The sequence below is a fragment of the Streptomyces sp. ISL-66 genome (assembly GCF_018614135.1).
Taxonomy (GTDB): Bacteria; Actinomycetota; Actinomycetes; order Streptomycetales; family Streptomycetaceae; genus Streptomyces.
The window spans coordinates 1-42,166 of sequence record NZ_JAGGOW010000181.1 but is presented as its reverse complement, the minus strand read 5'-3'; the positions used below and the strand labels follow the sequence as shown (position 1 = coordinate 42,166).

Genomic DNA, 42,166 nt, shown 5'->3' with positions numbered 1-42,166 from the left:
CCGTGGTGGCGGCCGTTCGTGGCGGCCGCGCCGGCGCCCGTGGCGCTGGCTCCGGCCGTCCCGCCCGTGGCCGAGCGGCCTGCCGTGTCCCGGGAGGAGCCGGAGGCGGTGGGCTCGTAGCGGCCGGGCGGCCCCAGCTGTATTGCCCCGGTGGCCGGGCGGCCCAGCCGTATTGCCCCGGGCGGCCGGCCGGGCCGGGTGGGGCGCGTGGGGCGGTCCGGACGGGTGGCGCGCGCCCCCGGGTGTACGGGCGTACGCGCCACCGGCGCATTCGGGCTGTCGTGCGAGCGCTCCATCGGGAGCGGGAAGCACCCGGGGCAAGTTCCCCAACTGGCCGCCGGGGGCGGGAGCGTGCGGTCTAGCGTGGGTATCCGGTGATCAACACCGGATCCCGGGACGCCCGGGGCCGGGCCCCACTGACCGAGGACGAAGATGTCCGGACTCCGCGCCGCCCGCCACTCCCCGTCGAGACACGCCGTCCCCGGTCCCGGCCGGCAGATACGCCCCCAGCTGATCCGCTCCGCCGTGCTGCCCACGCTCGCCGCCGGGCTCAGCGGAGCCGCAGCCGTCATCTTCACGCTCCAGCTCGGCGGCGGCGCGGGTGCCCGCGACGCCAGGCTCTGGCCGGTGCTCACCGGCTGTGCCCTGCTCGTCGTCGGCGCGCTCGCGGCCGCCCTGCTCGGGGCCCAGCGGGCCGCCAACACCGTCCGCGACCGCTGCGAGGCGCTGCGCCGCTCCAGCGTCCGCGGGCGCCAGGAGCTGCGTACGGTCGCCGAGCGGCTGGAGTGCGGGGAGCTCCCGGCCCGTCCGGTGCGCGGCGGCCCCGGCGGCCCCGGTGGGTCGGCGTCCGGCGGCGACACGGCGGGAGTGGACGAGTTCTGGCTGCTCTCCCAAGAACTGCGCGGAGCCCGCGAACAGGCGCACGCGACCCTGATCCGGCTGGGCGGCCCGGTCACCCCGTCCGACAGCGACCGCAAGGTCGAGGTCTTCGTCAACCTCGCCCGCCGCCTCCAGTCCCTCGTCCACCGCGAGATCTCGCTGCTGGACGACCTGGAGGACACGGTCGAGGACCCGGATCTGCTCAGGGAGCTCTTCCACGTCGACCACCTCGCCACCCGGATCCGCCGCCATGCCGAGAACCTCGCCGTGCTCGGAGGCGCCGCCTCGCGCCGGCAGTGGACCCGGCCCATCGACCTCAGCGAGGTCCTGCGCTCCGCGGTCGCGGAGGTGGAGCAGTACACCCGGGTCAAGGTCGTGCCGCCGGCGGGCGGCACGGTCCGCGGGCACGCCGTCGCCGACGTCGTGCACCTGCTCGCCGAACTCGTCGAGAACGCCACGGTGTTCTCCGCTCCGGACACCGATGTCGTGCTGCGCGCGGAGCGGGTCACCGCGGGGATCGCGGTCGAAGTGGAGGACCGGGGCCTCGGGATGCCGCCCGAGGAAGCGCACAGGATGAACGCCCTGCTGGGCGACCCCGACCAGATCAGCGTCCGGCACCTGCTGGCGGACGGGCGGATCGGTCTGTTCGTCGTCTCCGCGCTGGCCCGGCGGCACGGGATCGCCGTCGAGCTCAAGTCCAACATCTACGGCGGCGTCCTCGCCGTCCTCGTCCTGCCCCAGGAGCTGCTGGGGGCGCAGGCCCCGAGCGCGGCCGATGCCCTGGGCGGCTCCCGGGCCACCTCGTGGGGGACCGGGGAGGAGACGGGGGCCCCGTCGCTGGAGCCGGTACGCGTGAGCCTGCCCCGGACGGAGCCTTCCGGCGCGCCTTCGGCCGCACCGGCGTGGGCCGTCGACGTGCCGGGGGCGGGGACCCGTACGGGGTGGGGGGCCGGGGAACCGGCCGAAGGCGTGGCGCCGGTGGAGCGGTCGGTGGAGCGATCGGTGGAGGAGCCGGTGGAGCGGCCACGGCAGCGGCAGCAGCCTCCGATGTCGGTGGTGCCCGCGCCCGTCCCGGGGCCGGCCACGGTGCCCGGCCAAGTGCCGGCCCAAGCGCCGGCTCAGGTGTCGGCCCAGGTGCCGGTCCAACTACCGGTTCAGGCGCCCGCGGTGGCTTCCGTGCCGCCGCTGGCGGTGCCCCGGCCGGCCCCCGCGCCGGCTCCCGCACCGCCGCCCCCCGTGCCGCTGCCCGTGCGGCTGCCCGTGCCGGCTGCCCGGGCCGGTGGGGAGCGGCCGCCGCTGCCCCGGCGGAGGGCCCAGCACCATCTCGCACCCGAGCTGCGCGAGGCCCCCGTACCCCGGGTGGCCCACGACACCGGCGCGGAGCAGCCCGTGCACGATCCCGGCCTGATGGCGGCCTTCCAACGGGGCTTCGGCCTCGCCCAGTCGGAGCACCAGACGTGACCCCGGCCTCTCACCCGACAGCGAAGGAGCGCACCCCCATGGGCGGCGAAGTGGCGACCACGACCAGTCGGCTCTCGGATCTCGACTGGCTGCTCAGCGGCCTGGTCCAGCGGGTGCCGTACACGCGCAGCGCGGTGCTGCTGACCGCCGACGGGCTCGTCACGTGCGTGCACGGGCTCGACGCCGACAGCGCCGACCACTTGGCGGCGCTGGCCTCCGGGCTGTACTCGCTGGGCCGCAGCGCCGGATCGCGGTTCGCGGACGGCGCCGAGGTCCGGCAGGTGGTGGTCGAGCTCGACTCCGCCCTGGTCTTCGTGTCGGCCGCGGGGTCCGGCACCTGTCTGGCCGTACTGGCGGAACGGGAGGCCGACGCGGGCGTGCTCGGCTACGAGATGGCGATGCTGGTGAAGAGCGTGCGTCCGTACCTGGCGGCTCCGCCGAGGCGGCCCGCCGCCGGCACGGAGTGATGGCGACCGGGGCGACGGGGGTCGGGGCGACGGGGGTCGGGACGAGGAACGCCGGGGCGAGGAGTGCCCGAGCGAGGGGTGCGACGGCGACCTTCGGGGTTTTGGGGCCCCCGGGCGCGCCGCGCGATACCCCGTGGGTGGACGACTCCGCGGGCCGGGTCATGCGCCCCTACACGGCGAGCGGCGGGCGGACCCGGCCGGCCGTCGCCCTGGATCTGCTGTCACTGGTCACGGCGACCGGCGTACGCCCGCGCGCACCGCTCGGCCCCGAACACACGCTCGCGCTCCGGCTGTGCGCGGGCGCGGCGGCCGTCACGGTCGCCGAGGTGGCGGGACACCTGCGGCTGCCCGCGGTGGTGGTGAAGGTGCTCCTGTCGGACCTGATGGAACACGGGGCCGTGACCGTGAGGGCGCCGCGCTTCCCGGGCGGCTCCATCGCCGCCGACGACCAGTCCCTGCTCCGGGCGGTGCTCGATGGCCTGCGCAAAAGGTTGTGAGCCACCCGTCCAGGGCCTTCCCGTGACCTTGAAGATCCTGGTCGCGGGCGGGTTCGGGGCGGGCAAGACCACCTTCGTGGGCGCGGTGAGCGAGATCGAGCCGCTGAGCACCGAGGAGGTGCTGAGCGGACTGAGCGAGACCGCCGACCCGCTGGACGGGGTCGAGGCGAAGACGACCACGACCGTGGCGCTGGACTTCGGGCGGATCACCCTGGACGAGCGGCACGTGCTCTACCTCTTCGGCACGCCCGGCCAGCAGCGCTTCTGGTTCCTGTGGGAGGAGCTGTGCGCGGGCGCGCTGGGGGCGGTGGTGCTCGCCGACACGCGCCGCCTCGCCGACTGCTTTCCCGCCGTGGACTTCTTCGAACGGCGCGGGATCGGATTCATCGTCGCCGTCAACGAGTTCGACGGCGGGCACCGCTACGCCGCCGACGAGGTGCGGGAGGCGGTCGGGCTCGGGCCGGAGGTGCCCGTCGTACGGTGCGACGCGCGGCTGCCGGGCTCCGGCACGGGGACACTGGCCGCCCTCGTCCACCACCTGCTGTCGGCGGCCGGACCTTCGCGGGCCCCGTACGCGCAACAGGCGCAGCGATCGAACCGCGCGAACCATGCGAACGACACGGACGATGCGAGCCACACGCACGACACGAACCACACGCACGACACGAACCATGCGAAGTATTCGGAGTGATACGGGATTCGGGGGAGACACCATGACCTACTACGAGTCGACCGGGCACCTGCTGCTCACGCCGGTGGACCGGGAGGCACCCGCGCGCGTCGCCCGGCTGCGTGAACTGGGCCTGGGGGAGCGGGCGGACGGTGAGCTGGACGCCTTCGCGCGCAAGGTCGCGGACGCGCTGGCCGCGCCGTACGCCGGAATCAACTTCATCAACGAGGAACGGCAGTTCTTCGCCGGGCTGCACCACGCCGCCGACGCCCCGGCGAGCGGGTACCCGGCACGGGTGCTCGCCAGGGACCACGGCTACTGCCCGCACGTCGTGGTGCGGCGGCGCGCCCTGGTGCTGGAGGACGTACGGGACTTCGCGCGCTTCGCGGGCAACGCCGTCGTGGACGAGAGCGGGGTGCGCTCCTACGCGGGCGCGCCGCTGACCGACCGGCGCGGGATCGTCCTGGGGACGGTGTGCGCGGTGGACGTGGTGCCGAGGCGGTGGGGTCTGGCGGGGCTGGCGACGGTGAAGGCGCTGGCGGCCGAGCTGGTGGAGCTGGTGCACGAACGCGAGGACCGGCGGGAGGCGCGGCGCGGGGACGAACTGCGGGCGGCGGACCGGACGGCGGACCGGTGCGGGTGAGGGTGTGGGTGAGGGGTGAGGGGTGAGGGGTTGGCGAAGCCGCGGGACCTCGCTGCTCGGGAGCGGGCGCGCTTGTCAGTGCCCGGGGCTACGGTCGGAGACGAGGGACCACCGGGGGCCGGCGGGCGCCGGGGGAGAGGGCTGGAGAGGAGCCGCGGGGATGGCCACGACGGCGGAGGACGTCCGGACGATCGCGCTGTCGCTTCCGGACAGCAGCGAGAAGCTCGCCTGGGGCATGCCGACCTTCCGGGTGGGCGGCAAGAGCGGGAAGAGCGGGAAGATCTTCGCCGCGCTGGCCGATGACGACACCTCGATCGGGGTGAAGTGCCCCAAGGAGGACCGGGCCGGGCTGATCGAGGCGGAACCGGAGAAGTTCTTCATACGGCCGGGCCACGACGACAACTACGCCTGGCTCCGGGTCCGGCTCGCGGCCGTCGAGGACGCGCGGGAGCTGCGCTCGATCCTGACCGACTCCTGGCTCCAGGCGGCCCCCAAACGCCTCGCCGCGGCCCACCCGGAGCTGGGCGGGGGCGCGGCGGGAGGCGGGCAGGAGCTCAGGCCGGGGTGAACGCGGCGAGGCGAGCGCGCAGTGAAGCCGGATCCAGTCCGTGCGCGGCCGTGTGCTCGTCGAGCGTGCCGTAGCGGCGCAGCTCGGCGCGGCCGACGCCCAGGCCGAGCACCCGGTGCGGGAGCTGCGCCAGGGCGTCGTTGGCGGCCGCCGTGGAGGTGCCCGCGAGGTACGGCTCCACCAGGACCACGTCCGCCGTGGCGCGCCCGGCGGCCGCCAGGAGCGCCGCGTCGTCGAAGGGCCGCACGGTCGGCGCGTACAGGACGCTCACGTCCATGCCCTCGGTCGCGGCGAGGACGTTGTCGAGCAGCGGGCCGACGGCGACCACGACGCCCGCGCGTCCCTCCCGTACGGTCTGGAAGCCCAGGCCGGTGACGGGACGGGCCTCGGCGTTCGACTGCGCGGAGAGCCGGACGTACACCTTGTCGTCCCCGGCGGCGTAGGCGTGGCGCAGCAGCGCCTCGGCCTCGTCGGGATGGCCCGGGACGTGCACGGTCCAGCCGTCCAGGGTGTCCAGCAGGGCCACGTCACCCGGGGCCATGTGGGTGAAGCCGCCGGCCGGCCAGTCGTAACTGCCGTTCGCGCTGACCAGGACCCCGCCCGTGCCGTGGTGCCCGAAGTCGAGCTTGATCTGCTCGAAGGGGCGCTCCACCAGGAAACTGGCGAAGGTGTGCACGACGGGCCGCAGCCCCGTGAGCGCCAGCCCGCCGCCGACGCCGACGAGCAACTGCTCGCGGATGCCGACGTTGATCACCCGGTCCGGGTGGCGGCCCTGGGCGGGGCGGAAGCCGTCCACGGTGATCTCGGCGAGCACGAGGGCCAGCCGGGGATCTTCGTCGAGTGCGTCGGATGTGACTGAGATGAACCGTTCGCGCATGGTGTCCATGTCTCCCCCTGCTTCCTGGTGCGGATTTCGCTACTGCTTCTTCTCGACGCGGGCGACGACGGCGTGCGGCCGGCCCGGGTGCGGTGCGGTGTAGGCGGCGTGCAGTGCGGCATGGTCCCGGCCGTCCACGGTGAGCGCCGACCATCCGGCCGCCTCGAAACGGGCGGCGATGCCGCCGGGCCAGCCGTGGGTCGAGGAGTCGTTGTCGATCACGATCGTGTGCAGTCGCTCCAGCCCGGCCGGCCCGGCGTACGCGATCGCCTCGTGGTTGCTGCCCTCGTCCAACTCGGCGTCACCGATCAGCACCCACACCGCCGGGTCGGTCAGCCCCTGCGCCCGCAGCCCGAGCGCGCTCCCGACGGCGAGCGGCAGACCGTGCCCGAGGGAGCCGCTGCCGATCTCCACGCCGGGGATGAGGGTGCGGTCGGGATGGTGCCCGAGGGGGGAGTCGTACGAGCCGAAACCGCTCAGCCAGTCGACGGGGATGAACCCTTTGGCGGCGAGGACGGCGTAGTAGGCCATCGGCCCGTGCCCCTTGGACAGGAGGAACCGGTCGCGCCCGGCGTCCTCGGCGGTGCCGGGCCCCACGCGCAGCACCCGGTCGTAGAGCACCCACAGCGCGTCCAGCGTGGAGGAGGCGGCCGGACCGTGCTTCTCGGCTCCGGTCATGAGCGTGATGAGCGGCGAGAGGTCCTCGTAACGGAACCCGGTGTCCGCGGTTGCCTGTGTCATGGCCCGATCCTTCAACCCCAAGCGCACTTGAGGTCAAGCCCCGCCCCACCGACGACCCCGGCGCGCGGGGTGCGCGCGACCACCTCGCGAAGTGCGGTATTGTTCTCCTGCACGTTCAACCAGGGGAAACCCCAGGTCAGCGGGCATCGGGACGTGGCGCAGCTTGGTAGCGCACTTGACTGGGGGTCAAGGGGTCGCAGGTTCAAATCCTGTCGTCCCGACTCGTAAGAGTCGAGGTCAGGGGCCGTTTTGGAGCAATCCAAAACGGCCCCTTGATCGTTTTCGGGGACCAGTTGGGGACCAGTTGGGGACCAGGACGGTCAGTGCGGGTCAGATCGCGGTGATGGCCGTGACTGGCAGGGAACGAGGTGCACGGGGCACCATGAGGTGCGCAGACAGCGCGGCACCGGCTGCGGTGATCTGGCCGGCGTCGGGGTGCAGGTAGCGCTGAGTGGTGGTCAGCGAGCCGTGTCCGGCGATCTTGCGCAGGACGTGGAGCGGCACGCCGGCGTCGGCGAACCGGGTCAGTCCGGTGTGGCGCAGGTCGTGTCGTCGTAGGTGTTCGAAGCCGAGTTCCGTGACGACGTCGTCCCAGTGAGTGGCGTCGCGCAGGACGGCGGTGGAGATGCGACCGCCACGCGGTCCGAAGAAGATCCGGGCATCGGGGTCATTGCCGACGGCCGGCAGCCGCTGGGCGACCATCGGCCGTACTTCTTCGATGAGGGGTACCTTGCGGGCGCGCTTTCCCTTGGTGGCCTTGTCGACGAGCCCGCCTTGGGCGGGGGTGGTCTGCCGTCGTACGGTCCAGATCCAGTTGTCGGTGTCGGTGTCGGTGTCGATGTCCTTGACGCGGACTCCGGATACCTCGCCGATGCTGGCTGCTGTGGATGCGGCGAAGGTGACGAAGGTCCTGGGTGAGAGCACCCCGCAGTACGTTCTGCTCGACGGGACGCTCGCCGAGTGCGACCGCGTCGGCGACAGCCGCGCCGACTACTCCCACAAGCACCGCCGCCACGGCGTGAACGTGCAGGTCGTGACCGATCCAGCCGGCCAGGTGCTGTGGATCTCCCCAGCCTCGCCGGGCTGGTGCCACGACCTGACCGCGGCCCGCACACACCGCATCATCCGGATCTGCGAACGCCAGGGCGTCCCCGTCCTGGCCGACCGTGCCTACACGGGCGCCGGTCCCTGGGTCACCACCGGACGCAGACGACCCCCCGGCGGACAACTCTCTCCCACACACCGGACGCTCAACCGGGCACTCGCCACGGCCCGAGCACCCGTTGAACGCGGCATGGCCCTGCTGAAATCCCGGCGAATCTTCCGAAGATCCCGCATCGGCCCCAACCGCATGACGTCAATCGCCAAGGCAGTCCTCACCCTGGAGAGGCAACGCTGAAAGCGCTCAGTAGCGACTGCTTCGACGCGTGAAACCACGTCGGGCGGCATGGACCCACCGAGCGATGGTGCTGAACCTCCCCGCAGCGGGCCTGCTCCAGGGTGGCGGCAACCGGGGCGGTACCCTCACGGCGGAGTTTCTGGAGCCTGCCCTTTGAGTTGCTGTGTTAGCTCACGAATGGTGACGAGATCCCGTCCGATCGAAAGATCGAACGGAACCTTCGTCCTTTCAGGGGCTGTTGATGCTTGTTCGGGGGAGTCCGGCCGTAACAGGCGTACGGCTCAGGCGCCCGCTGCCACGGCTGTCAGCCAGGCGTTCCAGTCGCTCTCATAGTCCAGCGAGGTGAGGAAGGAACGGGCGGCGGTCCAGTCTCCTGCGCGGTAGTAGCCGAGGACGGTGCTGACGTCGGCCGGGTGCTTCTCGACCATGTAGCGGGCGGCAAGGTAGCCCCAGTTGTAGGTGCGGCTGACGTCGCTGTTGGCGTAGGTGGTGTCGAACAGCGTCTGCAGGGAGTACGTGTGCTTGCCGGCCTCGGCGACCGCGCTGGCGTAGGTGACGCCGCGGTAGGAGTAGGAGATGTACTCCGCGATGCCCTCGCCCCACCACACGGTGGGGGTGGTCTGGCTGGCGTTGAAGTCGCCGTACAGGTTGAAGCGGCCGTCGAGGTAGTGGGTGTACTCGTGGTTGAGGTTCCATATCTGCCAGCCGGGGCTCGCATCGGTGCGCTCGTAGCATATGAACCGCGGCTGGTTGCCCGTCTTGGAGGGGTCTCCCTCCAGGTACATGCCGCCGTTGTTGGTGTCGATGCCGTAGATCTTCCTCGCGTAGGCCTTGTAGTCGGCGCTGGAGTTGAAGACGTCGACCTCCAGGGTTGTGTTGTAGTCGTTCGCGACCGGCCCGGAGTCCTTGACCACGCCGTGGAAGTAGGCGTCCTGGTTGGCCAGGCTCGTGCAGGTCGCCGTCAGCTGGGCGGCGGTCATCTCCTGGGCGCGGATCCGCAGCGTCGGGCTGCAGATGTGGACGATCGGCAGGATGCGCGACTCCAGTCTGCCGGCGGTGGTCCCGGTCTCGCCGGGAGCGGCATTGGCATTGCCGTGGGCCGGGCGCTGGCCCGGGTCAGCGAAGACGTGGTCCGGCTTGGGATCGGCCTGGGAGGTCTGGGAGGCCTGGGCGGGGGAGGCTGCGATGGTGGCTATGAGCAGGGCGGTGGCGACGGCCATGGCGCGCAAAGTTCACTCCTGGGGATGGGAGTTGAGGTCCCGTCGACGACGGGCTGCGCTGTAAAATGGCACATGTCATATGGCTTTTCAATGATTTTGGCAGGGGCGCATCAAGTTCGTCTGCTGCTCCGGGCAGCGCACGTCGCCTGACGGCTGGCCCGCTATCCCGGCCAGGGGGAACGGCAGTGGCAAGCAGCGGAGCGGCGGGTCGCCGCTGTCGTAGCCCTCACGGGACGGCCAGGCGGTTGGAGAAAATCCGGGCATCGGGGTCATTGCCGACGGCCAGCAGCCGCTGGGCAACCATCGGCCGAGACCGCCGGATTCGCACACGGAGAACAACTCCCTGGGCGGCGGCTGGCTGAGGGTCCATCCGAGACATCGGTTTGCTCGTCAGCGGCCTACCGGTGGGCGCTGGGTCGCGCGGACCGCTCACCAGTCACCGGAGCAGGAGACTCGGAAGGTGTCCCCGGCCTTCCGGCACTCACCGCCGAGGTGGATGCGGCCGTGGTCCAGATGGAGGACCCCACCGGACAGCCCGGCCAGCGGGACTACAATCTTGGCGTGCACGACGCCCTGGCCTGGGTATGCGGACACAGCGACGAGGCACCCTGAACAACCCCGGCAACAGCGACGACGCCCTCCTGGGCACGGCTAGCCCCCAGGTACTGGTGCACCTCACGCGGCTGCGTGCGGACTCTCCCGCTGAAGGCCGTGACCCTGCCCGCAGAGGCACGAGCCGACGATGTGGCCCCACCTGATCGTAGAAGCGAGTGAGGCCCCGCGTTGGGGGGATGACGCGGGGCCTCACGCCAGACCACAGCGCCCGAATCGCCGCGTGACGGGCACACCGGCCCGCGCCGCCCACCGGGCGCGGCGGAACGTAAGACCGTCTGCCGAACGTAGTGACTCGGGCAGGCGAAGTAGGTCATGCTGGGACAAGGTCACCGTGCGCTCCTTGGATTGAACTGCCCGTTCACCAAGGACATTTGCAAGGTGGCCTGCCTCGTTTCAGGGAGCATTCACCCTCAGTCGATGTACGCGACGGCGCGGAGCGAACTTCTGATCCAAGATCCGTTACACCCCTCCACGGGACGGGACACCGTCCAAGCTCGTCTTGGTAGCGGCTGCGCGTGGAAGTGGAGGTGGCCGTAGAGGATGTTCTGCGGTTCGGCCTGGGCTGGGGGTCGTCGCTGCCGGCTGAGTACGGTCCATGGCGACGGGGCCCGCCGGATTCGCAAACCGGCCTTGGGGCGCGCAAGCGTCGATGCTGGCCGGCAGGGCCACCACCGGTGCCCGACTCGGCCTGCACCGGGGCTCTCCATCGACCGCATCGGCTGCGGCGAAGCCACCGGCAGCCCACCGCTCCCCCCTGCCGGATCTGCGGTCGAGCCCTGCCCGGCGCCGCGACGTCCGGTCCGGGGACGTGTCCCTACCGGCTCTTGATCGTTTCTATGGATGGTTGTCGTATACGTGGCCTGCCGACCGAGCTGAAGCCCTTGTGCCTAGCGGAGACATGGCTTTGCCCGGGCGGTGCCGCAGGCGATCTCAGGACTTGCTGTCGTTGCCGTGTTGGGAGCTTGTGGTGCGTTGTGACGGGTCGATGTGGACGTGGAGGAGAGTGCGTCGGCGACTGCTGCGGACGTTGGTGAAGCGGTATGCGGCTGTGTTGCTTCGTCAGCGGCTGTGGGATGGGCGGGGGGTGGTCTCGCCTTCTGGCCGTTACGGTGCCGGTGCCGGTGGCGGAAAGGTTTTGCCGCTGGTGCTGCTGGGGGACTCGTCGGCAGTGACGGTAGGTGTGGTTGAGCGGCGTGACACCGTTGGCGCCTATCTGGCCGGGACGCTGGCCTCGCGGCTGGAGTGCCCAGTGGAGCTGGAAGTGCTGGCCCGGGCGGGTGCGACGACAGCTGGGCTGGGGCGTCAGGTTCGGTCGGTCATCGGTAGGTCCACAGCGGGCGTGGCCTTCATTCTCATCGGTGGGAACGACGTGATGCTCCCAGCCCCTGTGCGTCCGTCCGCAGTCCGCTTGGGCCGCTACGTGCGTGAGCTCCGTGGTGCGGGGTGGGAGGTAGTGGTGGGTTCGTGCGCGGACATCGGTGCGGCTCCGGCCCTGCGCTCCGCCGCGGCGGCGGTGGCCTCCGTCCGCTCGCGCCGACTGGCGCGGCTGCAGTCGGCTGCCGTGCTGGCGGCAGGCGGCCGGGTTTTCTCACTGCGGACTGACGCGTTCCGGCGGAGCCCTGAGCGGCTCTACTGCCCCGACGGTTTCCATCCTTCGGCGGAGGGTTACCGAGTCTATTTCCGGCTGAGTGACTCCGCCGTGGCCCGGGCCGGTGAAGCGTGGTTGCGGCGGAGGGCCGTCGCGGGGCCTGGCGGGATGCCCGTTGAGGGGGCCGGGAAGGGCAGTCCACAAGCGGTGGGCGTGCCGGCTGAGGCGTCTCGGCCGGCGCTGGTCCGCCCCCGAACCAGGGCCCTCGCCGGCGGACTGCGGTCCGGCAGCGCCCCCGACCGGGCGGGAGACAGGCGAGGGCCGGTATGACCGCCAGGCGGTACACCGCCTGGCCGGCATGCGTGGTGACGGGACTGGCCGTCTTTCTCTGCGGGCTGGACCATCTGGTGCTGCTCACCGCGCTGCCCGCGATCCGCTCGGACCTGGGCCGGGGTGTCGACGCGGCGGCTGCGGGCTGGTTCGTCAACGCCTACCTCGTGCCAGTCGCTGTCCTGCCGCCACTGGTCACCAGGCTCGCCGCGAGGTTCGGACAAAGGCGCGTGTTCACAGCCGCCCTGGTCGTTTTCACCGCTGGGTCGGCGACGGCCGCGTGCTCGGCCACCGCGGCCTTGCTGACGATGGCTCGCATGGTCCAGGGAACGGGTGCCGCGGCGATTGCACCGCTGAGTCTGACGCTCGTAGCCGCCGCCGTGCCCGTACACCGGCGGCCGGTACTCCTGGGGGTTTGGGGAGCCCTCGGCGGACTGGCCGTTGCGGTCGGCCCCGTGGTGGGCGGAGCTGTCGTCCAATGGGGCGGCTGGCAGTACGTCTTCTGGATCAACGTGCCTCTCGGCATCCTCCTGGTCGCCGCAGCGCGGTCCTTCCTGCGGGAGCCATCGACGGCGACCGCTGCCGCGGCCACCGCGCCGACGAAAATCGGGCCGTCCGCCGGGTGGCAGATCAAGACACGCCGGTTCCGGCAGCGTTCACGCCTCTGCCGTGGTCTCCACGCGGTGCACTTCTGCGGGTTCCTCATGCATGCCGGCGTTTTCGGGACGGTGTTCTGGCTGGCCCAGTTCCCCCAGACCGTCCAAGGCCACAGCCCGTGGGAAGCGGGTCTGCGGATCCTTCCATGGACAGCGATGCCGCTCTTGGTCGCTCCCCTGGCTGGGCTTGTGATGGGCCGCACCGGGGCGCGTCCTGTTCTTGTAGCCGCCTTCGTGTTGACCACGGTGAGCTCGGGGTGGTTCGCGCTCTTCCTCACTCCTCAGTCGGGTTACGTGGCGCAGCTTCCAGGCCTGTTGGCCGGCGGCATGGGGATGGCCCTCTTCTTCACCGCGGCGCCCGAAGCCCTCTTGGCGAACGCGTCCGACCTCCGTGTGTCCGATGCGTCGGGGTTCAACAGCTCCGTCCGGGAGATCGGCGCGCTCGCCGGGGTCGGCGCCTCCACCGTGCTGTTCACGCACAACGGTTCCACGGCAGGCCCGGCCGCGTTCACGCACGGCCTGACAGCGGTCCTGTGGGGCGGTGTGGCGGTCGCCGGGCTTGGGCTCCTCGCAGCGGCTGCGACCGGACCCGCCCGCATCCGTGTGGCCGAGAGAACGCCGCCCAGCGCCGTGGACGCGGCCGTGACACCACAGCCGGCAGTGCTGTGAGGTGTCCGGCTTCCGCCGGTGCCGGTGACGCTCACGCCGGCTCACTGTCTGACCACGGCCCCGTCCACGGCTGCACCGAACCATCGGCCGGCTGCTGAAAGTCCGCCGCAGCGTCCGCGACGCAGGCGGCAGCGCAGCGGCCGATCCCTGCGGGCGGAGCCGTCCCACCGCCCGGGCGGAGCCTCAGCCCAAGGCCCACCGGGGCGGGACGCTCAGCCCGTCACCACCGGGGTGTCCGCCAGGACCTTCTCGACCACATCCGCCGCGGCGGCAGCGCCCCCGGCCTCGCTGATCTCCCGCTGCAGCCCCCCCACGCCGCGAGCGATCCGCTCATCGCCCGCGACCGCTAGCACCGCCTCGCGCAAAACCTGCGCCGTGACCCGCTCCCGCGGCAGGTACCATCCCACACCCAGCTGCTCGACCTGAGTGGCGTTGACCCGCTGTTCCGCCATCTGCGGCACCACCAGGACGGGCACGCCCAGCGAGAATGCCTCCATGAGGCTGCCCATGCCGCCGTGCGTGACGAACACCGACGCACAGGCCAGGACGTCGAGCTGGGGCACGCTCGCATGCACCTCGAACCCGTCCCCCACCAGGCCGAGCCCGGCCGCCGCTACCTCGGCACCCACACTCATCACGACGTGCCACCCCAGGCCGTCGAACGCCTCCAGGCAGGACCGGTAGAAGTCCGGGCGCCTGTTGAACTGCGAGCCCAACGACACGTACAGCACCGGCTTGCCGTTGCCCGGCTTCTGCCAGCGCCCCTGAAAGGACCGGTCGGAGATGGCCGGGCCCACCCAGTGGGCCTCCCCAGCCCGTACCGTCTCCGGCCGCCGCTGGAAGGACCGGGGGAAGAACGCGATCGTCCGCGGCGGCGCCAGAGTCAGGGCATGGACCCCGCCCGGTACACCGAACTGCGCCAGCGCTCCGGCCAGCTCGGGAAAGCCGGGAATCTGCGCGATGTCGTCGAACCCGAAGAACTCCTGGACCAGTCCCTCGTACGGGATGTGGGTCGGAGCCAACTGGATGGCCGGTACGCCCCAGCGAGCAGCCAGCAGCGGCCCCGCCCACGCGTACACATCGGACAGCACCACGTCCGGCACCTCGGGGCCGAACGCCTGCTCCAGCTGCGGCAGTGCCGCCACGTTCACGCCGACCGCGAGGGTCACGCCCTCCGCCATGTCCTCTGGTGCCTCACCCGCCGCAGGCACGTCATAGAGCACAGGAACCGCGCCCGCCGCGCGGACATCGCCAGCGAATTCCGCGGTCACCGCGTAACTCACCCTGTGACCGCGACTCACCAGCTCCCGTACGACCGCGAGGGTAGGGATCACATGGCCGTGCATCGGCACGTTGAAAACGGCTACGTGGCGCGCACGCCCTTGACCGTCGGTCAGAACATCCTGCATGACCATCACCTCAGACTCCACCGTGCGGCACTTGCGCCGCTCAAAAGGAACTTGCCGCTACCTCAACGCCGGTCCGGGCCCGCGGACACGCCGCACGCGTGCTTCCACCTCCGCGTGAGGCCGACGACACCGGCGACCGACCTCGTCATCCGGTGAGGACGGGAACGCTCACGTACGTGTCGGCCGCGGAGAACGCCAGTGAGGACCCGATGGGGTTGACGCTGGTGTAGCGGTGGTCGCCGTTGTCGACGACGAGGGCAAGACGGTGCCCGCGGGCCATGTCCCACGCAGAAGCGGGCATCTGTACGTCGACCTCGACCGGCGTCCCCGGCGCCACGTCCGTGAAGGTGTACGGGGCATGGCTGACCAGCCGGGCAATGCCCAGCGCGTCCACGTCGTACAGGTAGGCCACGAAGGTGCCCCGCTCGGCGGTGGAGGTCACACGGGTGTGCATGCGGGGGGATCCGCGCAGGGACCATCGGGAGGCCAGCGGAGCGCTGCGCCATACGGCCGCCAGAGGCGGGGCGAGCAGGGGAAGAGCGGTGGTGGGCGGCAGCCCGAGAGAGTCAGCCAAGCCCGCGACCGGGAACAGGCCGGAATCGGCGGGTGAGTCCAGGCCCGCGAGCAGGCGCTGGGCACGCTCACCCGACTTCGCCCGCAACCGCACGGCCAGGGGCGACCGTTCCATCGCGGCCCAGCCCGGATAGGTCTCCAGTCCCTGGGCGTTACGCGGTCGCACCCTGAGCGGCGGAAGACGGTCCGCACCGTTGGGGCGGCCGAGGAGAAACCGGTCGAGCCACTGTGTCGCGTGGCTGCGGATGGCAGCCTGCGGCTTCAGTACGGAGGCTTCGCGGGAGCTCGAATCCCCGTGACCGCCCGGGCTCATCCACAGCTGCTTCGGGCCCGTGAGCTGGTCCAGCAGCCGTCCGGTCTGCCCGGCCGGCACCAGCGGGTCGTTCCACTCCCCGGCCATGAACACCGGCGTTCGGCGTGCGTTGAGCGCGGCCGTGAAGGCACGCGGCGAGCGTTCGAGGGCCCAGGCCTGCAGACCGGTCGTGTCCCTGCCGCTGCGCATACTTGCGAAAGCCTGGCGCGTTTCAGCGCTCATACGCCCGTTGAGCGCACCGATGATCTCCTGGAAGGTCGCGATAGTTCCGGCATAGGTGCCGTTATGCACGAACGAGTCGAACAGGTCGGTCCACGGGCACAAGGCGACCACCGCCGTGACGCGGGCATCGTGCGCGGCAGCGTTCAGGCCCACCGCCGCGCCGTAGGAGGAGGAGTACAACCCGATCCTGCGCTCGTCAGCCGGAGTGTGCTCCAGCGCCCACGTGATGACGTCGGAGACGTCCGCCACGTCCAAGGGACCCGCCATGTCGACCATTCCACCGGAGCGGCGCAGTCCCCGCGGGTCGTAGGAGACGACCACGTAACCGGCTTCCGCCAGCTGCCTCTTGTCGTCGAGCAAAGCGTCCTGCGGCATCGCCCACCATGCGCCAGGCATCACGACGAGCGGATGCGGGCCGGGGGCCGCCGGAACGTACACGTCGGCTGCGATCCGCGTGCCGTCCCTCATCACGACCGAGGTGGTGGAGACCGAGGCTGGTTCGTCGTCCCGAGTGGCGCTGCCCGCTGCGGGGATGGCCTGGTCCGACGCGTGGCCGACCGGGCCGTGGGCCGCCAGTACCGAAACCAGCAGTGCGACCGATGCGGTGAACCGCCATCCACGTGACTCGCGCAGTCCGCTCACCGTACGGCCGCAGGGCCGGCTGCGAAGTCCGGCCTGGACGTCCTATCGATCATGATGTGCCCAACGAAGCCGGCCCCGGTCCGTTACGCCTGCAATGACCGCCACCTTCCGCAGCCTCTCCTCGGCCGGGTCGCGGATGCTGGGGCGCGAAGGACCCGTGAGGAAAGCTGCGTGTCTCGGTAAGGAGTTTGAGGAGCTAGGCGCAGTGCCGCATCCCACCCGGCGGCGACCGGGATGAACAGCGACTGAAACGCTTCTCAGCCGCGGGCAGCGTCGTCCGTTGACTCTCGGGGCGGGGCGGGCTGCAGAGGGCGACTGCCATTGAGTGCGGGACGCCGGGCCGCACCACCGGGGGGTGGGTGCGTCAGGGGGTTTCGTTGGCGGGTTCGGGCCGGTAGAGGGTGCGGTGGGGTGTGAGGACGGTGGTGGCGGTGGTGTGACCGGCCCAGGTGTGGCCGCGGCCGTTGTAGCGGGGGGTGATGTAGGACCATTCAAGGTTGCCCGCGATCATCCAGCGCAGGGCTTCCACGTACCGCCTCAGTGCGGGGTCCTGGCCGGCCGGCGCGGCCAGCAGGCGGGAGCTGAGGGCACAGAAGTCGTCTTCAGTCTGCCGGACGGTGGTGGCGACGCGGTCGACGGCGGCCTGAAGGTCGCCGCCGTTGTCGGCGAGGGCGAGGGTGATCTCGTTGATGGTGTCGCCGCTGTAGAGCTCTTTGCGGTAGGAGAAGATGTCGTTGACGCCGATCCAGTGGCGGGCCACCAGGTGGTTGAGTCGGCCGATTTCGGGGGTGCGGGCGATGTGGTCGGTGAGGTCGATGTGCAGGCCGTACTCCAGGAGCGGGAAGCAGCATTCGCCCACGCTCTTGATCCGGGACTTTTCGTAGGCGGCCAGCTCCACAGCGGTGCCGGCCCGCTGCCAGTGGCGTTCGGTGCGGCAGGCGGCGAAGAAACCTTTCATGTCGCGGGCGAACCGCTGCCACAAGGACGGTGACATGCCGGCGCGCAGGTGTTCGTTCAACGACGCCAGCATGCGGGGGTAAGGGCCGAGGCCGGGGTGAAGGCTGTTGCCGAGGGCGCTGTCGAGCTCGTGCAGGCCCAGGCGTTCAAGGTGGGGGTCGGGGGCGTGGACGAAGAGGTCGTCGATGCTGAACAGCACGTCGATCCAGTGGCAGATCGTCTTCGTGCGTTCGGTGTCGGTGGTGGCATAGGCCAGCAGGTTCCACAAGGTGGTGCGGTGGTCGAGGAATTCCTCGAAGGCTTGCTCGTCGTCGCGGGCGGGGCGCAGGTTGTCCTCCAGCCAGGCGCGGCAGGAGGTTTCGAGGCCTTCGACGCCGGAGCGGCGTAGGGCGGGCTGGAAGCGGGGGAAGGACGGCAGCCGGAAGCTGGGGTAGTGGTCCAGGGCGGTGGAGTCGTCGGGTCCGGTGCCGGGGGCAGGAAGGGTGCTCACGCGTGGTTTCCCTGCGGCGTGCGCCGGTGCAACCGCAGCGGCTGTTCGGCGGGGACGAGTAGGAACCGAGGCAGCGGCTTGAGGGGTTCCGGCGCAGTGGGGCGTAGCTGCCAGTTCCGCGCGATGGTGGCCAGGGCCAGGGTGGTTTCGGTCATGCCGAAGAACTCGCCCATGCAGCGGCGGCGTCCGGCGCCGAAGGCGAGGAAGGACTGCCGCTGGCCGGGGGTGAGGCGCTCGGGCAGCCACCGGTCCGGCTCCAGGCGGCCGGGGTCGGGGAAGACTTCGGGGTTTCGCTGCAGGGCGTAGGGGCTGATAAGGATGTCGGCCCCCTTCGGGAGGCGGTATCCGCAGACCTCGGTGGCCGTGACGACAGTGCGGCTGAGCAGCCATGTCGGCGGATACAGGCGCAAGACCTCGGTCAGCAGCCGCTTGGTGTAGGCGAGTGCGGACAGGTCGTCGAAGGTGACCGGGCCCTGATCGAGCGCACCGTCGAGTTCTTCCCACAGCCTGGCCTCGGCCCCGGGGTGGCGGGCCAGAAGCTGGAAGGTCCAGGCCAGCAGCGAGGCGGTGGTCTCCACCCCCGCGGCCAGCACCGACATGACCTGGTCGCGCACTTCGGCGTCATCGGGGCGGCGCCCCGAGTCCTCATCGCCCGCCATGATCTGCGACAGCAGGTCCTGCCGGTCCGTCTCCTGGTGATGCCGGTAGTGGGCGATGACCTCGCCGATGGCGTCGTCCAGGCGGGCACGGGCCTGATCGAAGCGCCGGTTCGCCGGGACAGGAACGCGATGCACCCATCCGGCCGGGACCAGCATCCGGCGCAGCAAGCCGGACAGAAGCTGCGGCAGCGCCTCAGCCATCGCCTGCGCGGCCTGCCGTCCGGCCGGCGCGGACACCAGGGTCCGGGAGACCACCAGCGCGGCCATCCGGTACATCACCGCCCCCACATCGATGACTTGGCCCGCCCGCCACGAAGACGTCGCCTCCACCACGCACTCGCGCATCACCTCCGCGTACTCGGCGACCCTGCTGCGGTGGAACGCCGGCTTCATCACCGGCCGCTGGACCGCATGCTCCTCGGCGGCGCAGGTGATGACACCGTTGCCGACCAGCTGACGGGCGGCTTCCATGAACGGGCCACCCTTGTCGAAACGATCCTGCTGGGCGACCAGCACCTCCACCGCCGCCTGGGCGCTGTTCATCAGGAAACATTCCCGCCCCGCCAAGCGCAGCGCGACGACCGGGTCGAAGGCTCGCTGCTTCTCCAAAAATCCCAGCGGATCCACCGCCAGCCGCCCCGCGTGCCCGATCAGCGGTAACGCGCCCGGAGACCTGCTGGCTGTCTGCTGCATGACATTCCCCCATAGTGATCGCTGATGATCTTCGCACGGAGAATACAACCAGCCGCATCCATCACGCCACCCTCCGTAACCGTCCGCAGACCTGCATGCCATCCCCGTAGGCGAAGTCCCGGGGCCGGGTCAGCCAGTTACGTCCCTTCCGCCGGTCGTCCGGCGGGGCACGGCGGTGGCGCGGGCGTCGCCGACGGCCACCTCGATGGTGCCGGGGCGGGTGGACAGGCGGAGTGTGCCGGCCACCGGGGCCGCGCCGTTGGCGGTGCTGGGGGAGGTGCGGGCGTCGGAGCGGTTCCGGTCAGGGTCGGGCGGGTTGCGGGTGGAGCCGTGGCCAGCCCGGGTGCGTGGCGGGGCAGACGGAACCAGGGGTTTCGTCCGGCATGCCGTGTCGTACGCCGACCTGAGCCAGGAGTGCCGGTGTGCACGGCAGAACTGCGGCGGCATCGTTCCGATGTACTGATGTTCGTGCCATCTGCCGCCCGATTCCTATGGGGGCTACCGGTTTTACGCCCGTAGCAACACCGGGTAGGCGGGCAGTGCGTTTCTCACGCCGCACCGGCAGCAGGGTGGAGCGCCGTTCTCGTCGATACCCAGCGAGTCGATCCGCCCGCCATGCAAGGGCCCGGTGCTGTACTCACTGGGCCAGGAAATGGACTCTCAGCATCGTTTCCATGTGCGCCTCGACGAGGCCCTGCACATCCGCCTCGACCTCTGCCAGACGCGGCACGACACCTCCCCCTCCATGCAACCTTTACCCAACACGCAGCCGTCCGCACATAACGCACACTGCCCTAACCTGCAGGTCAGACACCCTTCGCGGCGGGCTCAAGGATCGCGACGCACTCGACATGATGGGTCATCAACAACAGGTTGGCGACCAAGACTCAGGCTCCGGCGGCCGCGGCGAACTCTCGGGCCAGCGCCAGCCCGACGCCGGAGCCGACCCCGCGCCCGCGCCCGCGCCCGGAGATTACCCCGGCGTCGAGGACGATGGTTCTCTCGTCGGCGACGTCCAGCGCGAGCGCGGTGCCCAGGTCGCGTCGCCGCTTCTTCGCCGCGAGGCGTTCGGGGCGCCGGTCCGTACGCGCTGGAAGGGGTGGGGGGCCTGCTTGTCGGTGACGATGAGGCAAAGAGGTCGCGGCCCATCCGGGCAGGCTGCCCTGGGGGCGCTACCTAGACGAGTTCGTTTCGGGACGGCAGCCCCCGGGTTGAGTCAACACCTGTCCCACCCAGTGTGACAGTCCGATCACTTCGAGTGGGATGATTCCTGGGGTAAGAGAAGAGGTGCGCACCACCGGGCGGCCGACGGCGCGCTCCCGGTACAGGGGTCATATCTCCTCAGGGGCCCATGCCAAGGCCCTGCCTCCGCTCTGATAGACGTCGTTTCTTATGGCTGCGGTGCGGAGTGGACGGCTTCAGGGAAGCCCAGCTCGTCCAGCAGCGCGTCGAACAGCTCCTCCACGAAGGTCTCCTGTGCGCGCAGTAGTTCTTCGATCCCAGGTTGCTGCGCTGCGGCTTGAACACCAGCCGCTGACGCCCACATGAGAGCGCCTTCGGCGTCGGCCGGCACCTCCGCATCGAGCTCTGCACGCTTGTGTCCGATGGCCTCTTCGAACTCCGGGGTGGCCATCCACAGGCTCACGTCGTCCACGTCCTCGGGTTCCTCGACGAGGAGAGCGGCGGCGTTGTCCAGGTTGAGCCATGCCTGCCAACGGTGCCCGTCGGTGCCCAGGCCGGTCACGAGGGCGATGCTGCTGTCGGAGACGTCGGCGACGCAGGCCGGCGCTCCGGTCCATTCGACCAAGATGGACAGGTGCTCGTGCTCCCAGATGCCTTGTTCCACTTGCAGGGTCTGCCAGCCGCCCGGTCGCGGCTGCCACTCGTGCACGTCGTCCCTCAGTCCTGGACCAGTGCTGTTGAACAGAGGTGCTTCCAGTAGCGGACGCTCGCTGCGCGCAAAGACCAGATGACCGGAAAAGCCCATGGAACCTCCTCGTCGAATACCAGCGCACCCTATGGGCTGTCACTGACATCACCGGTCCTGGCCGCCTGTTGCTCCCGGTCGACCGGCTCACCGGATCAGTCGGCGGTAGCCGATGAGGGTTGCGGCTATGCCGACGAAGGCGAGGAAGTGTTCGGCTTTGCGTTCGTAGCGGCGGTGGAGCCTGCGGCAGCCAGCCAGGACACGGTTGTCTCGACCGCCCAGCGATGACGGCCCAGCCGCTGTGAGGACTCGATGCCCTTGCGGGCGATGCGGTGGCGGATGCCGCGCTTGCCGAGCCATCGGCGCAGGTGGTCGTAGTCGTGGCCCTTGTCCGCGTGCAGTTTCGCCGGCTTCCGGCGCCGGGGCCCGCGGCGGGACCGGATGGGCGGGATGCCCCGGACGAGCGGTTCCAGGCCCTGGCTGTCGTGCATGTTCGCCCCGGAGATACCCAGGGACAGCGGCAGTCCGTTCCGGTCGCAGATCAGGTGGATCTTCGATCCCAACTTGCCGCGGTCGGTCGGATTCGGTCCCGTCAAAGGCCCCCTTTTGCCGCCCGCAGACTGACCGAGTCGATCGCACACCGTGACCAGTCCAGCTCACCCCGCGCTCCAAGTTCATCGAGGACCACGCGATAGAGCCGGGCCCAGACCCGGCTCCTCTGTCGCCTTCCCCTGCGACCGCTGCCACACCACGCAACTGACACCGCCCGCCCCGCCCGGGTGACGACCCGCGACCTCTCGCCGTCTGCTGCGTTGTAGGGGGCGTGATGAACAAGATCCTTACGAGCCTCGCCCTGAGCTGTATTGCGGTGCTCGCCGCTGCTTCCGCCGCGGGGGCCCAGCAACCGGCCGCACTCCAGGACCCCGCGCCCTTCTCCTGCGAGGGCCGGGCCGACGGCAACTATCCCCACCCCAGCAACCCGACCAAATTCATGTCGTGCGTGGCTCAGGAGTACGCCTACGAACAGAACTGCTTCCCGACCTACCAGGGCGAGACGACGTACTACGTCGCATCCGTGGACGCATGCCTGACCGCGGCCGAAGCTCAGGGGCAGTCCCTGGCCGTCCAGTTCTGAAGCCGTTTCCTCCCCAACGGCGAGGAAACCATCGGTCGCCTCGGGCGAGAGCGCGGGGCGGATGCGCTTTCCGCCGGACCTGAACGGCTCGGTGGGTTCCCGCGCTCCGCTGGCGCGACCGACGGCCGGGAACGTTCGCGAGGCGACCGACAGCACGCACCACGGTGCATGTAAGCCCCACGCGACGGGATCCGGACCGGCTGCGCTTACAGCCTCTGGATGTTCGCAGCCTGGGGGCCATTGGGGCCATCGGTGATGTCGAACTCGATGGCCTCGCCTTCCACCAGCTCCCTGTAGCCCCCGCCTTGGATTGCGGTGAAGTGGGCGTATACGTCCGGCCCTCCACCGTCCGGCGCGATGTACCCGAAGCCCTTCTCACTGTTGAACGACGTCACCGTGCCTGTAGCCATCCGAACGCATCCTTTGCTGTCTTCGACGGGGCGAACGCGCCCCCGCCGCAACCGATGCCGGCTCCGGCGTCTGCACACTGCCCTGATCCGCTGCCGCCGAACCCTCCCCCGGCGGAGTTCGAGGCACCGCAAAGCCCAGCAGGGCGGGCGGGAGGAAGCAGCGGTCAATGCCGTGAGGACGGCCACTGGCGTGGGGCTGCCGGGGTGGTGCGGTGGGGGTGGTTCCGCAACCCCGGGCGGGAGGGTTTAGGGGTAGAGGGCTTGGACGGTGTTGTTGCGGGTGATGAGGGCGGGCGTGCCGTAGCCGCTGGTGGGGAAGGCGGCCTTTCGTGCGCTCGGGAGGTGCTGGCGTCCGGCCGCGGGTATCCGGGGCGGACGGCAGGCGTCGGGGCGGGAGCTGATGGGGTCACCTTGTTAGACCCGCTCCAGCAGTGCGATACCGAGGTCGCTGGCCTTGTAGTGGACCTCGCGCCGATAGCGGTGGCTGGTGACCAGGCCCGCATCGCGCAGTACGGCGAGGTGCTGCGAGACCGCGCCCAGGCTCAGGCCGGTCCGCCCGGCCAGGCGCGTCGTCGTGGACGGTGAGCTCGTATGGGCGAGGACCTGCGCCCGGCTGCGGCCCAGCAGGCGCGCCAGTCCGTCCCCGGCGGCGTCCCGTCTTTCCCACAGGGTGCCCACCGCTCGCGACGGGTAGATCGTGCACGGCGGCGCCCCGCCCTGTCCGGTCAGCAGGTGGCAGCGGACCGCGAACGCGCTGGGCGCCAGGGTGATTCCGCCTCCGTCCAGGCCGAGTTCCCCGGCCGGCAGGTCGGCGGACACCAGGCGGTTGTCCGCCCAGTGCAGCGCCGGATGGAGGTGGGCGAGCACCTCCCGGATGCCGTCCTCGCCGAGCTGGCGGGTCCGGTACGCGACGTCGGCCTCCAGTACGGCGCGGATCCGGGGCCAGTACGGCCGTACGCCCGCCTGCCACCAGGCGAGCACCGCATCGGCCAGTTCGGGCAGTACCCGTACGGGATCATCGGCCAGCCGCCGCTCGAAGTCGGTCAACGGCGTTCGCCGGCCGACTGCTTCGAGCCCGGCGCGCACCCCCTCGGCCGGCAGGGCCGCGAGCGTGGCGAGCTCCTCCTCCATCTCGGCCAGCGGGCAGCGCGGAGGCGGCGTCAGGAAGCTCCGCACCGTACCGTCCCGGGCCACCAGGGCATGCAGCGGTTCCGTCTTCCCGGCGAGGCTCCGGTCCTGCCGGAGAGCCAGCGCCTCTTTGATCCACGGCAGATGGACGGCATGCCGTCCGGGATCGGCCACCGCCCGCAGACTGGCGGCGGTCTCCCACAACGGCGACATCGCGAACCGGAGGTTGGCCATGTCGTCCACCCCGAAGAGCACCTCGCCCATGCCCGCTCCCGCCCGCCTCGCGCGATGATGTTTTCACCCAGACTAAAACAATGGCTGCGCCGTCCAGGGGGTGGTGGTGTCACGGTCATGACGACTTCTCTCACCAACGAGGCCGGCGATACCGGCGAAAGAAGCACGGAGAGCGGCACGGGTGCTTCCGGTGGCGGTCGCCCCGCCCTCTTGCGCATCGCGGACTTCCGCCGCTTCTGGATCGGCGACACCGTCAGCCAGGCCGGCTCGGCCATCACCCTCCTCGCCCTCCCCCTCCTGGCGATAGGCACCCTCGGCGCCGGCCCCTTCGAGGCGGGCCTGCTCGTCATGTGCGAGTACCTGGGCGTCTTGCTCATCGGTCTGCCGGCCGGGGCTTGGGTGGACCGGATGCGCCGCCGCCGCGTCATGATCGCGGGCGACCTCGGCCGCGCCGCGCTCCTCGCCTCCCTGCCGGTCGCGGCCTGGCTCGACGTCTTGGCCCTCCCGCAGCTCTACGTCGTGGCCTTCGGCATGTCCCTCTGCACGGCCTTCTTCGACATCGCCTACCAGAGCCATCTCCCGCAACTCGTCGACGCAGACCGCCTGGTCGAGGCCAATGTCTCCCTCGAAGCGACGCGCACCATCACCGCGGCCGGCGGTCCCGGTGCGGGCGGCGCGCTGGTCGGTGCGCTGACGGCGCCCGTGGCGATCGTCGTCGACGCGGTCAGCTTCCTCGTCTCCGCCCTGTTCCTGTCCCGCATCCGCCGGGCCGACGCGGCGCCCGAGCCCCGCCCGAAAGTGCCCCTGCGGTCCGAGATCGCCGAAGGCCTGCGCTTCGTCTTCGGCAACCCGCTCCTGCGGGCGCTCACCCTCGCCTCCGCGATCTCCAACCTGTTCGGCACGATCGGCGCTGCCATGCTGCTCGTGCTGCTCGCGGGAGAGCTCGGCCTCTCACCCCTCCTCTGCGGTCTGGTCTTCACCGCGGAGGCCGTCGGCGGCTTCCTCGGCAGCCTGCTCACGATGCGGATCGCCGCGCGCTTCGGCCAGGGCCGGGCGATGTGCGCATCCGTGATCACCAGCGGTGTGTTGTGGCTGGCGGCGGTGCCCCTCTTCCACGCCGACTGGCGCTTCGCTGTCGCCGCCGTCCTGCAGGGCCTGGGCTGGACCGCCTTCATGACCTTCAAGATCGCCTCGGTGGCCTTCCGGCAACAGCTCTGCCCCGAGCCGCTCCTGGGCCGGATGACGGCGACGTTCCGCTTCGTGGTGTGGGGATCCATGCCCCTCGGCGCGCTGATCGGAGGCATCCTGGGAGAACACTTCGGCGCCCGGACGGCCCTGTGGACCGGGGCCCTGGGTGAACTCCTCGCCGTACTGCCCCTCCTGCTGTCGCCGCTGCGGACCGCACGTGAACTCCCCCGGTAGCGTCGGCCCCATGCGCTACCACCACGTCGACGTCTTCACCGGCCAGCCCTACAGCGGCAACGGCCTCGCGGTGTTCCCCGACGCCGATGCGCTGACGGGCGCGCAGATGCAGACCATCACCCGGGAACTGCGGCACTTCGAGTCCGTCTTCCTGATCCGCGACGGCGCACCGGAGCGCACCCGGCGGGCGCGCGTCTTCGACCTCACCGAGGAACTGGACTTCGCCGGCCATCCCCTCATCGGCGCCGCCGCCGTCCTGCACGCCCTCCACGGCACCGCGGACCACGAGGCATGGACCCTGCACCTGCCGGCCCGGACGGTGGAGGTCGCCACCCAACGGCGCGGCCCGGGCCGGTACGCGAGCCTGCTCGACCAGGGCGCCGCCGAGTTCCTCGGCCGCCCCGATCCGCACGGTCTCGCCGCCCTGTTCGCCCTCGAACCGGTCGACCTGGACCCCGCCCTGCCCCCGGAGATCGTCTCCACCGGCCTGCGCTACCTGGTGCTCCCCGTACGCGGCGACGCCCTGGCCCGCGCCCGCATCGACGCGCCGCTCGACGCGCCGCTGGCCCGCCTCGGCGCCCAGTTCGCCTATCTCCTCGACGCCGCCGCCCTGGAGGGGCGGCACTGGAACAACGACGGAATGCTCGAAGACGTCGCCACCGGCAGCGGCGCGGGCTGCGCCGCCGCCTATCTGCGCCGCCACGGCCGCATCGGCACCGGCGAGCGGGCCCTCCTGCGCCAGGGACGCTTTACCGGGCGCCCCAGCGAAATGACCGTCAGCGCGGACGGCCACGGCCAGGACATCCGCTCCGTGCGCGTCGGAGGCAGCGTCGCCTTCGTCGCGGACGGACGCCTCCACGAGCTTCCGCCGGTGTAGAAGCGCCCGCCTGCCGAAGCCTCCCGATCGTTTCCGGGTCGGGACGAGTGGTGCGTCAGGACGAGTGGTGCGTCACGACGAGTGGTGTGTCACGACGAGTGGTGTGTCACGACGATTGGTCCGTCACGACGAGTGGTCCGTCAGGACCGCCGGGTCCGAGAGGCCGGACGCGCCCGTCTCGACCTTGCCCGCGAAGCGGCGGAGGAAGTCCGGCGCTCCGGATGCGGTGACCGTCACGTCGTACCAGCGCTTCGTGTTCTTCAGCGGGACGCTGTACGTGACGGTCGCGCCCTTGGCGACGGTGAGGCGCTTCGGGCCCCCGGCGTAGGCGTTGGTGACCGTCAGCGTCGCGGTCGCTGCTCCGGCGTTGGTCAGGGTGAGGTCCAGATCGCCGGTGGTGGCGTTGTGGCGCGCGGTGACCTCGGGGCCGGGGGTGGTGCCCGGGTTGCGGAAGCCGCGCAGGAAGCCGTTGGGGCCGTGCACGGTCAGGTCGGTGACCCCGGCCGAGTAGCGGGTGTTCCAGGTGTCCGCGACCGACTTGCCGGCCTCGGTGGTGTACGTCCAGGGGGCGTCTGTGCGGTTGCCGGAGGTCACGTAGAACTGCGCGCCCAGGGCGGGGCCGCCGCTGAACGTCAGCCGGAAGGTGCCCTCGTCGACGAGCGCGCGGCCGTCCACGTACGGGGCGTACTTCAGCGCGCGGGTCTGGCGCAGGCCTTTCTCCTGGCGCGGCATGGCGCCCTCGGCCGGCGGCGTGAGCCGGAAGTCGGGGTGGCGATCGCGGTCCTGCGGGAACCAGGCGCCGGTGTCGGGCAGCGGCGCCGTGGTCGTGTCCGTGCGGGCGAAGTCGAAGGCGGAGGTGAGGTCGCCGCAGACGGCGCGGCGCCAGGGGGAGATGTTGGGCTCGGTCACCCCGAAGCGCTGTTCCATGAAACGGATGACGGAGGTGTGGTCGAAGGTCTCGGAGCAGGAGTAGCCGCCGGTGCTCCACGGCGAGACCACGAGCATCGGCACGCGCGGACCCAGGCCGTACGGTCCGGCGACGTAGCCGGGCTTGCCGGGGAAGACGTCCAGCGCGGTGGGTACGGTCGACAGGCCCTGCGCGGCACTGGCAGGGGCGTACGGCGGTACGACGTGGTCGAAGAAGCCGTCGTTCTCGTCGTAGGTGATGAAGAGCGCGGTACGGGCCCACACGTCGGGGTTCGAGGTGAGGGCGTCCAGCACCTGCGCGATGTACCAGGCGCCGTAGTTGGAGGGCCAGTTCGCGTGCTCGCTGAATGCCTCGGGGGCGGCTATCCAGGAGATCTCGGGCAGGGTCCCGGCGGCGACGTCGGCGCGCAGCCGGTCGAAGTAGCCTTCGCCGGCCTTGGCGTTCGTACCGGTCCGGGCCTTCTCGTACAGCGCGTCGCCGGGCTTGGCGTCGCGGTAGTTGTTGAAGTAGAGCAAGGAGTTGTCGCCGTAGTTGCCTCGGTAGGCGTCGTTGATCCAGCCCCAGGAGCCGGCGGCGTCCAGGCCGTCGCCGACGTCCTGGTAGACCTTCCAGGAGATCCCGGCCGCCTCCAGGCGCTCGGGGTAGGTGGTCCAGCCGTAGCCGGCCTCGGCGTTGTTGAGGACCGGACCGCCGCCCCGGCCGTCGTTGCCGGTGTGGCCCGACCAGAGGTAGTAGCGGTTGGGGTCGGTGGAGCCGATGAACGAGCAGTGGTACGCGTCGCAGATGGTGAACGCGTCGGCGAGAGCGTAGTGGAACGGGATGTCGTCGCGCGTCAGGTACGCCATGGTCGCGGGCGTCTTCGCGGGCACCCAGTTGTCGTACTTGCCCTTGTTGAAGGCGCTCTGGCCGCCGTCCCAGTCGTGGTTGAGGCCCTGGAGGAACTCCATGCCGAGGTCGTCGGACGGCGGCCGGAAGGGCAGCGTCTCCTTCGTGCCGTCGGACTGGTGGAACACGGACTTGCCGCTGGGCAACGTCACCGGGCGGGGGTCGCCGAAGCCGCGGACGCCGCGCAGCGCGCCGAAGTAGTGGTCGAAGGATCGGTTCTCCTGCATCAGGACCACGATGTGCTCCACATCGGCGATGGTGCCGGTGGTCCCCTGCGCGGGGATGGCGGCGGCGCGCGCGATGCTCTCGTTGAGCATCGTCAGGGCGGCGGCGCCACCGGCGAGCTGCATGAAGCGGCGGCGGTTCAGTTCAGCCATGGTGGAACGACCTCTGCGGTTGAGGGTGCTTGAGCGCCCCCAGCAGAGCGTGCCCGGGGTGCCGGCGGGGGAGCCTGGCATGACGGTGACGCGTACACCGGGCGAACGGCAGTCTGCTTTCGGCCGTGTTCGCAGCGACACCTGCGAAGGGTGACCGGAACAGCCGGAACAGCCGGAACAGCCGGAGCAGCCGGAACATCCGGAACGGAAGGGCGCCGGGTCAGCCGGCGGGGACCGGACGGCCGGCGTGGAGCTCCACCGGGCCGGTGGAAGTGGCTCGGGCTTGGAGAGCGGCTTCGATCTGGCGCCGGAGGGCGGGTTCAACGAGCGTGGAGAGGCCGGCCGGGGGCACTGCGCGCCACTGGAGGAGCTCCGTCTCGGGCAGCCGGATCCGGGACAGGGCGGCGGGGTCGAGGGTGCCGCCGTCGTAGAGGAACCGGACGCGGGCCGGATAGCCGGGCCGGTGGGACCAGTTGACGGCGAGGAGCCGGCCCGGGGCGATGTCGAGACCGAGTTCCTCCTGGACCTCGCGGCGGGCGGCGGCGCGCGGGATCTCGCCGAGGTCGCTGTCGATGCCCCCGCCCGGCAGGTGCCACTGGGCCGGGTTGCCGTACGCGGGCTGTACGAGGAGGACTCCGCCGGCGGTGTCGGTGAACAGCACGCTCGCGGCCGTGAGGGCCTTCGGCCGGGCGGCCCGGTGGTCGGCGCTGCTGAAGACCCCCGCGTGCTCCAGGGCCGCCCGGTGCTCCGGGTCGAGGCCGGCCGGGGAACCGGGCTGCGGAACGCCGCCGACCAGGTGCGCGAGGGAGCCGGAGTACAGGGCGGCCAGAGCGGCGCGCAGCCGGGGAGCGATCCGGGCGGGCAGGGCCTCGTACGCCTCGTCCGGGGTGAGCCAGCGGGCTTCGGTGACCTCGCCGTCCGGGAAGGAGATCGCGGAGGCCTCCGCGGGCGTCAGCGGTCCGACGAGGTGGACGTGGACGACGAGGGAGCGCCCGAGCGGCCCCGGCGGCCGGGAGTCCACGGCGAGCAGCCGTCCGACCGGCACGCTCAGGTCCAACTCCTCCTTCAGCTCGCGGGCCAGCCCTTCCTCGGGGGTCTCGGTGTCCTCCACGCCGCCGCCGGGGAGCTCCAGTTCCGTCTTGTACGAGGTGGTCAGTACGAGGACCCGCCCGCGCTGGTCCAGCACGATCCCGGTGGCGGCCACGAGGGGGGAGGGCTGGGCGGCGTAGTGGGCGCGCACCGCGTCGGAGTAGGGGGATTGGTCCGGCACGGGGGGCTCCTGGGGATGCGGGGCGGGCTGGCTGCGGGTGGAGGGTGGAGGGTGGACGGTGGACGGCGAGCGAGGGGATCCGTACCCACTCGGGGAGTGTCCACGGGGTGGACCTGGCGCGGTGGTGGCAGGCCAGACGCGCGGGATTGGCCCTCCTGGCCAGGCCAATCCTCTTCCAGACTGGGGACCACACCGGAGATTGGTCTGGTGTCAACGGGAGGAGACCCTCATGTCGAGCGAATACACCACCCTCGGCGACCGAGCCGAGCGCGCCCTCCAGCAGCGCCACGAGCGCCGCGTATCCGCCGCGCTGCCGGCCCTGCCCGTACTGCGCGAATGGGTTCTCGGGCTGGTCAGGGCCGTTCGGGAGCCGGGGCGATGAGCCGCGTCGTGGTCGGGGTGAGCGGCTCGCTCGCCAGCCTCGCCGCCCTGCGGGCGGGCGCCCGCGAGGCCCGGCTCGGCGGACGGGAACTGGTGGCCGTATTGGCCTGGTCGCCGCCCGAGGGGGAAGGAATGTTCGCACGGTTCCCCGACCGGGCGTGGGCCCAGCTCTGGGAGGCGGAAGCCGCCGAAACCCTCGGCCGGGCCTTCGAGGAGGCCCTCGGCGGGGACCCGGCGGGCGTGCCGCAGGTCCGCAGGCGCGTGCTGCGGGGTGACCCCGGCCGGACGCTGCGCGCCGTCGCCGGGCTGCCGGATGATCTGCTCGTCATAGGCGTCCGGCCGGGGCGCCGGCACGGCGGGAAGGTGGGGCGCGAGCTGCGCGCGCACGCGGTGTGCCCGGTTCTGGCGGTGCCCGGGCCGGTCCTGCCGGGTGCTTGGCTGAGGCGGCTGCGGCGGGCCACGGCGGCGGACTTCACGGCGGACCCGGCGGGTGGCGGGGCCGGTCGTCGCACGGGTGGTGGGGCTGGTCCCGGCGCGCTTGGTGGACCTGGGGGCCGGCCCCGGGGCGGGGCGGACCTCAGGCGCGGGCCAGGAGCAGGCAGCCCATCGTGACCATGGTCGCCGCGACCAGCCCGTCGAGGACCCGCCAGGCCGAGGGCCGGGCGAGCAGGCCGCTGAGCAGGCGCGCGCCGTAGCCGAGCGCGCCGAACCAGATGAGGCTCGCCAGGCAGGCCCCGGCGCCGAACGCCCAGCGCAGGTCGCCCCGGTCGGCGGCGAGGGATCCGAGCAGGAGCACGGTGTCCAGGTACACGTGCGGGTTGAGCCAGGTCATGGCCAGGCAGGTCAGCACGGCGCGGCGGGTGGCGGCCCGGCGGGCGGCGGTGTGGCCGGTGGCGGTTCGGCCGGTGGCCGGGGCTTGGGCCGCGGTAGCGGTCGTGGCGCTGGCCGTAGCCGTGCTGCTGTTCCTGGCCGTGGTCGTGGCGGTGGCCGTGGCCGTGGTCGTGGCCGTCATGCTGCTCGCCGCCGTGGTGGCGCCGCTCGGGGTGGTGTCCGGGTCGGCCGCCGTGCCCGTGGCGGTATCGCCGGCCTGGAGGGCGGCGCCCGGGGTGGGACGCAATACCCGGCGGGCGGCGAGGACTCCGTAGCAGATGAGGAAGGCGCCGCCGACGAGTCCGACCAAGGTGAGGGCGGGCGGCCAGGCGGTGACGAACGCGCCCACGCCGGCCACGCCGAGGGCGATGAGGGCCGCGTCCGAGACGGCGCATATGGCGACCACGGCGAGGACCGATTGGCGGCGTACGCCCTGGCGGAGTACGAAGGCGTTCTGGGCGCCGATGGCGACGATGAGGGAGAGCCCGGTTCCGAAGCCGGTCAGGGCCGCCGGGATGATGCCGTGTGTCATGGCTTTGACCGTAGGCAGCGACGCGTGAGTAGTACAGCTAAAGATCCTTACGTAGCATTAGTGCGCGTGATGGATGAGCTGCCTGTGGACCAGGTGCGGACGCTGCTCGCGGTGATCGACGGGGGCACCTTCGACGCGGCGGCCGCCGCCCTGCACGTGACGCCCTCCGCCGTCAGTCAGCGCGTCAAGGCGCTGGAGCAGAGGACCGGGCGGGTGCTGCTGGTGCGGACCAAACCGGTCCGGGCCACCGAGTCCGGGGAGGTCGTCGTCCGCTTCGCCCGGCAGTTGGTCCGGCTGGAGCGTGACGCGCGGGCCGAGCTCGGCTTGGCGCCGGGTCCGGGGGCGCCGGTGCGGCTGGCCATCGCGGTCAACGCGGACTCGCTGGCCACGTGGTTCCTGCCCGCTCTGACCCGGGTGCCGCAGGACCCGCCGGTCTGCTTCGAGCTGCACCGGGAGGACGAGGGGCACGCGACCGCACTGCTGCGGGACGGGCGCGTGATGGCGGCCGTGACCTCGCAGTCGGAGGCGGTGGCGGGCTGCACGGTGCGCCGGCTCGGACTCGCGCGCTACCTGCCGGTGGCCAGCCCGGAGTTCGCGGCCCGGTACCTGACGGGGATGGTGGAGCACGACCTGCGGACGGCCCCGGTCGTCGTCTTCGACCGGCGGGACCTCATCCAGGACCGCTTCGTGCGGATGGCGACGGGTAACGAGGGCGCCAGGGCCTCCGAGGTACGGCACTACGTGCCCACCTCCGAGGGGTTCTGTGACGCGGCGGTCGCCGGGCTGGGCTGGGCGATGGTGCCGCAGGCGCAGGCGGGGCCCCTGGTGGAGGCGGGGCGGCTGGTGGAGATCATGCCGGGCCGGAAGCTGGACGTGCCCCTGTACTGGCAGCAGTGGAAGCTGGACTCGCCCGCGCTGTCGAGGGTGGCGGCGGTGATCGTGGAAGCGGCGGCGGGGGCGCTGCGGTAGGGCGCGCCGGGTCTGCGGCGGTGTCGCGCGTCCGGGTCGCTACGTGTCCTCGGCCTGCGGGCGCGGCCCTGGCAACGCATAGGCTGCGCGCATGGAGTCCTACACGATCGGCCAGGCGGCGCGGCTGCTCGGCGTCAGCGTTGACACGGCCCGCCGGTGGGCCGACGCGGAGCGTTTCCCGACGCGCCGCGAGGGCACTCGGCGGATGGTGGACGGGCCCGACCTGGCCGCCTTCTGCGTGGAGGCCGCCCAGGAGGGCGGCGACGGGGACGACGAAGCCCCGTACACCTCGGCGCGCAACGCCTTCCCGGGCATCGTGACCGGAGTGAAGCTGGGCACGGTCGCCGCACAGGTGGAGATCCAGGCCGGACCGCACCGCGTCGTGTCGCTGCTGACCCGGGAAGCCGTCGAGGAGCTCGGCCTGGAGGTCGGGGCGCGGGCGACCGCCCGGGTGAAGTCGACGAGCGTGTTCATCGACCGCACCTGAGCCGCGCGGCTCAGCGTACGGAGGCCTTGAGGTGGTCGGCGGCCTCGCGCGCCGCGTCGGCCGCTCCGGCGCGGGCGGCTTCGCGGTCGCTGTCGGCGCGGGTGTAGGTGACGTCGACGCGCACGTTGCTGAGACGGAAGCACACCTGGGCGACGGCGGGGCGTTCGGGATCGGCGGTACGCAAGCGCACGAACGCCTCGTCGCCGATGCCGGGCAGGTCCGCGGGAGCGGTCTTCTCCCAGCCCAGCGTGTTCGCGCGGTCGTCGCGCAGGCCATCGAGGGCGAGGTCCTCGGTGAGGACGAAGGACTGCAGGAAGACACCGCCCCGCTCCGTGCCCTTCTCGCGCGCTGCCGACCAGCTGCACGACCCGTGGTCGTCGCGGCCGCCGTAGGACGTGGGCACCAGCCGGTGGATCGTCTGCGGGGACACCAGCTCGCAGGGGCGCAGACCGGCGGTGAAGTCGCCCGGGTGGCTGCGCTGCCAGTGCTTCCACCCCGCGAGGGCGCAGCCGGCGACGATGAACAGGGCGATCAGGACGAGCGCGATGAGCGAAACCCGCTCACGCAAGGGGCGGCGCGCGGGTCCGCCGGGAGGTGTGGTCACCGCGGAAGCATAGGGGCGGGCGGGGACCGGGGCCGGGACCGGGGCCGGGGCGAGGCCGCCGCCCTCACGTCCCGCCAGCGCGACGGCGGGGGGCGGCGCGGCCGGCGGCGGCGCCGGTGGCACACTGGCCGGTGTTCAGCCGAAGGGGAGTACGCCTTGTCCATGCTCAACAACCTGCGCCGGGTCGTGCGCCGCAGCTACCGGCGGGCCGTCGACCTCAGCCACCCGGCGCGTTCCCCGCTCGGCAGCGCCGTGGTCAACTGCCTGGTCTACCGGAACGGCGAACGCCAGGACGGCTGCGCCGATGTCGGCGAGGCGCTGCACAGGGTCCGCAAGACGGGCGACGCCTTCGTCTGGATCGGCCTGCACGAGCCGCCGCAGGCGGAGCTGGCCGGGCTCGCGGAGCTGTTCGGTCTGCACCCCCTCGCGGTGGAAGACGCGGTCCACGCGCACCAGCGCCCCAAGATCGAGCGCTACGACGAGACCCTCTTCGCCGTCTTCAAGACCGTGCGCTACGTGGAGCACGAGGAGCTGACCGCGACGAGCGAGGTCGTGGAGACCGGCGAGCTCATGGCCTTCGCCGGCGAGGACTTCGTCATCACCATCCGGCACGGCGGCCGCGGCACCCTCGGGCCGGTCCGCGAGGCCCTGGAGGCCGACCCCGAACAGCTGGCCAAAGGACCGGTCGCCGTCCTGCACGCGATGGTGGATCACGTCGTCGACGAGTACGGGGCCGTCACGGACGCGGTGCAGAACGACATAGACGCGGTCGAGACCATGGTGTTCAGCGAGCACGGCGGTCGCGGCGACGCGGGCCGGATCTACCAGCTCAAGCGCGAACTGCTGGAACTGCGACGGGCGGTGGGCCCGCTGAGCCGGCCGCTCCAGCAGTTGAGCACGCAGCCGATAACGGTCATCCCGCCGGAGATGCGCACGTACTTCCGCGACGTCGCCGACCACCTGACCCGCGCCACCGACCAGATCAGCGCCTACGACGCCCTCCTCGACTCGATCCTCCAGGCCCATCTCGCGCAGGTGACCGTCGCCCAGAACGAGGACATGCGCAAGATCACCGCTTGGGCCGCCATCGTCGCCGTCCCGACGATGGTCTGCGGGGTCTACGGCATGAACTTCGACAACATGCCCGAACTGCACTGGACTTACGGATATCCCCTCGTGGTCGCAGTGATGGCCGTGGCCTGCTTCGTCATCCACCGCGGATTCCGGCGCAACGGCTGGCTCTGAACGCCGGGCCCCTGCTGGGGCGTTGCCAAGGGCCCGCCGCGGGGGCGGGTGCGGCTCGAGCCGCTGGAGCTCCGCCACCACGTGATCATGCGGGACGGCTGGATCCGCGACACGGCGGTATGCGGCATCACTCGCCCCCAGTGGCCGGCCGCCGAGCGGGCCCTAGGGGCCCGGCTGGAAGCGGGCGGCGCCGGGGGGCCGCGCCGGGGGTCCCCCCGCCATCGGCTGATCCGGGCGGTTCCCGGGTATTGAGTCGGCGCGACGTCTGGTAGTAAAGTTTCCTAACGAAGTCGCCCGAGCATCAACTCCCTTATGGAGGCGCCATGTTCACCCCCCACCGCAAGCGACTGGCTATCAGTGCCCTACTCGGCGCTGCCCTCATCGCGGTACCCGTCACCGCCCACGCGACCGCTGCCACCGGCGCGGACCAGGCCGCCGTGGGCACGTCGGCGGCCGCAGCCGTCGGGCTCGACGATCCGGTGAAGAAGGACATCGCCATGCAGATCGTCTCCAGTGCCGAGAACTCCTCGCTGAACTGGAAGGCGCAGTACAAGTACATCGAGGACATAGGCGACGGCCGCGGCTACACGGCGGGCATCATCGGCTTCTGTTCCGGCACCCACGACATGCTCGAACTCGTGGAGTACTACACGAGCATCAAGCCGGGCAACGTGCTCGCCAAGTACCTCCCGGCCCTGCGGAAGGTCGACGGCAGCGACTCGCACGCCGGCCTCGACCCCAACTTCACCAAGGACTGGGTGAAGGCAGCCGCCGACTCCGACTTCAAGAAGGCCCAGGACCACGAGCGCGACCGGGTCTACTTCAACCCGGCCGTCAAGCAGGGCAAGGCCGACGGGGTGGGCGTGCTCGGCCAGTTCACCTACTACGACGCCATCGTCATGCACGGCGACGGCGGCGACTCCACGAGCTTCCGCAACATCCGCAAGCGTGCCCTCTCCAAGGCCAAGCCCCCGTCCCAGGGCGGCAACGAGACCACCTGGCTCAACGCCTTCCTCGACGCCCGCGTCTGGGCGATGAAGCAGGAGGAGGCGCACAGCGACACCAGCCGCGTGGACACCGCGCAGCGGGTCTGGGTCAAGAAGGGCAACCTCAACCTCAACACCCCGCTGGACTGGAAGGTTTACGGGGACTCCTTCCACATCGGCTGATCGGTGCCGCCCGTCCGGCCGCCCGCCGTCGCACTGCCGACGCCGTCAGCACCACTGCGCCCGCCAGCCCGTACGCCACCGGGACCGTCTGCTCGCCGAGCGCGCGCACCGACACGTACGCCGCGGCCCCCGCGACCGCCACGCCCAGCCACTCCGCGCGCCCGTCCAGGGCCACCAGCGCGATCAGGAGCAGCGCGTACCAGGAGTAGCCCGGGGTCAGCAGCAGGAACGCCGTACCCGTCACCAACAGGGCCGCGCTCCAAGGCTGTTCGGGATTGCCGCGCCACCACACGTACGCCGCCACCGCCAGCATGGCGACCGCCACCGCCGGCACCGAGCAGGAGTCCGGGAGCACCAGGCGCAGCAGCGCGTAGCGGCCGCCCGCGCCCGGGTCCTCGTACCCCTCCTCCTGCGCGTAGCCGCCGAGGTACCCGAAGACGGACGACCGCGAGGCGAGCACGTACGGCAGGTACGTCAGCCCCACCACCGCGGCCGCCGACGCCAGCAGCGCCGCCGCGTCGCGCCACCGCCGTACGCCGGCCAGCGCGCCCGGCAGCAACACGGCGGGCAGCAGCTTCGCCGCGATGGCCAGCCCGAACAGGGCGCCGCCCAGGGCTCGTCGGCGCACCGCCACTCCCAGCGCCGCCACCGACAGCAGCACGGCGAGCACGTCGACGTGCGCGTTGTTCACCGCTTCCACCGCCACCGCCGGACACCAGGCCCAGTACGCGGCCGTACGCGGCTGCGCGCCCCGGCTGCGCTGGACCAGCAGCAGCGCCCCGGTCACCGCCAGTGCCAGCAGGGCCCCGCCCGCCTGAAGGGCCTTGTGGCGCACGCCCGGCGGAGACAGGGCGTGCACGAGCGCGAAGTACCCCTCCGCGACGGGCGGGTAGATGGTGTGGACCGCGGGCCGGTTGATCCGGGTGCACACGCCGGGCTCGATGACCACCCGGTCCGGATGCCCCGCGCAGGCCGCCGCACCGCGCGGGAACAGCCAGCCGTCGCGCAGGGCGCGCAGCTCCGGATCGGCGGGGGCGTGGTCGTAGGGGGAGATCCCGGCGGCCTGCACCCGCCCGTCCCAGGCGTAGCGGAAGGAGTCCGTGCTGGTCAGGGGCGGCCCGGCCAGTCCCGCGACGCAGCAGGCGACCGCGCCCGCCAGGACGAGCGGGACCACGCGGCGGGCAGGCACCCGGCGTAGCGACCAGACGGCCGCGCCGAACAGCGCCCAGGCGGCCGCGTACCACCAGGTCAGCGCGGCCGGGTCGGAGAAGTAGCCCTCCTCGCGGACGGCCGGCACGAGCACGGCGGTGAGCGCGGCGAGCAGCAGCACGGTCAGGGCGACGCGGAGCCGGGGGCGGTTCATGCGGGTCAGCCTGGCAGCGGGTACCGGCGCCGGGCGCGCGACCGGCCCGGCGTCCGCGTTTCGTAAGGTGTCGAACCGCCCGCGCGGGGCCCGGCGGCGCTCTGATGGAGGGTATGACTCCGCCCGCTCCGCCGCCCTCCGCCCCGCCGCCCTCCGCCCCGCGATCCTCCGGTGCGCCGTGGAGGAGGGGGTGGAGGCTCTCGCTCCCGCTGGTGCGGCCGCCGTCCTTCTCCGGCCGCCTCCACGACGCCCGCACCGCGACCTCCGTCGGCCGCTGGCTCGGCGCCGCCTTCCTCGTCTGCTTCCTGACCGGCCTGATCAGCCACTACCTCCAGCACCCGCCGGTCTGGGCCGCCGACCGGCTGCCGAGCCGCCCGGTCTGGGGCTACCGGCTCAGTCAGGGCCTGCACATCGGCAGCGGGCTCGCCGCGATCGTGCTGCTGCTCGTGAAGCTGTGGGCGGTCTACCCCAGGCTGTTCGTGTGGCCGCCCGTGCGCGGCGTCCCGCACGCGCTGGAGCGGCTGTCCGTGGCGGTCCTGGTCGCCGCCGCGGTCCTGGAGGTATTCACCGGGCTCCTCAACATCGCCGAGTGGTATCCGTGGCCGTTCGGCTTCATCCAGACGCACTTCGCGCTGGCGTGGGTGGTGACGGGCTCACTGCTCCTGCACCTCGCCGTCAAAGCCCCCCAGATCAGCGCCCATTGGAGCCACCGCTCACCCGGCACGCTCGAACTGCCCCCCCCCGACGGCCCGGACCGGCGGTCCCTGATGCTCGGCGTCGGCGCGGCCGTCGGAGCCGTCACCCTCACCACCGTCGGGCAGGCCTTCACCCCGCTGGCGAGCCTGGACCTGCTCGCGCCCCGCCACCCCGGCCACGGACCGCAGGAGCTGCCGGTCAACCGCACGGCCGCGGCCGCCGGGGTCACGGACCGGGCCGTACGGGACTGGCGGCTGGAGGTGCGCGGGCCGGCCCCGTACGGCCTGACACTCGATCAACTCCGTTCCCTGCCACTCGCGGAGGCGCGACTGCCCATCGCGTGCGTGGAGGGCTGGAGCGCGGACGCGCACTGGAGCGGCGTCCGGATCCGCGACCTCCTGGCGCGGGCGGGCGCCCGCCCCGGATCCGGGCTGCGCGTCACCTCGCTCGAAACGGGGGGCGCGTACCGGGTGATGGAGATGGGCGCTGACTACACCGAGGACCCGCTGACGCTGCTCGCGCTCGAACTGAACGGCCAGGTGCTCGACCTCGACCACGGATACCCGGCGCGCGTCATCGCGCCGAACCGGCCCGGGGTGCTGCAGACCAAGTGGGTCACGCTGCTGGAGGTGCTGTGAAGGCCGCGCGGTGGGTGCTGGGCGGGTGCGGGCTGCTGCTGATCGCGGTCGGCGCGCGGCTGCTGTCGCTCCTGCCCGATCCCGTCGCCGTGGGGGTGTGGCTGGGCGGCGCGCTCGTCCTGCACGACGGGGTCATCGCGCCGCTGGTCCTGGCGGCCGGGATGGCGGTCGCGGCCGTCCCCGCGCGGGGCGTCGTACGCGGAGCCCTGCTGACGGCGGGCGCGCTCGTACTGGTCACCCTGCCCCTGTTGCTGCGACCGGGCACCCCGCCGAACCCGTCGGCCCTGCCGCTGCCGTACGGGCGGAACCTGGCGCTGGTGCTCGGCGTGGTGGCGGTGACCGCAGCGGCGACGGCGCTGGCGCCTCGGCTGGGGCGGGCGCTGGGGCGGGCAACGGGGCGTGGGCGGTCGCGCTGAGGGCCGTGCCCCGGGCTGGGCAGGCCTGCCGGGCGGACTTGCGGATGAGGGTGTGGACCGTGCGGTCTTCTTGCGTTGTACGCAAGAAGGCATGCGGAGTGCGCAAGGCGCTTTTAGGGTCGAACCATGCACACCGACCAACACCAGCACCACGGGCACGGCGCGACCGGCGGCCACGGCCACGGCCACGAACAGGAACACGACCACGGCCACGGCCACGGGCAGGAACACGGGCAGGAACACGGGCAGGAACACGGGCAGGAACACGGCCAAGGCCACGACCACGGCCCCGCCGACGAGGCGGCCCTCGCCGAGATGCTCGACCTCGACGGTGAGGTCCTGCACGACTACCTCACCGAGGTCACCGGCCTGGTCCACGACCTGGCCCAGGCCGGACCGGCGTCACCGGTCCGCCGGATCCTCGACGTCGGCAGCGGCACCGGCACCGGCACCTTCGCCCTCCTCCGCCGCTTCGAACAGGCCGAAGCCACCGCCCTCGACCTCTCCGAGGGGATGCTCCAGCGCCTCGGAGACAAGGCCCGCGCGCTCGGTCTCGCCGAGCGCGTGCACACCGTACGCGCGGACCTCGACGCGGCCTGGCCGGCGGTCGGCCCCGCCGACCTGGTGTGGGCGTCCGTGTCCCTCCACCACATGGCGGACCCGGGCCGGGCCCTCGGAGAGGCCTTCGGCGCGCTGCGCCCCGGGGGACTGCTCGCGGTGGCCGAGTTCGGCACGTTCCCGTACTTCCTCCCCGAGGACATCGGCATCGGCCGCCCCGGGCTCGAAGCCCGCGTCCACACCCTCCTCGACGGGGCCCGCGCCGGGTCACTGCCGCACATCGACTCCGACTGGAGCGCGCTGCTGACCGGGGCCGGATTCACCGTCGAGGCCGATCGGCCCTTCGTCGTCGAGCTGACGCACCCGCTGCCCGAGGCCACCGGCCGCTACGCGCGGGCCTGCCTGGGCCGTATCCGCGACCACCTCGGCGACAAGCTCGACGCCGAGGACCTGGCCGCGCTCGCCACCCTCCTCGACGGCGAGGGCCCCGAATCGCTCGCGCACCGCCCCGACCTCGTCGTCCGCACGGAGCGCACGGTGTGGGTGGCCCGCAAGCCGTGACCCGCACAACCGGGCCCCGGCGGCGCCGCACGGGAGGGGCTACAGGACGCTACGGGGTCGCGGCCGGTCGGATCAGCACTGCGAAGGTGCGGCCGGCCGCCGTCCAGCCGTCGGCCGGGGCCCAGCCCGTGGCCGTGGCGTGCCGGGCCAGGGCGGCCGGTCCGACGCGGGCCCAGGCGAACGGCGCGCCGAGGCCGCCCCGGCCGTCGGCCACGCGGACCTCGCAGCGCTCGTCCAGGTCGGCCTCGGGATCCGTCCCGGAAACCGTCCCGGAAACCGTCCCGGAAACCGTCCCGGGGTCCGTTTCGGCGCACTCCACGATCAGGGAACCGGTCACCGCCACCACCTCGGCCATCCGCCGCAGCAGCGCCGTCGGGTCCCCGCCGATGCCGATGTTGCCGTCGATCAGCAGCGCGGTGTCCCAACGGCCCTCGGCCGGAAGGGAGTCGAAGACCGACCGGTGCAGCGCCGCGCCGCCCGCGCGGACCGTACGGGCCACGGCCTCGGGGCTGACGTCGATGCCGAGCGCCCGGTGCCCCCGGGCGGCGAGCGCCGACACCAGCCGGCCCGGACCGCACCCGATGTCGAGGACCGCGCCACGGCAGCGCCGCAACACCGTCCAGTCCGCCGGGTCCGGCGCCTCGCACCAGCGCTCCACGTCCAGCGGCAGCAGCCACCCGTCCCCGCGCCGCAGGTAGAGCGGTCCCCGTCCGCTGCGCAGTGCCACGGTGTAGGGGTCGGCGGACCAGGCCGCCGTCGCGGAGGTCCCCGCCGTGACCGGTCCCGCCTCCGTGGCAGTGGTGGGGGCAGTGGCCCGGGAGGGGGCGGGGGCGAGTGGGCTCATCGGTGGGCCGACCGGGTGATGGCCGTCAGTTGCGCCGCGAAACGGCCGGCCGGGGCCTCGGCGGCCACCAGGTGGGCGTCCTCGGCCGTGTCCACGTCCCGGAGCAGGGGCAGGCGTCCGGTGCGCAGCCCGGCCGCGCGGAGGCGCTCGTACTGGGCGGCGCCCGTGCCGGGGGTCGACATCGGTACGCCGCGCAGGAGCGCCGGATCCGGGGCGGCCAGGCCGAGGGCCCAGAATCCGCCGTCGGCGGCCGGGCCGATCCAGGCATCGTGGGCCGACCAGTCGACCGCCAGCAGGTCCGGGGTGACCTGCGGGGTGTCCATGCCGATCAGCAGCGCCGGCCCGGTGCAGGCCGCGAAGGCGGCCGCGAGGCGCAGGTCCAGGGTTCCGGCGCCCTGCGGGACCACCTCGAACCCGGGCGGCAGCCACGGTCCGGGACGGCCTTCCAGTACCAGGATCCGCCGGTCCGCCGGGGTCCGGGCGACGGCGGCGAGGGTGTCGGCGAGCGCGGCCTCGGCCAGCCGGGCCGCCTCGACGGGGGTGAACGGGGGCGTGAGCCGGGTCTTGACCCGGCCCGGTACCGGCTCCTTCGCGATCACGAGCAGGGTGGTCGCGGTCGTGGAGGTCGTTGGGGTCGGCGCTGTCATCGGGGGCCTCCGGCACGGGAGTCGGGGGAGGGCCGGACGGCGGGTGGCTCCGCCAGGACCCGGCTCATGTCGCGGACCGCCTGACCCGTGCCCCGCCAGGTGCCCGTCACCTTCGACTTGCCCGACCGGGGCAGGTACGGCACGTCCACCTCCCGGATCCGCCAGCCCGCGTCCGCCGCCCGCACGACCATTTGCAGCGGGTAGCCGGAGCGCCGGTCCGTGAGGTCCAGTCCGAGCAGGTGCTCCCGGCGCGCCGCCCGCATCGGGCCGAGGTCGCGCAGCGGCAGCCCGGTGCGCCGGCGCAACAGCCCGGCCAGCACCAGGTTCGCGGCCCGCGCGTGCGCCGGCCAGGCGC

The 42,166-nt window shown here is 72.0% G+C and carries 39 protein-coding genes, 1 tRNA gene and 5 pseudogenes; 22 read left to right on the top strand and 23 right to left on the bottom strand.

The window, feature by feature from the left end; genetic code table 11:
• The first annotated feature begins 432 nt into the window (after positions 1 to 432).
• From J7E97_RS31140 to J7E97_RS31115, 6 genes are all read left to right on the top strand, one after another.
• Positions 433 to 2,340, top strand: coding sequence for an ATP-binding protein (locus J7E97_RS31140; protein WP_251055424.1), 1,908 nt, complete (start codon positions 433 to 435; stop codon positions 2,338 to 2,340).
• Between the two features lie 38 nt (positions 2,341 to 2,378).
• Positions 2,379 to 2,807: a roadblock/LC7 domain-containing protein gene (locus J7E97_RS31135; RefSeq protein ID WP_215034252.1), complete on the top strand. Its 429-nt coding sequence runs from the start codon at positions 2,379 to 2,381 to the stop codon at positions 2,805 to 2,807.
• Between the two features lie 161 nt (positions 2,808 to 2,968).
• The gene (locus J7E97_RS31130) at positions 2,969 to 3,304 is read left to right on the top strand and encodes a DUF742 domain-containing protein (protein WP_215034258.1); all 336 of its coding nucleotides are present in this window, start codon (positions 2,969 to 2,971) and stop codon (positions 3,302 to 3,304) included.
• Positions 3,282 to 3,995, top strand: coding sequence for an ATP/GTP-binding protein (locus tag J7E97_RS31125; RefSeq protein ID WP_215034250.1), 714 nt, complete (start codon positions 3,282 to 3,284; stop codon positions 3,993 to 3,995). Before J7E97_RS31130 ends, J7E97_RS31125 begins: the two co-directional genes overlap by 23 nt.
• A gap of 22 nt (positions 3,996 to 4,017) precedes the next feature.
• Positions 4,018 to 4,617, top strand: coding sequence for a GAF domain-containing protein (locus tag J7E97_RS31120; protein WP_215034248.1), 600 nt, complete (start codon positions 4,018 to 4,020; stop codon positions 4,615 to 4,617).
• 160 nt (positions 4,618 to 4,777) lie between these two features.
• Positions 4,778 to 5,185: an MmcQ/YjbR family DNA-binding protein gene (locus J7E97_RS31115; protein ID WP_215034246.1), complete on the top strand. Its 408-nt coding sequence runs from the start codon at positions 4,778 to 4,780 to the stop codon at positions 5,183 to 5,185.
• On the opposite strand, the gene J7E97_RS31110 is transcribed toward J7E97_RS31115, so the two are convergent.
• Positions 5,172 to 6,071: a transketolase family protein gene (locus tag J7E97_RS31110; protein ID WP_215034244.1), complete on the bottom strand. Its 900-nt coding sequence runs from the start codon at positions 6,069 to 6,071 to the stop codon at positions 5,172 to 5,174. The genes J7E97_RS31115 and J7E97_RS31110 overlap by 14 nt on opposite strands.
• 30 nt (positions 6,072 to 6,101) lie before the next feature.
• Positions 6,102 to 6,803, bottom strand: coding sequence for a transketolase (locus tag J7E97_RS31105; protein WP_215034242.1), 702 nt, complete (start codon positions 6,801 to 6,803; stop codon positions 6,102 to 6,104).
• 147 nt (positions 6,804 to 6,950) lie between these two features.
• Between J7E97_RS31105 and J7E97_RS31100 the strand changes: the two genes are divergently transcribed.
• Positions 6,951 to 7,024, top strand: a tRNA-Pro gene (locus J7E97_RS31100).
• Between the two features lie 109 nt (positions 7,025 to 7,133).
• Here J7E97_RS31100 and J7E97_RS31095 read toward each other — a convergent pair.
• Complete coding sequence (locus J7E97_RS31095) at positions 7,134 to 7,727, bottom strand: tyrosine-type recombinase/integrase (RefSeq protein WP_215034239.1); 594 nt, start codon at positions 7,725 to 7,727, stop codon at positions 7,134 to 7,136.
• Position 7,728: 1 nt separating this feature from the next.
• Here J7E97_RS31095 and J7E97_RS31090 point away from each other — a divergent pair.
• Positions 7,729 to 8,202 (top strand): annotated as a pseudogene (locus J7E97_RS31090) (transposase family protein); the annotation flags it as partial.
• 287 nt (positions 8,203 to 8,489) lie between these two features.
• Here J7E97_RS31090 and J7E97_RS31085 read toward each other — a convergent pair.
• Positions 8,490 to 9,299 (bottom strand): annotated as a pseudogene (locus tag J7E97_RS31085) (collagenase); the annotation flags it as partial.
• 552 nt (positions 9,300 to 9,851) lie between these two features.
• On the bottom strand, positions 9,852 to 10,016 hold the full coding sequence (locus J7E97_RS31080; protein ID WP_215034237.1) for a hypothetical protein: 165 nt from the start codon (positions 10,014 to 10,016) through the stop codon (positions 9,852 to 9,854).
• A gap of 616 nt (positions 10,017 to 10,632) precedes the next feature.
• Here J7E97_RS31080 and J7E97_RS37140 point away from each other — a divergent pair.
• Positions 10,633 to 11,955: a GDSL-type esterase/lipase family protein gene (locus J7E97_RS37140; RefSeq protein ID WP_374224285.1), complete on the top strand. Its 1,323-nt coding sequence runs from the start codon at positions 10,633 to 10,635 to the stop codon at positions 11,953 to 11,955.
• Entirely contained in the window at positions 11,952 to 13,280 is a 1,329-nt protein-coding gene (locus J7E97_RS31070) for an MFS transporter (protein ID WP_215034233.1), read from the top strand. Before J7E97_RS37140 ends, J7E97_RS31070 begins: the two co-directional genes overlap by 4 nt.
• A 212-nt stretch (positions 13,281 to 13,492) precedes the next feature.
• Here J7E97_RS31070 and J7E97_RS31065 read toward each other — a convergent pair whose 3' ends face one another.
• The 8 genes and pseudogenes from J7E97_RS31065 to J7E97_RS31035 form a co-directional block, all read right to left on the bottom strand.
• Positions 13,493 to 14,695: a macrolide family glycosyltransferase gene (locus J7E97_RS31065; protein ID WP_251055429.1), complete on the bottom strand. Its 1,203-nt coding sequence runs from the start codon at positions 14,693 to 14,695 to the stop codon at positions 13,493 to 13,495.
• 139 nt (positions 14,696 to 14,834) lie between these two features.
• Positions 14,835 to 16,439 carry a CocE/NonD family hydrolase gene (locus tag J7E97_RS31060; protein WP_215034229.1) on the bottom strand — a complete coding sequence of 535 codons (1,605 nt, stop codon included), beginning with the start codon at positions 16,437 to 16,439 and terminating at the stop codon, positions 14,835 to 14,837.
• Positions 16,440 to 16,803: 364 nt separating this feature from the next.
• Positions 16,804 to 17,886 carry a hypothetical protein gene (locus J7E97_RS31055; protein ID WP_215034227.1) on the bottom strand — a complete coding sequence of 361 codons (1,083 nt, stop codon included), beginning with the start codon at positions 17,884 to 17,886 and terminating at the stop codon, positions 16,804 to 16,806.
• Positions 17,883 to 19,238, bottom strand: coding sequence for a cytochrome P450 (locus J7E97_RS31050; protein ID WP_215034225.1), 1,356 nt, complete (start codon positions 19,236 to 19,238; stop codon positions 17,883 to 17,885). Before J7E97_RS31050 ends, J7E97_RS31055 begins: the two co-directional genes overlap by 4 nt.
• Before the next feature lie 570 nt (positions 19,239 to 19,808).
• Positions 19,809 to 19,989: pseudogene (locus tag J7E97_RS36410) on the bottom strand (transporter); the annotation flags it as partial.
• Between the two features lie 136 nt (positions 19,990 to 20,125).
• A complete protein-coding gene (locus tag J7E97_RS31045; RefSeq protein WP_215034223.1) occupies positions 20,126 to 20,371 on the bottom strand; it encodes a hypothetical protein in 246 nt (81 codons plus the stop codon).
• A gap of 257 nt (positions 20,372 to 20,628) precedes the next feature.
• The gene (locus J7E97_RS31040) at positions 20,629 to 21,225 is read right to left on the bottom strand and encodes a hypothetical protein (RefSeq protein WP_215034221.1); all 597 of its coding nucleotides are present in this window, start codon (positions 21,223 to 21,225) and stop codon (positions 20,629 to 20,631) included.
• A gap of 87 nt (positions 21,226 to 21,312) precedes the next feature.
• Positions 21,313 to 21,880 (bottom strand): annotated as a pseudogene (locus tag J7E97_RS31035) (IS5 family transposase); the annotation flags it as partial.
• A 111-nt stretch (positions 21,881 to 21,991) separates the two neighbouring features.
• Here J7E97_RS31035 and J7E97_RS31030 point away from each other — a divergent pair.
• Positions 21,992 to 22,300: a hypothetical protein gene (locus tag J7E97_RS31030; protein ID WP_215034220.1), complete on the top strand. Its 309-nt coding sequence runs from the start codon at positions 21,992 to 21,994 to the stop codon at positions 22,298 to 22,300.
• Positions 22,301 to 22,506: 206 nt separating this feature from the next.
• Here the strand turns inward: J7E97_RS31030 and J7E97_RS31025 are convergent, their stop codons facing one another.
• Both J7E97_RS31025 and J7E97_RS31020 read right to left on the bottom strand, forming a co-directional pair.
• Positions 22,507 to 22,710 (bottom strand): cold-shock protein, encoded by a 204-nt coding sequence (locus J7E97_RS31025; RefSeq protein WP_215034218.1) that lies wholly within the window; start codon positions 22,708 to 22,710, stop codon positions 22,507 to 22,509.
• 414 nt (positions 22,711 to 23,124) lie between these two features.
• Positions 23,125 to 24,102, bottom strand: a complete 978-nt coding sequence (locus J7E97_RS31020; protein ID WP_215034216.1) for a DUF5937 family protein — start codon at positions 24,100 to 24,102, stop codon at positions 23,125 to 23,127.
• 87 nt (positions 24,103 to 24,189) lie between these two features.
• Between J7E97_RS31020 and J7E97_RS31015 the strand changes: the two genes are divergently transcribed.
• Together J7E97_RS31015 and J7E97_RS31010 are read left to right on the top strand one after the other, a co-directional pair.
• Positions 24,190 to 25,494, top strand: coding sequence for an MFS transporter (locus J7E97_RS31015; RefSeq protein ID WP_215034214.1), 1,305 nt, complete (start codon positions 24,190 to 24,192; stop codon positions 25,492 to 25,494).
• A 10-nt stretch (positions 25,495 to 25,504) separates the two neighbouring features.
• Entirely contained in the window at positions 25,505 to 26,371 is an 867-nt protein-coding gene (locus tag J7E97_RS31010) for a PhzF family phenazine biosynthesis protein (RefSeq protein WP_215034212.1), read from the top strand.
• 123 nt (positions 26,372 to 26,494) lie between these two features.
• Here the strand turns inward: J7E97_RS31010 and J7E97_RS31005 are convergent, their stop codons facing one another.
• Complete coding sequence (locus J7E97_RS31005; protein ID WP_215034210.1) at positions 26,495 to 28,561, bottom strand: phosphocholine-specific phospholipase C; 2,067 nt, start codon at positions 28,559 to 28,561, stop codon at positions 26,495 to 26,497.
• A 220-nt stretch (positions 28,562 to 28,781) separates the two neighbouring features.
• Positions 28,782 to 29,831, bottom strand: a complete 1,050-nt coding sequence (locus tag J7E97_RS31000; RefSeq protein ID WP_215034208.1) for an NUDIX hydrolase — start codon at positions 29,829 to 29,831, stop codon at positions 28,782 to 28,784.
• A 229-nt stretch (positions 29,832 to 30,060) separates the two neighbouring features.
• On the opposite strand from J7E97_RS31000, the gene J7E97_RS30995 reads away from it, so the two are divergent.
• Complete coding sequence (locus J7E97_RS30995) at positions 30,061 to 30,213, top strand: hypothetical protein (protein ID WP_215034206.1); 153 nt, start codon at positions 30,061 to 30,063, stop codon at positions 30,211 to 30,213.
• Positions 30,210 to 30,824, top strand: coding sequence for a universal stress protein (locus J7E97_RS30990; RefSeq protein WP_215034204.1), 615 nt, complete (start codon positions 30,210 to 30,212; stop codon positions 30,822 to 30,824). Before J7E97_RS30995 ends, J7E97_RS30990 begins: the two co-directional genes overlap by 4 nt.
• On the opposite strand, the gene J7E97_RS30985 is transcribed toward J7E97_RS30990, so the two are convergent.
• Complete coding sequence (locus J7E97_RS30985) at positions 30,790 to 31,614, bottom strand: LysE/ArgO family amino acid transporter (protein ID WP_215034202.1); 825 nt, start codon at positions 31,612 to 31,614, stop codon at positions 30,790 to 30,792. The two genes, J7E97_RS30990 and J7E97_RS30985, sit on opposite strands and share 35 nt — an antisense overlap.
• A gap of 69 nt (positions 31,615 to 31,683) precedes the next feature.
• Between J7E97_RS30985 and J7E97_RS30980 the strand changes: the two genes are divergently transcribed.
• Positions 31,684 to 32,583, top strand: coding sequence for a LysR family transcriptional regulator ArgP (locus tag J7E97_RS30980; protein WP_215034200.1), 900 nt, complete (start codon positions 31,684 to 31,686; stop codon positions 32,581 to 32,583).
• A 91-nt stretch (positions 32,584 to 32,674) separates the two neighbouring features.
• Positions 32,675 to 33,070, top strand: coding sequence for a molybdopterin-binding protein (locus tag J7E97_RS30975; RefSeq protein ID WP_215034198.1), 396 nt, complete (start codon positions 32,675 to 32,677; stop codon positions 33,068 to 33,070).
• A gap of 10 nt (positions 33,071 to 33,080) precedes the next feature.
• Here J7E97_RS30975 and J7E97_RS30970 read toward each other — a convergent pair whose 3' ends face one another.
• Complete coding sequence (locus tag J7E97_RS30970; RefSeq protein WP_215034196.1) at positions 33,081 to 33,674, bottom strand: hypothetical protein; 594 nt, start codon at positions 33,672 to 33,674, stop codon at positions 33,081 to 33,083.
• A gap of 162 nt (positions 33,675 to 33,836) precedes the next feature.
• Between J7E97_RS30970 and corA the strand changes: the two genes are divergently transcribed.
• The gene (gene corA / locus J7E97_RS30965) at positions 33,837 to 34,919 is read left to right on the top strand and encodes a magnesium/cobalt transporter CorA (RefSeq protein ID WP_215034254.1); all 1,083 of its coding nucleotides are present in this window, start codon (positions 33,837 to 33,839) and stop codon (positions 34,917 to 34,919) included.
• A 323-nt stretch (positions 34,920 to 35,242) separates the two neighbouring features.
• Positions 35,243 to 36,088, top strand: coding sequence for a chitosanase (locus J7E97_RS30960; RefSeq protein ID WP_215034194.1), 846 nt, complete (start codon positions 35,243 to 35,245; stop codon positions 36,086 to 36,088).
• On the opposite strand, the gene J7E97_RS30955 is transcribed toward J7E97_RS30960, so the two are convergent.
• Positions 36,036 to 37,451, bottom strand: coding sequence for a glycosyltransferase family 87 protein (locus J7E97_RS30955; protein WP_215034192.1), 1,416 nt, complete (start codon positions 37,449 to 37,451; stop codon positions 36,036 to 36,038). The genes J7E97_RS30960 and J7E97_RS30955 overlap by 53 nt on opposite strands.
• Positions 37,452 to 37,663: 212 nt before the next feature.
• Between J7E97_RS30955 and J7E97_RS30950 the strand changes: the two genes are divergently transcribed.
• The 3 genes from J7E97_RS30950 to J7E97_RS30940 all read left to right on the top strand — a co-directional run bounded on the left by J7E97_RS30950 (position 37,664) and on the right by J7E97_RS30940 (position 40,320).
• Positions 37,664 to 38,785 carry a molybdopterin-dependent oxidoreductase gene (locus J7E97_RS30950; RefSeq protein WP_308346866.1) on the top strand — a complete coding sequence of 374 codons (1,122 nt, stop codon included), beginning with the start codon at positions 37,664 to 37,666 and terminating at the stop codon, positions 38,783 to 38,785.
• Positions 38,782 to 39,201 (top strand): hypothetical protein, encoded by a 420-nt coding sequence (locus J7E97_RS30945; RefSeq protein WP_215034188.1) that lies wholly within the window; start codon positions 38,782 to 38,784, stop codon positions 39,199 to 39,201. Before J7E97_RS30950 ends, J7E97_RS30945 begins: the two co-directional genes overlap by 4 nt.
• A gap of 126 nt (positions 39,202 to 39,327) precedes the next feature.
• The gene (locus tag J7E97_RS30940) at positions 39,328 to 40,320 is read left to right on the top strand and encodes a class I SAM-dependent methyltransferase (protein ID WP_215034186.1); all 993 of its coding nucleotides are present in this window, start codon (positions 39,328 to 39,330) and stop codon (positions 40,318 to 40,320) included.
• A 49-nt stretch (positions 40,321 to 40,369) separates the two neighbouring features.
• Here the strand turns inward: J7E97_RS30940 and J7E97_RS30935 are convergent, their stop codons facing one another.
• From J7E97_RS30935 to J7E97_RS30925, 3 genes and pseudogenes are all read right to left on the bottom strand, one after another.
• Complete coding sequence (locus tag J7E97_RS30935; RefSeq protein WP_215034184.1) at positions 40,370 to 41,164, bottom strand: bifunctional 2-polyprenyl-6-hydroxyphenol methylase/3-demethylubiquinol 3-O-methyltransferase UbiG; 795 nt, start codon at positions 41,162 to 41,164, stop codon at positions 40,370 to 40,372.
• The gene (locus J7E97_RS30930) at positions 41,161 to 41,811 is read right to left on the bottom strand and encodes a DUF2064 domain-containing protein (protein WP_215034182.1); all 651 of its coding nucleotides are present in this window, start codon (positions 41,809 to 41,811) and stop codon (positions 41,161 to 41,163) included. Before J7E97_RS30930 ends, J7E97_RS30935 begins: the two co-directional genes overlap by 4 nt.
• Positions 41,808 to 42,166 (bottom strand): annotated as a pseudogene (locus tag J7E97_RS30925) (glycosyltransferase); the annotation flags it as partial. The pseudogene J7E97_RS30925 and the gene J7E97_RS30930, both read right to left, overlap by 4 nt.

Coding starts and splice junctions, on each gene's coding strand:
- J7E97_RS31140 (WP_251055424.1), top strand. CDS start 433: ATGTCCGGACTCCGCGCCGCCCGCCACTCCCCGTCGAGACACGCCGTC.
- J7E97_RS31135 (WP_215034252.1), top strand. CDS start 2,379: ATGGGCGGCGAAGTGGCGACCACGACCAGTCGGCTCTCGGATCTCGAC.
- J7E97_RS31130 (WP_215034258.1), top strand. CDS start 2,969: ATGCGCCCCTACACGGCGAGCGGCGGGCGGACCCGGCCGGCCGTCGCC.
- J7E97_RS31125 (WP_215034250.1), top strand. CDS start 3,282: ATGGCCTGCGCAAAAGGTTGTGAGCCACCCGTCCAGGGCCTTCCCGTG.
- J7E97_RS31120 (WP_215034248.1), top strand. CDS start 4,018: ATGACCTACTACGAGTCGACCGGGCACCTGCTGCTCACGCCGGTGGAC.
- J7E97_RS31115 (WP_215034246.1), top strand. CDS start 4,778: ATGGCCACGACGGCGGAGGACGTCCGGACGATCGCGCTGTCGCTTCCG.
- J7E97_RS31110 (WP_215034244.1), bottom strand. CDS start 6,071: ATGGACACCATGCGCGAACGGTTCATCTCAGTCACATCCGACGCACTC.
- J7E97_RS31105 (WP_215034242.1), bottom strand. CDS start 6,803: ATGACACAGGCAACCGCGGACACCGGGTTCCGTTACGAGGACCTCTCG.
- J7E97_RS37140 (WP_374224285.1), top strand. CDS start 10,633: ATGGCGACGGGGCCCGCCGGATTCGCAAACCGGCCTTGGGGCGCGCAA.
- J7E97_RS31070 (WP_215034233.1), top strand. CDS start 11,952: ATGACCGCCAGGCGGTACACCGCCTGGCCGGCATGCGTGGTGACGGGA.
- J7E97_RS31065 (WP_251055429.1), bottom strand. CDS start 14,695: ATGGTCATGCAGGATGTTCTGACCGACGGTCAAGGGCGTGCGCGCCAC.
- J7E97_RS31050 (WP_215034225.1), bottom strand. CDS start 19,238: ATGCAGCAGACAGCCAGCAGGTCTCCGGGCGCGTTACCGCTGATCGGG.
- J7E97_RS31040 (WP_215034221.1), bottom strand. CDS start 21,225: ATGGGCTTTTCCGGTCATCTGGTCTTTGCGCGCAGCGAGCGTCCGCTA.
- J7E97_RS31030 (WP_215034220.1), top strand. CDS start 21,992: ATGAACAAGATCCTTACGAGCCTCGCCCTGAGCTGTATTGCGGTGCTC.
- J7E97_RS31025 (WP_215034218.1), bottom strand. CDS start 22,710: ATGGCTACAGGCACGGTGACGTCGTTCAACAGTGAGAAGGGCTTCGGG.
- J7E97_RS31020 (WP_215034216.1), bottom strand. CDS start 24,102: ATGGGCGAGGTGCTCTTCGGGGTGGACGACATGGCCAACCTCCGGTTC.
- J7E97_RS31015 (WP_215034214.1), top strand. CDS start 24,190: ATGACGACTTCTCTCACCAACGAGGCCGGCGATACCGGCGAAAGAAGC.
- J7E97_RS31010 (WP_215034212.1), top strand. CDS start 25,505: ATGCGCTACCACCACGTCGACGTCTTCACCGGCCAGCCCTACAGCGGC.
- J7E97_RS31005 (WP_215034210.1), bottom strand. CDS start 28,561: ATGGCTGAACTGAACCGCCGCCGCTTCATGCAGCTCGCCGGTGGCGCC.
- J7E97_RS30995 (WP_215034206.1), top strand. CDS start 30,061: ATGTCGAGCGAATACACCACCCTCGGCGACCGAGCCGAGCGCGCCCTC.
- J7E97_RS30990 (WP_215034204.1), top strand. CDS start 30,210: ATGAGCCGCGTCGTGGTCGGGGTGAGCGGCTCGCTCGCCAGCCTCGCC.
- J7E97_RS30985 (WP_215034202.1), bottom strand. CDS start 31,614: ATGACACACGGCATCATCCCGGCGGCCCTGACCGGCTTCGGAACCGGG.
- J7E97_RS30980 (WP_215034200.1), top strand. CDS start 31,684: ATGGATGAGCTGCCTGTGGACCAGGTGCGGACGCTGCTCGCGGTGATC.
- J7E97_RS30975 (WP_215034198.1), top strand. CDS start 32,675: ATGGAGTCCTACACGATCGGCCAGGCGGCGCGGCTGCTCGGCGTCAGC.
- corA (WP_215034254.1), top strand. CDS start 33,837: ATGCTCAACAACCTGCGCCGGGTCGTGCGCCGCAGCTACCGGCGGGCC.
- J7E97_RS30960 (WP_215034194.1), top strand. CDS start 35,243: ATGTTCACCCCCCACCGCAAGCGACTGGCTATCAGTGCCCTACTCGGC.
- J7E97_RS30955 (WP_215034192.1), bottom strand. CDS start 37,451: ATGAACCGCCCCCGGCTCCGCGTCGCCCTGACCGTGCTGCTGCTCGCC.
- J7E97_RS30940 (WP_215034186.1), top strand. CDS start 39,328: ATGCACACCGACCAACACCAGCACCACGGGCACGGCGCGACCGGCGGC.
- J7E97_RS30935 (WP_215034184.1), bottom strand. CDS start 41,164: ATGAGCCCACTCGCCCCCGCCCCCTCCCGGGCCACTGCCCCCACCACT.
- J7E97_RS30930 (WP_215034182.1), bottom strand. CDS start 41,811: ATGACAGCGCCGACCCCAACGACCTCCACGACCGCGACCACCCTGCTC.